Consider the following 56066-nt stretch of genomic DNA (forward strand, 5'->3'; position numbering starts at 1 on the left):
ATGTCGGTGGGCTCCGGCGACCTGAACCAGCTCTTCAACCAGCTCAAGTCCGGGCTGGCGCAGCCGCTGGGCGGCATGGGCGTGGCGTTCTCCTCGTCGCTGCTCGGCCTTTCCGGCGCGCTGGTGCTGGGCTTCCTCGACCTGACGGCGGGCCAGGCGCAGAACCGCTTCTACTATGAGCTGGAGGAATGGCTCGCGGGCGTCACCCGCCTTTCCTCCGGCGTGCTGGGCGACACGGCCGAGGCCGGCGGCTCCGTTCCCGCCTATGTCCACGCGCTGCTGGAACAGACGGCGGAGAACCTGGAGAACCTGCAGAGCATCCTGGCACGCGGCGAGGAAGGCCGCGCCGCCAGCGCCCTGGCGCTGAACACGCTGACCGACCGCCTCTCCCTGATGACCGACCAGATGCGCGCCCAGCAGATGCTGATGCAGCGCTTCGCCGACGCGCAGTCCGGCCTGATGCCGACCCTCAGCCGGCTGGCCGAGGCGCAGCAGCACGTGCAGACGCATGGCGCGCTGGACGAGGCATCGCGCATCCACCTGCGCAACCTCGAAGTCTACATGGCGCGGCTGGTTGAGGACCTCGCGCATGGCCGCGCCCAGGCCACCGCCGAGATCCGCGGCGAGATCAAGATCCTCGCCCGCACCATCGCGGCCCTGGCCGACGAGAGCCCCCGCTGACGGGAGACTGACGCCATGCCCCTGAGCCGCCGCGGCGCGCGCGAGGCGCCCAATGCCTGGCCGGGCTACGTGGACGCGCTGTCCACGCTGCTCATGGTCATCATCTTCGTGCTGCTGGTCTTCGTGCTGGCGCAGGGCTTCCTGTCGGTCACCCTGACCTCGCGCGACAAGGCGCTGGACCGGCTGAACCAGCAGGTGGCCGAGCTGTCGGACATGCTGGCGCTGGAGCGCGGCCAGGGGCAGGAGCTGCGCGCCAACCTGTCCCGCCTTTCGGACGAGCTCCGCATCGCCACCGGCGCCCGCGAAGCCGCCCTGGCGCAGGTGACGTCCCTCCGCGAGGAGCGCGACCGCCAGGGCGCCGAACGCGACTCGCTGAAAACCGAGCGGGACCGCCTGGCCGCCCGGCTGGCCGACCTGGAGCTGACCGCCAGCGGCTCGGCCGGCCGCATCGCCAGCCTGGAGGAGCGGCTGGCCGCCGCCCAGTCCCGTGCCGAGAGCATCGGCGGCGACACCGCCCAGACCCTGCAGAACCTGACCGAGACGCGCCGCACCCTGGCCGACGAGCGGCAGAACCTGCAGGCGGCGCGGACCCAGATCCAGGCGCTGCAGGACCGTGCCGCCGCGGCCGAATCCAGCCGCGACCGGAATGCGCAGGCCCTGGCGCAGACCCAGCAGCAACTGCAGGCGGCGCAGCAGACGGCCGACCAGCGTCAGCAGCAGCTGAACCGCCTGGCCGAGCAGATCCGTGCCCTGACGGCGCTGCGCGACGAGCTGGAGAAGCGCGTGGCGGATGTCATGGCCCGCGCCGAGGCGCAGGAACAGCAGACCAGGGGCGAGGCCGAGCGCCGCCAGCAGGCCGAGGCCAAAGCGGGCGAGCAGGTCCGCCTCGCCGAGAGCGCGCAGGCCCAGGTGGCGCTGCTGAACCGGCAGCTCACCGAGCTGCGGGCCGAGCTGGCGCGCATGGCCGGCCTGCTGGACGTGCAGGTGAAGGCGACACGGGACAAGGACGTCCAGATCGCCGATCTCGGGCAGCGGCTGAACACCGCGCTGGCCGCCCGGGTGGAGGAGCTGCAGCGCTACCGCAGCGACTTCTTCGGCCGGCTGCGCGACGTGCTGGGCGAGCGGCAGGAGGTCCGCATCGTGGGCGACCGCTTCGTCTTCCAGGGCGAGGTGCTGTTCCCGGTGGGCAGCGCCGACCTTTCCGCCGCCGGCCAGCAGCAGCTCCGCGAGCTGGCCGAGGTGCTGAAGGAGGTCAGCAAGAAGTTCCCGGCCGACCTGCCCTGGATCCTGCGCGTGGACGGCCATGCCGACCGCAGCCCGGTGCGGCCGGGCGGCCGCTACGCCTCCAACTGGGAGCTTTCCGCGGCGCGCGCCATCGCGGTGGCGCAGTTCCTGATCACCCAGGGGCTGCCGGCCAACCATGTCGCGGCGGCGGCCTTTGGCGACAACCAGCCGATCGACGCGGGCGATTCGCCCGAGGCCCTCGCGCGCAACCGGCGCATCGAGCTGCGCCTGACCGATCGTTGAAAAGGATTGCGAGAGGGGGGATTCGAACCCCCATGACCGAGGTCGGACGATTTTGAGTCGTCTGCGTCTACCGTTCCGCCACTCTCGCGCGGCGGAACGGGTCTAGCGCAAGCGCGACGCGCCGTCACGGGGGCAGCGCGCGGCCTCCCTCACTTCCCCTCAGGTCATCGGCCCCGCGATGAGGCGGGCGAAGTGCGGCCGCGCCAGCAGGCGGTCGTACCAGCCGCGCAGGTTGGGCAGTTCCGGCCGCTCGACCGGCAGCGCGAACCATCGGTGGATGTGCGGCCCGAAAACGATGTCGGCCACCGAGAAGGCGCCCTCGACGTATTCCTTGCCCTCAAGCTGGCGGTCGAGGATGCGCCAGAGCTTGCCGGCCTGGGTGAGCGCCGCCTGGGTGGCGGGCCAGTCCCGCTCCGCCTCGGGAATCCGCACATAGGTGAAGAAGATCGTGGTCATCGGCGGCGTGAGATGGGCGAGCTGCCAGTCCATCCAGCGCTCCACCTGGGCGCGGGCGCGCGGCTGCTGCGGCAGCAGCGCGGCGCCGCCGGGCGTGGTGCTGGCGAGATAGCGTAGGATGGTGTTGCTTTCCCACAGGCTCCAGCCGTCCGGCTCCTCCAGCGTGGGCACCAGGGACATCGGGTTGCGCGCCTTGTAGGCGGGCTCGTTCGTCACGCCGAAGGCGCCGCCGGCGTCGCGGCGCTCATGCTCCAGCCCCGCCTCGGCGCAGAACCAGAGCACCTTCATCACGTTGCTGCTGTTCGCCCGTCCCCAGATCACCGGCATGGCCGATCCCTTTCCCACGTTGGTCCTCGTGCGGGCACGCTATGCGCGGAGCGCCAGCCGGTCCAGCCGTGGCGGCGCTTGACCCGGCCAGGGCGCAGCGCCAGCTTCCGCAGATATCCAGCCCTGCGCGGCCGCCGCCGCCAAGGAGTCCGCATGACCCATCCCGCGCCGCAAACCTCCCCGCGCGAGGCCGCCGGCCTGCTGGACCCCGTCTGGTCGCGCATCCGCCGCGAGGCGGACGAGGCGGCCCTGCGCGAGCCGGAACTGGCGGGCTTCCTGCATTCGGCGGTGCTGCAGCACGAAGGCCTGGAATCGGCCCTGTCCGGCCGTGTCGCCGCCAGGCTCGCCCATGCCGACCTGCCGGAGGCACTGCTGCGCCGGACGCTGGAGCGCGCCCTGGAGGACGACCCGGCCCTGCGCGAGGCGGTGCGCTGCGACATCATGGCGGTGGTGGACCGCGACCCCGCCACCAGCCGCGCGCTGGAGCCGGTGCTCTACTACAAGGGCTTCCACGCCCTCACCGTGCACCGCCTGGCGCACCGGCTCTGGCAGGAGGGCCGCCGGGACATGGCGCTCTGGCTGCAGTCCCGCTCCTCCTCGGTCTTCCAGACGGACATCCACCCGGCGGTGCGGATGGGGCGCGGCATCTTCCTCGACCACGCCACCGGGCTGGTGGTGGGCGAGACGGCCGAGATCGAGGATGACGTCTCGCTGCTGCAGGGCGTGACGCTGGGCGGCACCGGCAAGGAATGCGGCGACCGCCATCCCAAGATCCGGCACGGCGTGATGCTCGGGGCCGGCGCCAAGGTGCTCGGCAACATCGAAGTGGGGCATTGCGCCCGCGTCGCCGCGGGCTCGGTGGTGCTGAAGCCGGTGCCGCCCTGCACCACGGTCGCCGGGGTGCCGGCGCGCGTCATCGGCCAGGCCGGCTGCGCCGAACCCGCCCGCACCATGGACCAGATGCTGCGCGACGCCTCGGCCGAGCAGTAGGACGTATGCCGCTGCTGATCGCGGCGCTGGCCGCCGCCGCGCCGCTTTTCGCCATGGCCTCGGAGCGGTGGGGCGGGCTGAACCCCTGTGAACTCTGCCTCTGGCAGCGCTGGCCCTATTGGATCGGTGCCGTCCTTGCCTTGCTGGCGTTCTGGCTGCCGCGCCGCCTGCTGCTGACGCTGGCCGGTCTCGCCATTCTTGGCTCGGGCGCCTTCGCGGTGGTGCATGTGGGGGTGGAGGCGCATTGGTGGCCCTCCCCCTTCCCGGGCTGCACCGCCCCCACCGCCGGCAGCGCCCGCAGCGTGGAGGACATGCTGGCCGGCATGGCGGCAGCCCCTTCCAAGCCGTGTGACGAGCCGACCTATCTCATTCCCGCCCTGCCTCTCTCGATGGCCGGGATGAACCTGATCTATGCGCTCGCCCTCGGTGGCCTGGCCTTGCGCGAGGCGCGCCGGCGCGGCTGACGCCTTCGCCAGGATCGTGGCATTCTTCGCTCCCTGATCAACCGGGACGAGCCATGCCGCCTTTCTTCAAGGTCCTTACCGCCTGCTGCCTGCTGGCCGGCTGCGCGACCACCGGGGCGCAGACCTTTCCGCAGCGGGACCTGGCCGAACGGCTGCCGGAGACCATTCTGGGCTTCCATCGGTCGGAGGTGCGGCCGGTCGGCGATGCTCCGGGCGACCTGGCGATCACCTATCGGTCGGAAGCGACCGGCAGCACCGCCACCGTCTACCTGCTGCGGCCCCGGACGATGCCGCTGCCGGATGGCGCCGCCTCGCCACAGGTGGAGAAGCAGGTGGCGACCATGGCCTTGGCAACAGCCGCCGGCGCGGGCTCCCGGCCAGGGCTGCGGCTGGAGCGCGGACTGGACTATGCGGTGACCACCAAAGGCGCGACGGTGCCGAACATCGGCTGCGCGGAGTTCCGCATCGACAATCCACCGGCACATGTCGTGCGAAACGTCGTCTGCGCCTCGGGCGTGGCGGGCACGCTTGTTGGCGTGCAGGCCATCGGGCGGCACAAGGCGGAGGATATGGAGCTGGGGCGCCGCTATCTCTCGGGCTTTGCCGACCGGGTGGTGGATCTCCTGAAAGGTGTCGCCCCGCCTGAGGCAGACGTTTCGTCCGGCACCGCCGCGCCGGGCGCGCCACATCCCGCCACGCTGCCGCCGGCCAGCGGCCCGCTGCGCCGGACCTGACGCCTCAGCTCTCCAGTTCGGTATCCCAGTACAGGTAGTCGCGCCAGCTCTCGTGCAGGTAGTTCGGCGGAAACATCCTGCCGTTCTCCTGCAGTTCCCAGCTTGTCGGCTGCCGCGGAACATGGCGCGGAAACATGCGGATCTCCCGCGGCAGGCGGGAGCCCTTGCGGAGGTTGCAGGGGCCGCAGGCGGTGACGACGTTCTCCCAGCTCGTCCGGCCACCCCGGCTGCGCGGGATGACATGGTCGAAGGTCAGCTCATGCGTCGGGTGCTCGGCACCGCAATAGACGCAGGTGAAGCTGTCGCGCAGGAAGACGTTGAACCGCGTGAAGGCGGGCCGGCGCGCCGCCGGGATGTACTCCTTCAACGCGATGACGCTCGGCAGCCGGATGGCGTGGCGCGGCGAATGCACCGTGATGTCGTATTCCGACAGCACCGAAACGCGGTCGAGATAAACCGCCTTCACCGCGTCCTGCCAGGACCAGAGGGACAGCGGGAAATACGATAGCGGGCGGAAATCCGCGTTCAGCACCAAGGCCGGGAAGCCACTTTGACCGCCCGAAGACATCCCGTCAGGCAAGCGCCGCTCCTTTCAAGCTGCGCGCCTCTAGCCCTGGGGCCTGAACCGGTCGGGCAGGCCCCAGATTTCGTGGCGCCGCCGGTTTGCGGCTTCATTCATGCCAGTCTCGCGCGGCCTGCGCAACGTTTGGCCGCGCGAGTTTCACGGTGGCGTCACACGGAACTCGCAAGCTCCGCCGCGACGCGCTGCAGGAACAGCCCGCCGGCGGAAAGGCCGATATCGTCGATGCCATGCCCCAGGCGCGGGACGTAGAGGCCCTCCACCGGCACCCCGGCCGCTTCCAGCGCCGCCTCGGCCGCCCGGCTGCCGGCCATCGGCACCACCTCGTCCGCCTCGCCATGCACCAGCAGCACCGGCGGACGACTCCGGATCTCGGCGGCAAGCAGTTCCTCGCCGATCAGCCGGCCGGAAAAGGCCAGAATGCCGGCAAGGGCCCTCTCGCGGCGCAGGCCGGTGAAAAGCGACATCATCGCGCCCTGGCTGAAGCCCATCAGCACCACCTTGTCCTCCGGCACGCCGGCGGCGGCGCATTCGGCGGCGATGGTCTCGTCCAGCAGGGGCCGGGCGGTCCGGATGCCGGCCAGCAACGGAGCGGGGCGACGGTCCTCCAGGCTGAACCACTGGCGGCCATAGGGTGCCCCCGGGCAGGGGTGCGGCGCATGCGGCGCGACAAAGAGCGCCTCCGGCACGCTCTGCGCCCAATGCGGCGCGAGGTCGATCAGGTCGTTCCCGTCGGCGCCATACCCGTGCAGGAGAAAGACGATCAGCTTCGGCGCTCCCCCCGCCTTCGGCCCCCAATGCGGTCCTTCCAGTGCGGCCATGCGGCATCCCCTTGCTGCGGTGGTGCCCGATCCGCTACGCGCGATCGGCGATGCCCGCAACCATTGTCACGCGCTTCGCCCCCAGCCCGACCGGGCGCCTGCACCTGGGCCATGCGCACAGCGCCCTGCTCGGCTGGCGCGCCGCCCGCGCCGCCGGCGGCCGCTTCCTGCTGCGCCTGGAGGACATCGACCCGGCCCGCTGCCGGCCCGAATACGCCGCCGGAATCGTGCAGGACCTCGCCTGGCTCGGGCTGGACTGGGACGGGCCGGTGCGCGTGCAGTCGGAGCATCTGCCGGAATACCGTGCCGCCCTGAACCGGCTGGAGGGGATGGGCCTGCTCTATCCCTGCTTCTGCACCCGCGCGGACATCGCCCGCGAGGTGGCCGCGATCGGCCATGCGCCGCATGGGCCGGACGGGCTGCTCTATCCCGGCACCTGCCGCCGCCTCTCCGCCGCCGAAAGGGCGGAGCGCCTCGCCCGGGGCGAGGCCTATGCCCTGCGGCTGGACATGGGAGCCGCCCTGCGCCGGGCACCGACGCCGCTCTCCTTTCTGGAGCTGGGCGAGGGACGGATCCGCTGCGACCCGGCGCGCTTCGGCGACGTGGTGCTGGCCCGCAAGGACACGCCCGCCTCCTACCACCTCTGCGTCACGCATGACGACGCCCTCCAGGGCGTGACGCTGGTGACCCGCGCCGAGGACCTGCGACCGGCCACCGACCTGCACCGCCTTCTCCAGGCGCTGCTCCGCTGGCCCGCCCCACGCTACCGGCATCACCGCCTGCTGCTGGGGCCGGATGGCAGGCGGCTCTCGAAGCGGGACAAGGCTCCGACCCTGGCGGCGCTGCGCGAGGCCGGCCGCAGCCCGGCCGAGGTGCGCGCCATGGCCAGGTGGCCGGACGCATGACGAAAGGCCCGGGGAAGGCATTCCCCCGGCCCTCGCCGTTCCCCGCCGGGCGGGGAGGACGCCGGCCGCTCAGGTGCGGCCGTAGGTATCCTCGAAGCGGACGATGTCGTCCTCGCCCAGATAGGCGCCGGACTGCACCTCGATCAGCGTGAGCGGGATGATGCCCGGGTTTTCCAGCCGGTGCACCGAGCCGAGCGGCAGGTAGATCGATTCGTTCTCGCGCAGCATGATCCGCTCCGCGTCCCGCTCCACGATGGCGGTGCCGTTCACCACCACCCAGTGCTCCGCGCGGTGGAAATGCTTCTGCAGCGAAAGCTTCTCGCCCGGCTTCACCGAGATCTTCTTCACCTGGAAGCGGTCGCCCTGGATCAGCCCCTCGTAATGGCCCCAGGGGCGGTACATCCGGCGGTGCTCGGTCGCCTCCTTGCGGCCCCTGGCCTTGAGCTGCTCCAGCAGCTTCTTCACGTCCTGGGCGCAACTCCGGTGCATCGCCAGCACCGCGTCGTCCGTCACCACCACCACGGCGTCGTCCAGCCCGACCACGCCCGTCAGCACGCCCTCGCTCCGGACATAGCAGTTGTTCGCCCGGTAAAGCTCGACCGGGCCATGCGTCGCATTGCCGGCGGCATCCTTGGCCGCCACCTCCCAGAGCGCCGCCCAGGAGCCGACATCCGACCATCCGAGATCGGCCGGCACCACGGCGGCATGGCTGGTCTTTTCCATCACCGCGTAGTCGATGGAGATGTCCGGCGCCCGTTCGAAGGTGGGCGGGTCCAGCCGCACGAAGTCGAGGTCGCGCGTGGCGCCTTCAACCGCCGCCCGCACGGTGGCGAGCAGGCCTGGGGCCAGGCGCTCCAGCTCGGCCAGCAGCGTTGCCGCCGTCGCCACGAACATGCCGGAATTCCAGAGATGGCGGCCACCCTCCAGGTAGGCCCGCGCGGTCGCCAGGTCCGGCTTCTCGACGAAGCTGGCGATGGAGGAAACGCCCTCCACCCCCTCCAGCGGGGCTCCCGCCTCGATGTAGCCGTAGCCGGTCTCGGGGGCGGCCGGCTTCATGCCGAAGGTGACGATTCGGCCGGCGCGCGCCGCGGTTGCCGCCTTCTCCAGCGCCGCATGCAGGGCGGCGACGTCGGCGATGGCGTGGTCGGCGGCCAGCAGCCACAGCACCGCCTCGGGGTCCGCCTCATGCGCCAGCAGGGCGGCGGCGGCAATGGCCGGGGCGCTGTTGCGCGCCACCGGCTCCAGCACGATGGTCGGCTCGCTGACCCCAGCGGCACGCAGCTGCTCCGCCACCAGGAAGCGGTGCGCCTGGTTGCACACCACGAGGGGGCTGGTGAAGCCCGTGCCGCCGGCCCGGCTCACGGTGTCCTGCAGCATCGTGCGCTCGGAAAGCAGGGGCCAGAACTGCTTTGGGAAGCCCTCGCGCGACAGAGGCCAGAGCCGGCTGCCGGTCCCCCCGCACAGAACCACCGGGACGATACGACGCTGCTCGGTTGCGCTCATCAGGCCTGTCTCCACGCTCGGAGACTGGAAGATACGGAGTACAACCCACAAAAGAAAGCCGCCCTGGACGACTTGCCCAGGGCGGCAGAAGCAACGGCTCAGGCGAGGCCGGTCAGCCCGCCATCGCCTCCTCCTTCCGCTTGCGCAGGCCGGGCAGCAGCATCAGGCCCAGCGCCAGCGCCGCGATGGCCAGCAGCACGGCGGAGATCGGGCGCTCGATGAACACGGTCACGTCGCCGCGGGAGAGCAGCATGGCGCGGCGCAGGTGCTCCTCCATCATCGGGCCGAGCACGAATCCGACCAGCAGCGGCGCCGGCTCCATCTTCAGCTTCGCGAAGGCGTATCCCAGCACCGCGAAGAACACCGTCTGGTAGACGTCGAAGACGTTGTTGTTGATGGAGTACACGCCGATCGCGCAGAAGGTCAGGATCGCCGGGTACATGTACTTGTAGGGCACCTGCAGCAGCTTCACCCACATGCCGATCATCGGCAGGTTGATGACGAGCAGCATGACATTGCCGATCCACATCGAGCAGATCAGGCCCCAGAACAGGTCCGGCTGGCTCTCCACCATGCGCGGGCCGGGCTGGATGCCCTGGATGATCAGCGCGCCGACCATCAGCGCCATCACGGCGTTGGAGGGGATGCCGAGCGTCAGCAGCGGGATGAAGCTGGTCTGCGCCGCGGCGTTGTTCGCCGCCTCGGGACCGGCCACGCCCTCGATCGCGCCACTGCCGAACTCGTTGCGGCCGCGCGACATCTTCCGCTCCATCATGTAGGAGCCGAAGGAGGCCAGCGAGGCGCCGCCGCCGGGCAGGATGCCAAGCGCCGAGCCGATGATGGTGCCGCGGATCACCGAGGGGGTCGCCCGCTTCCACTCCTCCTTGGTGAGGAACATGCTGCCCACCTTGGCGGAGAGCACGCTGCGGACCTCGGGGCGCTCCAGGTTCAGGATGATCTCGCCGATGCCGAACACGCCCATGGCGATGGCGGCGAAGTTCAGCCCGTCCGACAGCTCGGGGATGCCGAAGGTGAAGCGCTGCTGGCCGGTCTGCACGTCGGTGCCGACCAGGCCGAGCGCGACGCCGAGCACCACCATGGCCACCGACTTGATCACCGAGCCCTGCGCCAGCACCGCCGAGATGATCAGACCGAGCAGCATCAGCGAGAAGTAGTCCGCCGGGCCGAAGGAGAGGGCGATGTCGGTCAGCGCCGGGCCGGAGGCGGCGACCAGGATGGTGGCCACCGAGCCGGCGAAGAAGGAACCGAGCGCCGCGATGGTGAGCGCCGCGCCGGCGCGCCCGTTGCGGGCCATCTTGTAGCCTTCCAGCGTGGTCACCACCGAGGAGACCTCGCCCGGCAGGTTCAGCAGGATGGCCGTGGTGGAGCCGCCGTACTGCGCGCCGTAGTAGATGCCGGCCAGCATGATGATGGCGGTGGTGGCCGGCTGGCCGAAGGTGATCGGCAGCAGCAGGGAGATGGTCGCCACCGGGCCGATGCCCGGCAGCACGCCGATCGCCGTGCCGATGAAGGCGCCGAGCAACGCGAAGAGCAGGTTGTTGAGGCTGAGGGCGACGCCGAAGCCGTGCGCCAGGTTGTCGAGAAGGAGTTCCATGTGCCGGGGGCCCTCAGAAGGTCGGCCAGATGTTCACGCGGATGTCCAACTCGTAGATGAACACCCACCAGCACAGCGCGATCAGGAAGACCACGCTGCCAATCACCCCCAACGGCCGGTGGTCGGGATCGGCCAGGGAGGAGATCACGACCATCGCGGCGATCGCCAGGAACAGCCCGCCCTGGTCGAGCAGCACGCCGAACACCGTCATGCCGGCCAGGACCAGCGCCAGCTTGCGCCAGCCCGGGCTGATCGCCATGACGAAGAGCCCGATCATCAGCGCGATGCCGAGCGCGTACCAGTTGTTCCCCAGGGCCGGAACCGCCGCGACGAGCAGCGGGTAAGCAACCAGGGCGACGGCGATACCAAGGAACAGGCCGACAAGGTCAAGCTTGGTCCAGCGCTCCAGCGGGTCCGGCCCGCTGACAAACGAAATGCCAAGGACCACCAGGCCGAGAAAGAACTCCAGCCCGAAGGTCAGCATCGGCATGTAGCCCGGCCCCATCCGGCGCGCCGAACCCAGCGTGTGGTCGGTGTTCAGCCACAGGCCGAGCCCGGCCAGCACCAGCAACAAGAGCGCCGAGGCAAAATCTTTCGCGTTGATCCTCATGCCGATCCTTTCTTGAACCCCGCGTGCGGCAGACACGCGCCTAGCGCAGCCGAAACCCACCAAGGCGGCGACGCGCCGTCCCTGGCTGGACCATCGACCTGTGACCGGAATGGCCCCCACTGGCTGCCGCCGGGGGCCGTCGAATCAGTAAGGGAGAGGCTTGCCCGCCGATGATGCGGGCGCGGAGTGCTGCGGCGGGATCGCCAGGATTCCCGCAAGCTCCATCACCGCGCCGTGGTCACGGCCCACAACTTCCACCTCCCCCTGATACCCAATGCGAGGCAACCTATGGCAGGGCGCCGCACCGGGGCAAGGTGGCAGCAATTGATTAAGAAAAGTTCATCTTTATTGTGCAACGCAACATCGTTGTCGCCGAGCATAGCTTTAGCGCAAAAAGAGGATTTCAGCACCGATGAGACGTGAACTATCGATCAACAACCTTTCCACCCATCTGCATGCGGCCGCCTCGCAACTTGCGCCCCACTTGACAGCGATCCGCCGGGACCTACACGCGAATCCGGAGCTCGCCTTCGAGGAACACCGCACCGCCGGCATCGTGGCCGACGAGCTGGTCCGGCTCGGCATCCCGCATCGCACCGGCATTGGCCGCACCGGCGTGCTCGGCATCATCGAGGGCGGCCTGCCCGGCCCAACCCTGGCCTTGCGCGCCGACATGGATGCCCTGCCGATCCACGAGGAAACCGGGCTGCCCTTCGCCAGCACCGCGGCGGGAAAGATGCATGCCTGCGGGCATGACATCCACACGGTGACGCTGCTCGGCGCGGCCGCGATCCTGAAGGAAATGGCGCCGCAGATCGCCGGCCGGATCGTGCTGGTCTTCCAGCCGGCCGAGGAAACGCTGCAGGGCGCGGCCGCCATGATCGCGGACGGCGCGGCCGAGGGCCTGGACATGGCGCTTGGCTTCCACAACCACCCGGACATGCCGGTTGGGCGCTTCAGCTTCGTTCGCGGTCCCTGCCTCGCCGCCTCGGACCTGTTCGACCTGGAGATCCAGGGCCGCTCCGGCCATGCCGCGCATCCCTATGCCGCGGTGGACCCGATCGTGGCGGCGGCGCATTTCGTCACCCAGGCGCAAACCGTGGTCAGCCGCGAGGTGAAGCCGCTGCATCCCGCCGTGGTCACCATCGGCCAGTCGGCCGGCGGCACCACCTACAACATCATCCCCGAGCGCGTGCATCTGAAGGGCACCGTGCGCACCCTCCATCCCGAGGCGCGCGATACCGCCGAGGCGGCGCTGCGCCGCCTGGTGCAGGGCATCGAAACGGGGATGCGCGTTGCCGCCCGGCTGGAATACCGCCGCATGGTGCCCCCGCTGGTGAACGACGAGCGCGTGGTGAACCCGGCCGTCGCCGCTCTCGCCGCGCAGTTCGGCGCCGAGGTGGTGCAGGAGGGCGAGCCGTCCATGGGCTCCGAGGACTTCTCCGCCTTCGCCGAACGGGTGCCTGCCTTCCAGCTCGGCATCGGCTCCGGCGCGCCCGGGCGGCAGGACCGGCTGCACAACGCGCAGTACCAGCCGGACGAGGGCTGTATCCCCAGGGGCGTCGAGGCCATCGCCCGCATCGCGCTCGACCTGCTGTCGCCGCACGCCTGAGCGTGCCCGGAAAAGGAATTCCCGCAATGAAGATCTGTGTCTTTGGCGCCGGCGCCATCGGCGGGCATGTGGCGGCACGGCTGGCGCTGGGGGGCGCGGAGACGAGCGTGGTCGCCCGCGGGGCGCAGCTCGCCGCCATTCAGCGGAAGGGCCTGACCATCACCGCTCCTGACGGCACCCACACCGTGCAGGTGACGGCCGGCGATGCCGCGACGGTCGGCCCGCAGGACGCGGTGATCGTCACCGTGAAGGCCCCTTCCCTGCCGCAGGTGGCCGAGGCCATCGCACCGCTGCTGAAGCCCGACACCACGGTGGCCTTCGTGATGAACGGCATCCCCTGGTGGTATTTCGACCGGCATGGCGGCGAGTTCGACGGCCGGCGCCTGCCGGCGGTGGACCCGGGCGACGCGGTGCGCTCCGCCATCGGCATCGGGCGCACCCTTGGCGGCGTGGTCTATTCGGCCTGCACCGTCACCGAGCCCGGCCATGTGCATGTCGAGCACGCCAACAACCGTGTCATCCTGGGCGAGATGGATGGCAGCGACAGCCCCCGCGCCGAGGCCATCGCCGCCTACCTGACCAAGGGCGGCATCTCCGGCGAGGTAACGCGGCAGATCCGCCGCGAGGTCTGGATGAAGCTGATGGGCAACCTTTCGCAGGGTCCCTTCACCATCCTTTCCCGCCAGGGCATGGCCGGTACCCTGGCCGACCCGGCGGTGCGCGCCACCGTGCGCCGGGCCATGCAGGAAAGCATGGCCATCGCCGCCGCGCTGGGCCAGGGCTTCGAGTTCGACCTGGACAAGCGACTGGCCGGCTCCGCCAGGCTGGCGCACAAGCCCTCCATCCTGCAGGACCTGGAACTCGGCCGTCCGATGGAGGTGGACGCCCTGTTCCGCGTGCCGCTGGAATTGGCGCGCCTCGCCAGCGTCGAGACGCCGACGCTCGACCTTTTCGTGGCGCTGGCGACGCAGGCCGCGGCGGCGGCGGGACTTTACCGGGGGTGACGAGTTCGGGAGAAGGAGTTCCCCCGAGCTCCCTCCTTCGCCTGGCCTGTCCCGGCGGGCGCATGCCGCCGGCGCGGGAATCCCGCAGAAGGAGGGAGGCCGGGGGCGTTCATTCCCCCCGGCTTGTTTCCGGCGCCCGGGGCAGCGCCGTCTGGCCGAGCACCCAGCCCTCCCAGCGCCGCACTCCGTCATCCTCCGGCACGAAGTCGGGCCGGGCTCCATCCAGCACGCCGATGACGCAGAGCAGCCCCAGCAGGCTGTCGAAACGGTCCTCTCCCGCCGCGTCGGTGCCGAAACCCTCCTCCAGCGCCAGCCTGAGGCCGCGGCTCGGCCGCACCTCCAGGCGGTCCAGGGCCAGCCGCAGGGAGGGCGCCGCCGCCCGGCGCGCCTCCGGCGCCCGCTTGCTGCCGCCCAGCACCACGCCCAGGTGCCGCAGCGCCTCGGCCGGATAGGTTTCCGCCAGCACCGCCACGCCAGGGGCCAGCAGTTCATGCAGGCCGCCCTGGAAAGGCCAGAGCCGCAGCGGCGCGCCTGCCGCCAGGGCGGGGGCCAGCCAGTCACGCCAGGCCGCGATGGCCGCCTTGCCGGACTGGTTCGCGCCCAGGGTCCAGAAAACCGGCGCACCGGCGGGGCGCTCGGCGGTGGCCTGGTCGCACCACCGGCTGAGCGCCGCCGCCCCTCCGAGGCCGAGCGCCGCCGCATGGGCCGCGCGCGTCATGCCCCGCAGGCCGCGCGCCGGGTAAAAGGGCCGCGCGGCCGAGACGGTCTCCAGGGTCGGGCTGACCAGGAAGAACTCCGGCGTCGCGGTCAGGCCGCGCAGGAAATGCCAGAAATCCGGCTCCGCCCGGCCGGCGGCGAAGCCGCGCGGCAGGCCAAGCGGAAGGTCGAGGCCGAAGGCCAGGGGCACGCCCTCCGCCAGCAGTTCCGCGACCAAGGCGGCCGGATCGCCCACCAGGCGGGGTGCCTCGGCGCGCCAGCGGCCGCCCCGCCGCCGGGCGAGGCTGACCCAGCGCTTGCGCGGATTGAGACTCCAGTCGGCATGGGCCGCAATCATTGGTGTAGGATCAGCCATGAGAGAGGTCGCCATGCGCTACAACCGGACGGCTCGCCTGCTGCACTGGGGCACGGCCTTCATCGTGTTGCTGATCATCGCCCTGGGTATCTGGATCGCCCAGGCGCCGCCCGAGGACGAGGCGCTCAAGTTACGCCTTTATAACATCCACGAAAGCTTCGGCATTACGATCCTGTTGGTAACGCTTTTTCGCCTGTTCTGGCGCTGGCGGCACCCGCCGCCGCCGGTCACGCCGCCGCTGCCGGGCTGGATGCGGAAGGTGGCCACCGCCAACCACTCCGCCTTCTATGTGCTGCTGATCGTGCAGCCGGTGGTCGGACTGATGGCGACCAACGCCTGGGGCTTTCCGCTAACCGCCTTCGGCCTGGTGCCGATTCCCAGCCCGATCGGCCGCAACGAGGCCCTGGCGCCGACGCTATCCGCCATCCATGACACGATCGGGCTGACGCTGGCCGCGCTGGTGGCGGTGCATGCCGGCGCCGCCTTGTGGCACCACTTCGTCCGTCGCGACAACACGCTACGGCGAATGACGGGCTGAGGCGCCTGCCTCAGCCGATCGGCTTCTGCGCCCGTTCCAGCAGCCGGGCGAAAAAGCCGGGCTTCCGCGGCGCCTTGGCCTCCTTCGCCGCCTGGGCCGCAAGCTGGTCGCGCTCCTGCGCCTTCATGGACAGCCACTTGTCCAGGCTGACCCCCGCCTTGGCCGCCCGCTTCGCCTCGTAGGCGCGCTGGCCCTCGCTCATCCGCGCCTGTTCCTGAACCTTGCCTGCCATCACCGCTTCCCCTGGGTTCCCTTTGGCTCGCCGCGGCGGTGGATGCCGTGCCGGCGGCCCGGCAGCAAGTGCTTTTGTCCGGGGGGAGATCCGCGGGAAAGCAGGGCTTGCATCGGCGCTGCCCTGCCCCACTCTGCGCGGCATGGAAGCGAAAGTGAAAGCCGGCATCTGGGTCTCGATGGCGGTGCGGCTGGCGGACCAGACCGGCCGCCCGGCGATGGTGCTGCGCAAGGGCGACCCGGACTCGGGTGGCATTCTCTGCCTGCTGCGTGGGCGCGAGGGCTGCACGGTGCTGAGCCAGGCGCGCGACGCCGAGGGCCGCCCGGCCTGGATGCGCGGCACCGGCAAGGATCCCGTCAGTGAGGCGGAGGCGGACGCCTATGTGGAGCGGCAGGTGCGGCGCGACCCGGACCTCTGGGTGCTGGAGTTCGACACGCCCGACCTCCGCCCCCCCTTCGAGGCGATCATTCTCTGAAAGGCGGCCGGGGGAGGCACCCTCCCCCGGCCCCTGCCGTCAGACCTGCGCCATCTTGATGGGCGGGGTGAGATCCGCCGGCAGCGGGCAGGCATAGGGCGTCTCGGCCGTGCGGGCGGCGAGGTCGGCCTTCGCCTGCTCAATCAGCTTCGGGTCCTTGAGCGCGTCCACCGCGACGCCGGCCATCACCTTGGCCACGTGCACCATGCCCTTGTGCGCCAGCGGCGACTGGCCCTGGGCGGTGAGCTGCCAGGAATGGCCCGGCGTGCCGATGGCATAGGTGGCGCCGCGCGCCTGCACGGTCGGCACCACCCAGGAAACGTCGCCCACATCGGTCGAGCCGACCATGGCGGCGCCCTTGGCCTCCAGCGGAATGATCTCGTCCGCCAGCGGCACGCCCTTCCGGACCGGCACGCCCATGCGCTTGAAGGCGGAGGCGATGTCCTCGTCGCTCAGCGTCTTCTGGAACTCCGCGGCCAGGGCGCGGTCCTCGTCGTCGAAGGGCGGCGGGCCGAGGCGCTCCAGGTTGCTCTGCATCGCCCGCTCCAGCGGCAGGTTGCCGAGCAGGTTGGAAACGGCGGAGACGACCTTGGTGGAGACGCTGGTCTCCGTCATCAGCGCGGCGCCGTCGCCGATCTTGCGCACGCGGGCGACGAGGCCCTGCAGCATCGGCAGGTCGGAGGCGCGGATCAGGTAGCGCACCGTGGCCTTGCCCTGCACGACGTTCGGCGCGATTCCACCGGCGTCCAGGTAGGCGTAGTGGATGCGCGCCTCGCTCGGCATGTGCTCGCGCATGTAGTTGACGCCGACGTTCATCAGTTCGATGGCGTCGAGCGCCGAGCGGCCGAGATGCGGGGCGGCGGCGGCGTGGCTGGAGCGGCCGGTGAAGGTGAAGTCGATGCGGGTGTTGGCCAGCGACTTCGCCTCGTTCACCGCGGCGAAGGGCGCCGGGTGCCAGGAGATGGCGATGTCCACGTCCTTGAAGCAACCCTCGCGCACCATGAAGGCCTTGGCGGCGCCGCCTTCCTCGGCCGGGCAGCCGTAGTAGCGGACGCGGCCCTTGATGCCGTTCTTCGCCAGGTAGTCCTTCACCGCCGTCGCGGCCAGCAGGGCGCCGGCGCCGAGCAGGTTGTGGCCGCAGCCATGGCCCGATCCATCGCCCGGCAGCGGACGGTGCTCGGCCACGCCCGCCTCCTGGCTGAGGCCGGGCAGCGCGTCGTACTCGCCGAGGATGGCGATGACCGGCCCTTCCTCGCCCGCCTCGCCCATGATGGCGGTGGGGATGCCGGCCAGCTTCTCGCTGATGCGGAAACCATGCGCCTCCAGCGCCTTCTTGTGCTCGGCGACGGAGCGGACCTCGGCATAGGCGAGTTCCGGCATCTCCCAGACCCGGTCGCTCAGCTCGATGAAGGCCTGCTGGTTCTCATCCACCAGCCGCCAGATTTCCTCGGTGTTCTGCATGGGGCACTCTCCCGCCAAATCTGCGTCGGCCAAACTGCGTCCGGACCGCCGGCTTGTCGAGAGGCCCACCGCTCCCGCCGCCTCCGCGCCGCCAGCCGCCTCAAGCCGCTGCAAAGCGGCGCGCCGGAATGGGCACGGATCGAGGGACAGCACGCCCCTGGCGCAGAAGCCGGCCGTTCAGCGAGGCGCCGGGCAAGGGGCGCGCCCCGCGCCAGCAATCCCGAGCCGAAGCACCGCGGCCGTCAGGCCGTCCGTCCCTCGGCCAGCATCGCCAGGCGCTCCACGCCCCGCGCATCGGCCAGCACGGCGGAAAGCTCCGCGCGCGGCAGGCGCAACGCTTCGTCCAGCCGCTCGGCCTCCTGCAGCTTCGCCAGCCCCACCAGCAGCGCCGGGTCGAAGGGATCCTGCCGGGGGCGGCGGGGCGGCGGCAGCATGCGGCGATGCGCCTCCAGCAGCGCCGGTTCGCTGAACAGCCGCAGCACCTCCGGCGCGCCGGCGATGCCCCGCCATTCGGCGGTGAGCGCCTGGGCGCGGGTCAGCACCGCGGGGGGCGCGCGCTCCTCCGGCGTCAGCAGCAGGCCGAGCCGCCGCAGGCCGAGGCCGATGCCGCGCCGGGCGGTGAGCGCCGCCAGCGGGATGGCAAGCGCCAGGCCGAGCACCACCGGCGACATCCAGAGGGCCAGATAGGGCGAGACCAGCCACGCCGCGGCGCCGAAGGCCAGGCCGAACAGGGTGTGCCGCCAGTAGAGCCGGGCCACCTGGCCGAAGGGCACCGAGCCGTCGTCCCGCCGCTGGGCATTCCAGCCGGAATCGCGGCCCAGCAGGATGGCGGCGACGTCCACCGACTGCGTCAGCATGGTCACTGGGGCCAACAGGCCGGCGACCACCGTCTCCAGCAGCATGGAGAGGAAGGCGCGGCTGGCGCCACCGCAGCCGCGCCGGTCGGCGCCGTGGAAGAGCAGCGCGATCCAGGCCATCAGCTTGGGCGCCAGCAGCAGGCTCATGGTGCCGATGAACACCCACATGGCGCGGACCGGGTCCACCACCGGCCATTCCGGGAACAGGCTGGGCCCTGCCGGGAAGTATTCAGGCCGGATGAAGCGGGCCTGGATGGCCAGCAGCACGCCGAAGATCAGGAAGATGAGCCAGAGCGGCGCCGTGATGTAGGAGCCGATGCCGGTCAGCAGGTGCAGCCGGCTGACCCAGTGCAGGCCGCGCGCCGGCAGCACGGCGGCATGTTGCAGGTTGCCCTGGCACCAGCGGCGGTCGCGGATCGCCAGGTCCATCAGCGAGGGCGGGCTTTCCTCATAGGAGCCGCGCAGCCAGGGCACCATGTGGACCGCCCAGCCGGCACGCCGCAGCAGCGCGGCCTCGACGAAATCATGGCTCAGGATATGGCCGCCGAAGGGCTTGCGGCCCCGCAGTTCGGGGAGCCCCGCCGCCTCGGCGAAGGCACGCGTGCGGATGATGGCGTTGTGCCCCCAGTAGTTGCCTTCGGAGCCGTGCCACCAGGCGATGCCCTCAGCGATCAGCGGGCCGTAGACGCGGCCGGCGAACTGCTGCATCCGCGCGAACAGCGTGTTGCCGCCGGTGATGATGGGGAGCGTCTGGATCAGGCCGACATCGGGATGGCGCTCCATGGCGTCCGCCAGGCGCAGGATGGTGTCGGCGTCCATCACGCTGTCGGCGTCGAGCACCAGCATCTGCGGATAGGCGCCGCCCCAGCGGCGCACCCAATCCGCGATGTTGCCGGCCTTGCGCTCGGTGTTCTTGGGGCGCCGCCGATAGAAGATCCGGCCACCCTCTCCCAGCGCGTCGTCGCCGGTGCGGCGGCGCAGTTCGAGATAGGCGGCTTCCTCGGCGATCCAGGCGCCGGGCTCGGTGCTGTCGCTGAGAATGAAGATGTCGAAGCGGTCCAGCGCCCCTGCCGCGGCCAGCGATTCATGGATCGCCTGCAGCCCGGCCATGACGCGCGCGGGCTCCTCGTTGTAGCTCGGCATCAGCAGCGCGGTCTTCACGGCCGGCATCGGCGGCGGCCCGCCAGGCGCGATGCCGAGGCGGCGGTCCGGCCCGAAGAGCAGGCGGAAGAAGCCGCAGGTGGCGCTGGTGAAGGAGAGCGCGATCCAGGCGAAGAGCACGACGAACAGGATCAGCACGAAGGCCTGCAGCGGCGTCGGCTGGCCGCTGTTCAGTACCAGCCACATCTCGTGCGAGGCATAGGCGGTCAGCGCCAGGGCGGCGCCAAGCACGAAGAGGCGGCGCAGCCAGGTGGCGGTGGGGCGGGAGGCCATCTTGCCGGCGCGCCGCGCCGGCCGTGCCCGCAGCGACTGAACCGGCATTTCGAGCGGAGCCTCCGGCGGAAGCGCCCGCCAGCCCGCCCCGGAAACTAGGCTGTCCATCGGTAAAGGAAGGTTTCGGCCACCGGCTCACCCCCCGCCTTGAGTTGCGCGCGCAGCTCCGCCGCGCGGGCATTGCCGGGAAAGAGCTCGAAGCTGATGCGCCAGCCGCCCGTTTCCGGGTTGCGCTGCGCCACCGGATTGCGGACCTCGCCCTGGCTGGCGGACACGTTCAGCTCGGGCGTCGCCTCGGGGCCGAGCTTGTCGAGCGGCCCGCCGCGCGCGTCCAGCACGAAGAGCCGGCCGCCCTGGGTATAGGCGTTGCCGGAGCGGGCTTCGACGATGCGGCCGACATCGGGCGTCCCGGGTGCCTCGTCGCACCAGTGCAGGCGGTAGGTGTAGCGGTACTCGCCCTTGGCCCGCAGCGGGTCCTTCGGGCGCCAGAAGGCGACGATGTTGTCGTGGATCTCGCTGGCCGTCGGGATTTCCACGAGGTGCACGGCGCCCTCGCCCCAGTCGCCGATCGGCTCCACCCAGAGGCTCGGGCGCTTCTCGTAGCGTGCCTCCAGGTCCTCGTAGCTGTCGAAGTCGCGGCGCCGCTGGATCAGCCCGAAACCGCGCGGGTTGACGTCGCCGAAGGCGCTGAGCTGCAGGTCACGCGGGTTGTTCAGCGGGCGCCAGATGCGCTCGCCGCGGCCGCTGGCCATCAGCAGCCCGTCCGAATCATGCACGGCCGGCCGCCAGTCGTCCTTGCCCGCGCGATTGAGCGGCGAGAACCAGAACATGCTGGTCAGCGGCGCCACGCCGGCCGCCGCCATGTCGGTGCGCGGAAAGACGGTGGACTCGACGTCGAACACCGTGCTGGCGCCGGGGCGGATGGCGAAGCGGAAGGCGGCGGCGCAGGACGGGCTGTCGAGCAGCGCATGCACGGTCGCCGCGTTCACCCCCTGGCGCGGCCGCTCCACCCAGAAGCCGCGGAACAGCGGGAACTCCTCGCCCTTGGGGTCGCCGGTGTTGATGGCGAGGCCGCGCGCCGAGAGGCCGTAGATCTGCCCCTTGGCCACCGCCCGGAAGTAGCTGGCGCCCAGGAAGGCGCAGACCTCGTCGTAGTAGTCCGGCCGATTGATCGGCGCATGCAGGCGGAAGCCGGCGAAGCCGAGGTCGCTGGCCTGCGGGCGCGGCAGGTTCTGGAAGGTGAAGAGGTCGGGGCTGTAGCGGATCGGCCGGGCCACTCCCTCCGCGACTTCGTACATCTCGACCCGTGGCTTGTAGAGGAACCCGCGGTGGAAGAGCTGCATCTGGAAGGGCAGGTCCTGCCCTCGCCAGAGCGCCTGATCCGGACGGAAGCGGATGTCGCGGTACTGGTCGTAGGTCAGGTCGGAAAGCTCGGGCGGCAACTCCGCCGGAGGAGGCTTATAGGGCTGCTGCGCCAGGGCGCGCGCTTTTTCCCGCACCGTATTCGCGTCAAAGGGGGTATCCTCGGCCCCGGCAGCCCGCGCATCGGAAACGTGGTTCGCCTCCCCCGCGATGAACACGGTGGACAGCGACAGGGCGGCGAGCAGGGCGTCGCGGCGGTGCACGGTAAGCAAACTCCATCGGGGCGGCGACCGACCAACGCCATGGCCGGGCCGGGGTTTCGCCGAAAGCCAAGCTAAAGCCGGAAGAGCCAGCCAGAGCTACCTATGGGGCTCGATTCCGGTGGAAATCCGGCAGCTTCGCGTCATCCGCGAGATGCGGAGTGGCAGGGCCGGCCACAACGCCCCGCAACATGTGGCGGGGCGGCTTTCCGTCCATCCCGCCTTCGGCGCATGGCGCATGAAGCTCGGCGAGGCCCGCGCCGGCCTTGAACGCCTGCATCCTCCGCCGCGCCCCTCCCGCGCCTCCCCGGCAGTGCTCGCCCGGCACCGCGCCACGCGGCCCGGCCTGCCGCGCGGGCGCTCCGCCAGCGCCCGGAAGGTGGCAAGGCTTCAGCGGACCGGCACGAACTGCCCGTCCACAAGGCGGGAAAGAACGCCGTCGCGGATGTCGAAGGACCCACCGTAGAGGCGCAGCGTGCCCGCTTCCACCCGGCTGGCGACCCAGGGAAAGCTCATCAGGTTGCGCAGGGAAAGCTTCACCGTCTCCAGCTCGCACTGCGCCTCCGCCGCGCCCGGCTCAGCGGGAGCGCAGGCCAGCACGCGGCGGCGCGCCTCGGCGGCGATGCCGGTCATCCAGGGCTCGACGAAGTCGCGCGCGCCCGGCGGAAAGCCGCGCAGCAGCGCCTGCACGCCGCCGCACATGGCATGGCCAAGCACGATGATGCGCGGCACCTCCAGCACGCAGACGGCGAATTCCAGCGCGGCGCTGGTGCCGTGGTAGTCGCCGTCCGGCTTGTAGGGCGGCACGAGGTTGGCGACGTTGCGGACAATGAAGATCTCGCCCGGCGCGGCGTTGAATACCATGCCCGGGTCAACGCGGCTGTCGGAGCAGGCGATCACCAGCGCGCGCGGGCGCTGGCCCTCGCGCGCCAGGGTCTCGAACAGCTTGCGCCGCTCCGGCCAGATGTCGGAACGGAAGCGCTGGTATCCCTCGAAAAGATCCTCGAGGCCGTCGGTGAGGGTGGGATCGGTCATGTGTTTGCGTGGCCCCATGGCAAATGCGGGCCTGCGTCGGGCCCTGGCAGGAAAACGCCGGGCCGGCGAGCCGCCCCGGACCGCCTCCGGTCCCGTTCAGCCTCACGGCGACCGGGACAGGAAGTCAGGCAGAGGGGATTTCTTGCCGCCAGCCCGCCGCGTCAACAGGCGCGGGTCAGTTCCGCGGCCCGCGCAGGCGGCACGGCCGCGGCGGATCAGTTGCCGTCCGGCGCGGTGACGCCGGGCCGGATATCCAGCACCGGCGGCAGGCGCTGGGCCAGCAAGGCCAGCAAAACGGTGGCCTCGCGCTGCAGGCGCACCACAAGGGGGCGGCGCGCCGGATCGGCAATGGCGGCCTTCAACGGCAGCGGCAGGTCCTTGGCGGTGGCGACCACCTGCTCGAAGGCCCGGCGCAGCAGCTCGGCCAGTTCGCCCTCCCCGGCCTTTTCCAGGGCCGGCGCGAAGCCGAGGACCGCCATGTCGCGCCCCAGCGCGAGGTTGGCCTGGATCGCCTGGCCCGAGAGGCCGCTGCGCCGCCATTCCAGGAGGTCGGACCGGGCGGCGGCCGGGTCGCCGCCCAGCGGCCGTTCCAGCTTGCGGATCGCCACGTTCCTGACGGTGTCGCGGAGAAGCCTGAACAGATCCTGCGTCGCCTCCCGCGGCGCCGCATAAGGCGGCCGGGGCGCGATCAGGGTGGCGGCAAAGGGCTTCTCGTCGGTGCTCCAGCCGGCGAGGATGTCGCGCGCGAGGGTCGCGAGATTGCCCCCGATGGTGCGCAGCAGCGCCGCGCGGTAGCCCGCCTCGGCGCCCCCGGCGGCAAGGCGCGCCGCCGCATCCTCGCCGAACAGCAGCCGCTCCAGGGCGGGCAACCCCTGGACGGTGACGTTGCCAAGCCCCTGCGGGCGCGCCTCCAGCACCGCCGGCTCGCGCGCCGCGATGGCGGCGGCGAGATCCCTGCCGACATGCTCTTCCGGGTCCGGCCAGGACTGGATGCGGGCATGGCGGCTGAACAGGTCGGCGGGACCGAGGCGGATCGGCTGCACGCCCTCCCAGGCCAGCACCGTCTCCGCGAAGCCTTGCCGCGCCGCCTGCAGGGGCGCGGCCTCGGCCGGGCTGCGGGCCAGGGTGTCGAGCTGGGCGGCGAAATTGGCGGTGGCTTCAGCGAAACGGCGGTAGCCCGGCAGCAACACCTGCTCCACCACGGCGCGGTTGAGTGCGCGGTATCCCTCCTCGTCCGGCGCGGCCGCGGCACCACGCGGCCCGATCAGCAGGGCGGCGGGCAAGGCCAGGGTGGCACGGCGGAGAACGCGCATCACACAGCATCCAAAAAGGCCGAACGGGGGCGCCCTGGAGCACAGCATCGCTGCAATGGTCCCGGGGCGGCGGGGGCGCGGCCATCATGACGCAGCGGCGCCGCGCCGGAAACCGTTTGGCCGCTCGCGACGGTCTCCCCTTCCCGAATTGTCCCGCCGCCGGATTGACGATGGGTCATCTGCACTCTAGCAAATGCGACGCATTATCATTGGCAAGGAATCGACATGACCAAGCAGAGCGGGCTGGGCAATGCGGCATGGATGGCGAGCCTCGCCCTGGGCCTGCCGGGGGCCGCAGTGGCGCAAGGCGGCAACGCGCCGCCGGCCGGCGGCCCGCTCCTGCTCCCGCTCGTGGATGTCGAGGCCACGCAGCCGCCGAACACCCTGCAGCGTGCCGCCCCGGTCAGCCGCCTGCCCGGTTCCGTGCAGGACACGCCGCAGACCATCAACGTCATCCCGCGCGAGGTGCTGGAACAGCAGAACGTCACCACGCTGGAAGAGGCGCTGCGCAACGTTCCCGGCATCACCATGTCGATCGGCGAGGGCAATGGCGGTGTCGCCGGCGACCAGTTCCGCATCCGCGGCTTTGCGGCGCAGAACGACATCTATGTGGACGGGCTGCGCGACTTCGGCGCCTACACGCGCGACGCCTTCACCTATGAGGATGTCGCGGTGCTGAAGGGCCCCTCGGGCTATGCGCTGGGCGCCGGCTCGGTCGGCGGCGGCGTGGCCGTCAACACGCGCCTGCCGCATCTCGGCAACAGCTATTCCGGCGTGGCCACCGGCGGCATGGGGCCCTATGCCCGCGGCACGCTCGACCTCAACCGGCAGATCGGCGAGACCACCGCCATCCGGCTGAACCTGATGGGACAATCAAGCGAGAAGGTCGGGCGCGAGGATGTCGACTCCCGCCGCTGGGGGATCGCGCCGTCGATCGCCTTTGGCCTGGGCACCGACACGACGCTCTCGCTGCACTACCAGCACTACGAGTACGACAACGCCACCGATGCCGGCGTGCCGGTGGCGACGCTGCCCGGCCGCACGATCGGCCGGCCGCTCACCGAGTACCGCCTGCCACGCGGCACCTGGTACGGCTTCTCCAGCGACCGCGACGAGGTAACGGTGGATCAGGTCACCGCCCGCCTCTCGCATACCGCCAGCGACTGGCTGACGCTGCAGAACGACACGCGGCTGAGCTTCGTGGACCGCGACTTCGCCTACTCGATCGCCAGTTGCAACGCCGCCTGCCTGGGCAACTATCTCGCCGGCCGGCCGGCCACCGTCGCCCTCAGCGGCGCCGGCAACCCCTATCACCAGGAAACCTGGGCGATCCAGAACGTCGCCACCGCCACGGCGCGCTTCACCACCGGGCCCTTGCGGCACGAGCTGGTGGCGGGCGTGGACATCTCCTACGAAGACTTCGACCGCACGGGATACGGCATCGTCGGCGACCGCCCGGCTACCTCGATCTTCGGCGGCAACCGGGATCTTGCGCTTGAGCGCGGCACCGCGTCGTACAGCCGTCAGGCCGGCATCACCACCTATGCCGGCTTCCTCAACGAGCGCCTGTGGCTGACGCCGGAGATCTCGCTGATCGGGGGGCTGCGGGTCAGCCGCTACGAGGTGGACTACGACGCCATCACCTACGGCAGCGGCGCGACGCAGGACATCAAGACCGACGCGACGGTGGTGGACCCGCGCGCCTCGCTGGTCTGGCAGCCCGCGCCGAACCAGACCTACTACTTCACTTATTCCACCTCCTCGACCCCGCCCGGCTACCTGTTCACCACCTTCCCCGCCTCCGCCTCCAACTACCAGCAAGGCTTCGACCCGGAGCGGAACACGCTCTACGAGGTCGGCGCCAAGGTCAGCCTGCTTGACAACCGCCTCGGCCTCTACGGCGCGCTCTACCGCATCGACAAGTCGAACGCGACGCAGGCGGGCGTGGATGGCGAGCTGGTGCAGACCAGCGACGAGCAGCGCAACCAGGGCATCGAGATCGGCATCACTGGCCAGATCACCCCGGCCTGGACGATCAATGCCAACTACACGGCGATGGACAGCGAGACGCTGAGCTCCACCAATGCCGCCGCCGTGGGCAAGCGGGTGCAATATGTGCCGGAGAACGCCGCCTCGCTCTGGAGTACCTATGAGTTCAACAAGGGCCAGGCCTGGAACCTGCTGGTCGGCGGCGGCATCACCTGGCGCGACCAGGTTTACCTCAACAACACCAACACCAACGAGGCTCCCGCCAACCTCGCCTTCGACGCCGTGGTTTCCCACCGGATCAACGACCATCTGCGGCTGCAGGTGAACGGCTACAACCTGGGTGACGCGCTGAACTACGACGCCGTCTTCGGCAACCGCGCCATCCCCTCGCCGGGCCGGACGGTGCTGTTCACCCTCGCCGCCGACTTCTGAGCGCCGCCTCGGCACGCGGGCAGGCCGCCGCACGGCTTCCCCGGAGCGCCCCCGTTTCCCCCCTCCCCGGAGCGAGCCCTCCCATGCTGGTCCATATTCCCAACGTCCTCACCCCCGAGGAGGTCGCCCATTGCCGCCGCGTGCTGGAGGCGGCCGCATGGGTGGACGGCCGCGTCACCGCCGGCGACCAGTCGGCCAGAGCCAAGCACAACCTCCAGGTGCCGCAGGATTCGGCACAGGGGCGGGATCTCGGCGAGGTGATCCTGCGGGCCCTCGGGCGCAACCCGCTGTTCAACACGGCGGCGCTGCCGCTGAAGGTCTTTCCCCCGCTGTTCAACCGCTATGACGCCGGCATGACCTTCCACGCCCATGTGGACAACGCCATCCGCCCGGTGCCGGGCGCCGGGGTGCGGATCCGCACCGACGTTTCCTCCACCCTCTTCCTGACCGCGCCGGAGGACTATGACGGCGGCGAGCTGGTGATCGAGGACACTTACGGCAGCCAGCGGGTGAAGCTGCCCGCCGGCGACATGGTGGTCTACCCGGCCACCAGCCTGCACCGGGTGGAGCCGGTCACCCGCGGCAGCCGCTGGTCCTCCTTCTTCTGGACCCAGTCCATGGTGAGGGACGATGGGCGACGGCGCCTGCTCTTCGAGATGGATATGGCCATCATGCGAATCCGGACCGACCTGCCGGACAGCCATCCCGGCGTGCTTGGCGCGACCGCCGCCTACAATAACCTTCTTCGCCAATGGGTTGAGATGTAGCCACCCGCCCCTCTCCACCAACGCGAGAGATGACGACCGCGCGATTAGCCTGGAATTCAATTGCTTCCGGCCCCCGCCGCCGCGCATGGAGGGGAAACGCCGCGCTAGCCGGGCCACCCTTATGGCTCACGGTGCGAGGGCGTCTCACTATTTGACCCTCCATCCTGGCCCGCTCCGGCGGGCCACCAAGGATCGTCCATGATCAGATCCCGGCCCATCGAAATTGACGGCCGCTTCGTGGGTGTTGCCGTCACTCAGAACGGAAAGTGGCGCTTCATCGCAACCGAGCCCGCGGCGCGCCCGGTTGAAGGTTCCTTGTTTGAAGCCCTGCCGCAGTTGCAACGCCGGCTCCAGTCCATGCTGGCCGGCCGGTTCCTCCCGCCTCTCCAGCACGCTGGCTGAGCGGCGGAGCGCCGCCGCCGCCTCCCCCCTGCCAAAAAAGAAAGCAGCCTCTCCGGATGGAGAGGCCGCGCGCCGTCACTTCTTACAGGTGCGCAGAACGGCTCAGCGCCAGGCGGGGCGCCCGAGGTTGACCGTGCCAGGGCCGGTGAGCGCGCCACCCGCGGCGCCGGCCGCGCCGCCGATCAAGGCGCCCGTGCCCGCATTGCCGGACAAGGAACCGATCGCCGCGCCCGTGCCTGCGCCCAGCAGGCCGCCGGAGGCCGCCCGGTCGCCGGTGCTGTAGCCGCAAGCACCCAGCCCGAGGCTGGCGAGCGCCAGGAGTGCCACGGTCGTTTTGCGCATGTTTGCGTTCCTCGATCTTGACGGTTGGGATTGCGCGTCCAACGCGGATCAGCCAGGAAGGTTTCCCCCTGAGCCGACAATTCCTGCTTGAGCACGGCCACGGCGGGGGGTAAGCCACGGCGCCTTGCGTTCCCGAACCTGCAGGCGGGACCGCCGGTGCGACCTGCCTCAGAAGGTATCCCGCATGTTCTCCCGCTTGTTCGGCTTTCTTTCGGCTGACATGGCCATCGACCTCGGCACAGCGAACACCTTGGTCTATGTGAAGGGACGCGGGATCGTGCTGAACGAGCCCTCCGTCGTCGCCATCGCCGATATCCGCGGCCGCAAGCAGGTGCTGGCGGTGGGCGAGGAAGCCAAGCAGATGCTCGGCCGCACCCCCGGCAACATCGCCGCCATCCGCCCCCTGCGGGACGGGGTGATCGCCGACTTCGAGGTGGCGGAGGAGATGATCAAGCACTTCATCCGCAAGGTGCACAACCGGCGCGGCTTCGCGTCCCCGATGATCATCGTCTGCGTGCCTTCCGGCTCCACCGCCGTCGAGCGCCGCGCCATCCAGGAGAGCGCCGAATCGGCCGGCGCCCGCAAGGTGATGCTGATCGAGGAGCCCATGGCCGCCGCGATCGGGGCCGGCCTGCCGGTGACCGAGCCCTCCGGCTCGATGGTGGTGGACATCGGCGGCGGCACCACGGAGGTGGCGGTGATCAGCCTCGGCGGCATCGTCTATGCCCGCAGCGTGCGCGTCGGCGGCGACAAGCTGGACGAGGCGATCATCTCCTATATCCGGCGCCAGTTTAACCTGCTGATCGGTGAGAGCACGGCCGAGCGGATCAAGCTGGAGATCGGCGCCGCCGCCTATCCGGACTATGGCGAGGAGGGCCCGATGACGGAGGTCAAGGGTCGGGACCTGATGAACGGGGTGCCGCGGGAGGTGGTGGTGAGCCAGCGGCAGATCGCCGAGGCGCTCGCCGAGCCGGTGAGCCAGATCATCGAGGCGGTGAAGGTGGCGCTGGAGAACACGCCGCCCGAGCTCGCCGCGGACATCGTGGACAAGGGCATCGTGATGACCGGCGGCGGCGCCCTGCTGCAGCGGGTGGACGAGGTGCTGCGCGACGCCACCGGCCTGCCGGTCTCCGTGGCCGAGGATGCGCTGGCCTGCGTCGCGCTGGGTACGGGGCGAGCCCTTGATGAGATGAAGCGGCTTCGCCACGTCCTCTCCTCGATGTACTGAGGCCCACAACCTCTGGTACGTATCACACAGGCTCGCCACACCTGAGGGCAGGCCCATGGAGGCCGCGTGATCCGTCTGAGCATTCCGCTGCGCCAGGCCCTGTCGCGGCTTTCGCTGCCGGTGCTGATCGCCGCCGCGCTCGGCACCATGCTGCTCGGAAAGGCCGATACCGCACTGGTCGAGCGCGGCCGCATGGCGGTGGCCGATACCCTGGCGCCGATCTACGCCCTGATCGCCGAGCCGGCGGGTGCCCTGCGGTCCGCGGTGCAGGAGCTGCGGTCGCTGGCGGACCTGCGGGCGGAGAATGCGCGGCTGCGCGAGGAGAATGACCGGCTGCACCGCTGGCAGGCCGCAGCCCTGGCGCTGGAGGCGGAGAACGGGCTGCTGCGCCGGCAGCTCAACTACGTCCCCGAGGCACCGGCGAGCTTCCACACCGCCCGCGTGGTCGCCGATGCCGGCGGCACCTATGCCCGGGCGGTGCTGCTGGCGATCCAGCCCGGAACCTCCATCCGCAAGGGGCAGGTGGCGCTGGACGAGCGCGGCCTGGCCGGGCGCGTGACCGAGGTGGGCAGCCGCTCCGCCCGCGCGCTGCTGGTGACCGACCTGAACAGCCGCATCCCCGTGACGCTGGAAGGCAGCCGGGCGCGCGCCATGATGACCGGCACCAACGGCGACCGACCGCGCCTCCAGTTCTGGCCCGAGGGCACGCCGCCGCGCGAGGGCGAGCGGGTGGTCACCAGCGCCGAGGCCGGCGTCTTTCCCGCCGGCCTGCCGGTGGGCGTGGTGCGCTGGTCCGAAGGCGGCGCGGCCGAGGTGGAACTCTTTGCCCGGCTCGGCCGGCTGGACCTGCTGCGCATCTTCGACTTCGGTATGACCGGCATCCTGCCACCCGAGGCGGTGGCGCGCCCGGAGCCCCGCGCGCGCCGCTAGCGGCGCGCCGGGATGCCTTCATGAAGCGGCGGCCGCACCCCGTCATGGGCCTGCTGCGCTGGCTGGACGCCTGGGCTCGCGCGGCCTTCCCGGCCGCCAACACGGCGCTGCTGATGATGCTGGCCGGGGTGCCGGTGGGCCTGCCCTCGGCGGTGCCGGCGGTGGCGCTGGCCTGCGTGTTCTTCTGGTCCGTCTTCCGTCCCGCCGCTATGGCGCCGCCGGTCTGCTTCGGCATCGGTCTGTTGCAGGACCTGCTGGGCTTCGCGCCGCTCGGCATCGGTATTCTGACGCTTCTGGTGGTGCACGGCACGGCGCTGCGCCTCCGGCGCCTCCTGGTGCGGCAATCCTTTCTGGTGGTGTGGCTGGCCTTCGCCGGCTTCGCCGCGGGGGCGGCGCTGCTGGGCTTCGTGCTGCAGGCGGCGCTGACCTGGCGGCTGCCGCCGCCGGCGCTGGCGATGGTGCAACTCGCGCTCGATGTCGGGCTCTATCCGGCGATCGCGGCGCTGCTGACTCGCTTGCACAAGGCGATGCGGCGGGCGGAGACTTTGGGTTGAGGTGGGCGGGCTGAGGTGGGCGGGCTGAGATGAGCAAGCGCGACGAGGAGCGCCGCCGCAGCGTGTTCACCCGCCGCGCCCTGCTGCTGGGGGCGGGCCAGCTCGGGCTGCTCGGCTTCCTGGGCTACCGGCTGCAGAAGCTGACCCTGGAGGAGGGCGAGCGCTACGCCACCCTGGCAGAGGAGAACCGGGTCTCCACCCGGCTGATCGCACCGCCGCGCGGCCGCCTCTTCGACCGCGCCGGGCGGGTCATCGCCGCCAACGCCCTCAGCTGGCGCGCCCTGCTGGTGGCCGAGCAGGCGGAGGACATCCACGCCACATTGGAGACCTTCAGCCACATCCTGCCGCTCAGCGACCAGGAGCGCGCCCGCATCGAGCGCGACATCCGCCGCCGCCGGCGCTTCGTGCCCGTGGTGGTGCGGGACTTCCTGAGCTGGGAGGAGATGGCGCGGATCGAGGTCAACGCACCGGACCTGCCGGGCATCAGCGTGGATGTCGGCACCACGCGCGACTATCCCTGGGCCGAGCACCTGGCGCATGTGGTGGGCTACGTGGCGCCGCCCAGCGAGACCGACATGGACGACGACCCGCTGCTGGCGCTCCCCGGCATCCGCGTCGGCCGCGCCGGGGTGGAGCGCTTCCACGACCGCGCCCTGCGCGGCCGCGCCGGCACGCTGGAGCTGGAGGTGAACGCCCTCGGCCGGGTGATCCGCGAGCTCGACCGGCGCGAGGGCGTGCGGGGCCAGGACGTGCAGATCTCGATCGACGCCGAGCTGCAGAAGGCGGTGCGCGGCCGCATCGAGGAGGGCACCAGCGTCGTCGTGCTCGACGCGCGCAACGGCGAGGTGCTGGCCATGGCCAGCCAGCCCAGTTTCGACCCCAACCTGTTCAGCTCGGGCATCTCCGCGGCGCAGTGGCGGGAATGGACGAGGAGCCGCGCCACGCCGCTGATCAACAAATGCACCAGCGGCCTCTACGCACCCGGCTCCACCTTCAAGATGGTGGTCGGGCTGGCCGCGCTGGAAGCCAAGGCCGTCACCCCCTCCGAGCGCGTCTTCTGCCCGGGCTATTACGACCTCGGCGACAGCCGCTTCCACTGCTGGCGCAAGGGCGGCCATGGCAATCTCGACCTCCGCAACGCGCTGAAGCACTCCTGCGACATGTATTTCTACGAAGCCGCCAAGCGGACCGGCATCGACCGCATCGCCGCCATGGCCAGGCGCCTCGGGCTCGGCGTGGATCTGGAGATCGAACTGCCCGGCACCAAGGCGGGCTTCGTGCCGACCCGCGAGTGGCGCACCCGCCAGGGTAAGCCCTGGAACCTCGGCGACACGGTGGTGCACGGCATCGGCCAGGGCTTCTACCAGCTCACACCGCTCTCCCTGGCCACCATGGCGGCGCGGCTGGCAACCGGACGCGCCGTGCAGCCGCACCTGACGCATGCCCTCGGCGGCAAGGCGGCGCGCGGCGTGAAAGCGGAGGACTGGGCGGACCTCGGCATTCCCGAGCGGGACCTCAGGCTGGTCCGCGAGGGCATGTGGGCCGTGGTGAACGAGGAGAGCGGCACCGCCAAGGTCGCGCGCCTGCCCGGCAATCTCGGCGTTCTGGCCGGCAAGACCGGCACGACCCAGGTGCGCCGCGTCTCCCGCGAGCAGCGCGAGCGCGGCTTCCGCGTGGAGAACCAGCCACGCGAATGGCGGCCGCACGCGCTGTTCGTCGCCTTCGCGCCCTTCGACAACCCGCAATACGCCATTTCCGTCGTTGTGGAGCACGGGACCAGCGGCTCCGGCGCCGCGGCGCCGCTGGCGCGGGACATCATGGCCGACGTGCTCACCCGCTTCCGCGCGCCGCCCACCGCCGCGCCGCCGCCGGCCCCTTCCGGCACCCGCAGCGCCGGGGCGGCGGGCACGCCGGTGCTCGCAGAGGCGCCACCGCCCCCTGCCCCGGAGACACCACGCCGATGATGGCCTTCGAACGCCGCCTGCCGACCCGTCACCGCGGCGCCGGCCTGCTGGCGAAGCTGTGGCTGGTCCCCTGGAGCTTTGTGCTGCTGCTCTGCGCCGTCGCCGCGGTGGGTTACGTGGCGCTCTATTCGGCCGGCGGCGGCGCGCCGGAGCCCTATGCCAGCAAGCATGCCCTGCGCTTCGGCTTCTGCCTGGTGATGATGCTCTGCCTCGCCATGATCGACATCCGCCTGATCGCGCGGCTCTCCTGGGCGGGATATGCGCTCGGCGTGGCGCTGCTCCTGCTGGTGGCCGTTCACGGGCAGGTCGGCAAGGGAGCGCAGCGCTGGATCGAGCTGGGTCCCATCCAGATCCAGCCTTCCGAGCTGATGAAGATCCTGCTGGTTCTGGCGCTCGCCCAATGGTTCCACCGGGCGAGCTGGGAGCGCGTGGGCAGGCTGCTCTTCCTGGTGCCCCCCGCCCTGGCGGTGCTGCTGCCGGTCGGGTTGATCCTGAAGCAGCCCAATCTCGGCACCGGCCTCATCACCGCCATGGTGGGGGGCGCGGTGTTCTGGGCGGCGGGCGTGCGATGGTGGAAGTTCGCGCTGATCCTGGCCGCGGCGGGCGGCATCGCGCCCATCGCCTATGAGCGGCTGCACGATTACCAGCGCGCCCGCATCCAGACCTTCCTGGACCCCGAGAGCGACCCCCTCGGAGCCGGCTACAACATCATCCAGTCGAAGATCGCGCTGGGCTCCGGCGGCCTCTGGGGCAAGGGCTTCCTGCAGGGCACCCAGGGCCACCTGAACTTCCTGCCGGAAAAGCAGACGGACTTCATTTTCACCATGATTTCCGAGGAGTTCGGGCTGGTCGGCGCCCTGGGCACGCTGCTGCTGCTGGGGCTGGTGGTGTGCTTCGCCCTCGCCGTCGCGCTGCGTACCCGCCACCAGTACGGGCGCCTGGTTGCGGTGGGGCTGGGGGTGAACTTCTTCCTCTACATCTTCGTCAACATCGCCATGGTGACCGGCTCCATCCCCGTGGGCGGCGTGCCGCTGCCGCTGATCAGCCATGGCGGCTCGGCCATGCTGACCACCATGCTGGGCTTCGGCCTGCTGCTCTCGGTCCATGTGCACCGCGATGCGGAATTTGGCGCCACCCGCCAATAAAGGGGTTGCGCTCCCCGCTGGATGGGCTAAAAGCCCGCGCCACGGGAATGGCGGAAACGCACTCCCCGGTGGGGCGCATAGCTCAGTTGGTAGAGCAGCTGACTCTTAATCAGCGGGTCCTAGGTTCGAGCCCTAGTGCGCCCACCAAATCTCCTCTGGAGATTTTCCCCACCCGCCGCGAGGATCAGGCCGCACCGGCGGACCACCGACCGCGGCCATCTCCCTTTTCCACAACGTTGCCCGGCTGACCATCCGGATCAGGCGGCGCGGATCTCCGCCAGGAAGCCCTGCACGGCGTCCTCCAGGGCGGACGAGCTGCGGGCCAGATCCTGGGCGGCGCCGGTGAGGCTCCGGGCACCTTCCGTGGTTCGCCCGGCCTCGCTGCGGATGCCGCCGACGAGCTGGTCCACACGCAGGTTGTGCGCTGCCGCCTGGGCCGCGCTCTTGGCGATCTCGCTGGTGGCGCTGCCCTGCTCCTTCACCGCGGCCGCGATGCCGGAAGCGATGTCGTCGATCTCGGCGATGATGGTGGCGATGCCGCGGATCGCCTCCACCGCCTGCTGCGTGGCGGCCTGGGTCTGGGCGATCTGGTGGCCGATCTCCTCGGTCGCCCTGGCGGTCTGGCTGGCCAGGCTCTTGACCTCGCTGGCGACCACCGCGAAGCCCTTGCCCGCCTCGCCCGCCCGTGCCGCCTCAATGGTGGCGTTCAGGGCCAGCAGGTTGGTCTGCGCCGCGATGTTGCTGATGAGTTGCACCACATCGCCGATACGGCCGGCGCCTTCCGCCAGCGCCTGCACCACCGTGTCCGTCCGGCGGGCATCGTTCACCGCCTTCTCGGCGATGGTGGCGGATTGCGAGACGCGGCGGCTGATCTCGGCGATGGAGGCCGAGAGCTGCTCGGCCGCCGCCGCCACGGTCTGCACGCCCGAATTCGCGTCGCCCGCGGCGCTGGCGACGGCGCCGGCCTGCTCCGCGGAGTGGCCAGCGGCCGCGAGGATGTTGCGCGCCACATCGGAAAAGGCGCCCGACGAGCGGCCGATCTCGGCCGCGACGCCCTGCAGCTTGGCCTCGAAGGCGCCGGCCAGACGTTCGGTCACCTGCTTGCGGCGCTGCTGCTCCGCAACGGCGTAGGTTTCCAGCAGCACTTCCAGGTCGAACCAGGCGGCCTTCTGCAGCGCGAGCCGCAGGCTGTGCTTCGCCGTCGAGGCCTTGAAGCTGGTCAGGCGGGTGCAGGGCAGGTCGAGCTTCAGGTCGCGGATGATGCCGTTGAGCACCACGGAATGGCAGATCGTGACGGCGTAGGCGGGCACGCCGCGCTCGTAGAGCGCCGTGGCGAGGGCTCGCGCCGATTCCATGAAGCCCTCGCCCACCTTGCCGCAGGCAACCCGCTGCCAGTGCGCGAGCCGGACCCGGTGCACGGCCGGCTCCATCAGTGCGTGCTGGATCTCGGGCCAGCTGGACATCTCGCCGTGCAACTCGTCGAGCAGGCGCGGCAGCCGGCTCTCGGCGAAGGCCGCCTGGGCCCGCAGGAGCTGCCAGTCCTGATCGGTGATCGCGAAAGCGGCGAAGCGCCGCCTCTGCGCGTCGTCGTGGCCAAGGTGCATCAGGGGATTTCCTACCGTCGGCGGCGCGTGAGGCGCCACTGGCAGCTTCCCTACCGCATCGGAGATTAAATGCCGCCTAACGCGTGCGGCGTCGGCGGGGCATTCGTCGGGAATGCCCCGCCTGCCGGCGGCTATTGCCGCGAGGATTGCAGCGCCGCCGCTCCGCTGCCCTGCTGCCGCCGCTGCAGGAGTTGCAGCGCCAGCACGCCGCCGCCGCAGAGGATGCCGATGCCATCGGTGAGCAGGCCCGGCACGATCAGGGCGATGGCCGCGACAAAGAGCGCGACCCGCTCCCAGATCGGCATCGGGCGGAGCAGGTAGCCGTGCAGGGAGGCCGCCAGCAGCAGCGCGCCGGCAATGGCGCTGACCACCGCCACGGCGATGGCGGAAGGCTCGCCGATCAGCAGCAGCGCCGGCTGGTAGACGAACATGAAGGGGATGATGAACCCCGCCGCGCCGATCTTGACCGCGGCGAGGCCCGAGGCCCAGAGGTCCGACTTGGCCAGCCCCGAGGCGGCGAACACCGCCAGCGCCACCGGCGGCGTGATGGCCGAGAGGATGGCGAAGTAGAAGGCGAAGAGGTGCGCCGCCGGCTCGACCACGCCCAGCGTGATCAGCGCCGGCACCAGCAGCGCCACCATCACGATGTAGGCCGGGGTGGTGGGCATGCCCATGCCGAGGATGATGCCGGCCGCCATGGTCATCAGCAGCGCCAGCAGCAGACTCTGCTGCGCCGCGTTCACCACCAGCTGGGTGAAGGTGATGCCGACGCCGGTCAGCCCGATCACGCCGATCACGATGCCGGCGCAGGCGCAGGCCATGGCGATGCCGAGCGTGTTGCGCGCGCCGTCCAGCAGCGCGCCGTGGAACTGGCCGAAGCTGACATTGCCGCGGCTGTTGCGCCGCAGCGCCGCCGCCGGAAAGCAGGCCAGCGTCGCCACCAGCGCGGCGAGCGGCGCCGAGAAGCCGCCGAACAGGCCGACGATGATGATGATGAGCGGGATCGAGAGATGCCAGCCCTCGGTGACGACGTTGCGCAGCCGGGGCACCTCGCTGGCGGGCAGGCCGGTGAGGCCGGTGCGCTTCGCCTCGAAATGCACCGCCGCGAAGGTGGCGACGTAGTAGAGCAGCGAGGGAATGGTGGCCCAGACCACCACCTGCATGTAGCTCACCTGCAGGAACTCGGCCATGACAAAGGCGGCCGCGCCCATGATCGGCGGCATCATCTGCCCGCCGGTGCTGGCCACGCTCTCCACCCCGGCGGCGAAGGCCGGGCGGAAGCCGCTGCGCTTCATCAGCGGGATGGTCACCTGCCCCGTCACCATGACGTTGGCCACCGCCGAGCCGGACACGCTGCCGAACAGCGAGGAGGAAACGACCGCCACCTTGCCGGGCCCACCCGTCGCGCGGCCGGTCAGGGCAAGCGCGAAGTCCATGAACAGCCGCCCGACGCCCGAGCGCTCCATGAACGCTCCGAACAACACGAAGATCACCACATAGCCGGCCGAAACACCGAGCGTGGAGCCGAAGATGCCCTCGGTCGTCAGGTAGAGCTGGTCGATCAGGGCGAGGTTGCTGGCGCCGCCGAAGAAATAGGCCCAGCCCAGGAAGGCCATGGCGGTGACCGGCAAGGCCCAGCCGATCACGCGCCGCGTCGCTTCCAGGATCAGAACCACCAGCAGCCAACCGCCGACCACGTCCAGCGGACGCGGGTCGTCGACGTAAGGCATGCGGTAGACGAGCCAGTCGTAATCGGCGAAGAGCCGTCCGACCGCCCAGACCGACAGCGCCACGGCCAGCCAGTCCTCGGGGCCGGGGTTGGACGCGCCGCGGCGCGTCCGCAGCGGAAAGATCAGGAAGACCAGGGTGGTCGCGAAGAGCAGATGCGTGCCGCGGAAGATGACGGCTTCCGGTGGCGAGAAGGCGATCACCCACATATGGTAGAGCGCCATCGCCGAAGCGATGGCGCCCGCAAGCCCGTCCACGGCGCGCTTGTAGGTCATTCCAGGCGACCCTTACTTGCTGGCCAGGGCATTCGCCTCGCGGTAGTAGCGCCGGGCGCCCTCATGCATCGGCACGCTGATGTCCTGCGCGCCGAACTTCACCTCGGTCTTGCGCATCGAGCCGACAACGTTGCGCAGCGCGTCGATGTTCTGCCAGATCGCCTTGGTCATCTTGTAGACCTGCTCGGGATCGCGGTCGCACTGCGTGATGATGTGCGTGGTGTAGGTGATCATCTCCGGCGTGCCCTTCTGGCTGGGATAGGTCCCCTCCGGCAGCGCCTGGACACGGTAGGCCTCGTTGATCTTCTTCATCCCCTCCTCGTACTTGGAGAGGTCGAGCAGGCGGATCTCGCGTGCGCTGGCGAGGTCCATCACCGCGCTCGCCGGCACGGTGGTGCCGAGGGTGAAGGCCTGCGCGTGCCCGTCCTTCATCAGTCCGACGGCGTCGGTGTAGCCGGTCTGGAAGTTGGGCTGGATGTCCTTGTAGGAAAGTCCGGCCACCTGCAGCAGTTGCTGCGTGATGACTTCCGCGGTGTTGCCGCGCGGCTGGATGGCGACCGCCTTGCCCTTCAGGTCCTCGACCTTCTCGATCCCGGAATCCGCCAGCACCACCACCTGGAACCACTGCGGGTAGAGCGAGGCGATGTTGCAGACATTCTCGGCCTTCTGCGGGAAGGGCGCGCGGCCGTTCAGCCCGTCCACGGTGCTGATCGAGTTGGCGAAGGCGACATCCGCCTTGCCGCCGGAGACGCCGCGGACGTTGATCACGCCGGCGCCTGGCACGACCTGCACCGTGAGGCCGGGAACCGCCTTCTCCCAGATGTTCTTGAGCGCGCCGCCAAGCGGGATCCACGATCCGCCCTGCGGGCCGGTCATCATGCGGAGTTCCTCCGCGCCGGCGGGAGCCGCGAGTGTTGCCGCCAGGGCAATGCCCAGGAAGAAGCGAGACCGCATCGTGTTCCTCCGTGTTCGGTGTTCTTGTCGTGCAGTGTTCTGCATCGCCGCCCCTCGTCCGCCGCGCCGGACGGGAAGGTGCCCGCGCCTGCGGGCCTGCCATGGCCGCTCCGAGTGAGGCGAACGGGAAACAACGACTTGGCCTGCCGGTCACCGGAAGGATACCCCGTGAAACTACGTAGCGGCACCGGCGGGGGACAGGCCCGCGGCATGACGTGCTAGGCTGTATCCGGCGCCCGGAGAAGGCGCTGCAACAGGGAAGGCTTCATGCCAGGGCGTTCACGGCAGGGGAGGCGCGGGGGCACCGGATGCGCCGCACGGCTGGTTCGCGCCGTCGCGGGGGAGTAGCCTGCCGGCATGTGGCTCAAGCGCTTCGTCTTTCGGCGGATGGCAGGCGGGCAGCAAGGCGCGGCACGATGCGAGCCCCGGCGAGGCTGGCCCCTCGCCTGGCACCTGGCCATGCTTTGCGCCGTGGTGCTGGCGCCGATGCTCGCGACGGAAGCCGCGCTGCTCTTCCATCTGGCGCAGGGCGAGCGCACGCGGCACGAGGCCACGGCACGCGAAGCCGCGCGGCGCATCACCGTCGATCTCAACCGTGAGCTGATCGCGATGCGGACGCTGATGGAGGTGCTCGCCACATCCGACCATCTGAGGGCCGGCGACATCGGCGCCTTCACCAGCCGCGCCGAGGCGGTGCCGCGGCCGGCGGGCGCGGAAATCGTGCTGCAGGACCAGGCAGGCCATCTGCTCGCCACCACCGCGCCGCCGGCGGAGCGGCGGCTTGCCATGGAAGGGCTTGCGCCCGCCCCTCCGCGGCCGCCCGTGACGGAGGGTCCCTTCTCGGGCCTGCTCGCGGCGCCCTCCAGGGAGCCTGCCTTCGCGGTGTCCACCTGGGCGCCGCCCGGCACCGCGGCGCCCGCCTGGAGACTCAGCCTGGCAGTGCCCCTCGCCTTCCTGAACGACATCGTGCGCGATGCCGAGATCCCGGCTGGAATGGTGGCCAGCCTGCTCGACGGCGAGGGCTTCATCCTGGCACGCAGCCAGGAGGCGGCGCGCCTCGTCGGCACCCGCGTGCCGCCGGAGCTGAACATGCCTCCGGCCCAGGCGCAGGGCTGGCAGCACGGCCGCAGCGCCGCGGGCGAGGAGGTGGTGGCGGCCTTCAGCCGCTCCGGCCTGTCCGGCTGGACGGTGGCGGTCTTCATGCCCGAGGCGGCCTTCGCCGCGCCCCTGCGCCTCTCCTTCTGGACGATGCTCGCGGCCGGCCTGCTGCTGGCCGCCCTGGTGGCGGCCATGGCCTCGCTCTTCGCGCGGCGCATCGCCCGCCCGATCGCCGCCCTGGCGGGCTTCGCCGCCACCGGGGGAGAGTCCATGGCCCTGCGGCCGCATGGCGGCGTGCGGGAGGTCGAGGCCGTGGCCGCCGCGCTGGCCGCCGTCCGCGCGGAGGCCACGGCCCGCCTGCGCGAGCGCGAGGACCTGCTGCTCACGCTCGACAGCGCGCAGGTGATCGTGCGCGAGCCCGGAGGCTGCATCCTCGTCTGGACGTCCGGCAGCGAGCATCTCTACGGCTGGGCACCGGCCGAGGCGCTCGGGCGCATCTCCCACGAGCTGCTGGAGACCCAGTTTCCCCGCCCGCTGGAGCAGATCATGGGAGAGCTGCTGGAGCGCGGCGAATGGCAGGGCGAGCTGCGGCAGCGGCGGCGCGACGGCAGCCTGGTGACGGTGATCAGCCAATGGGCGCTGCGGCGCGGCCCGGACGGCGCGCCGCACACCGTGGTGGAGGCCAGCAACGACATCACCGGCCTGCGCGAGGCCGAGGAGGCGCTGCGCCTCAACCGCGACCTGCTCGCCTCGGTGCTGAACGCCAGCCCCGAGCCGATCTCGGCGCGCGACCTGGAGGGCCGGCTGGTGATCCTGAACCAGCCCTCCGCCGCCGTTTACGGCGCCACGGTGGAGGATGCGATCGGCCGCCGGGTGGAGGAGCTGCTGCCGCCTTCCGCCGCCGCCGCCGCGCGCGCGGCCGACCTCGCCGTGATCACCTCCGGGCGAACCCAGGTGCTGGAGAACGAGATCCCCGCCGGGGACGGCAGTCCGCGCGTGCTGCTTTCCAGCAAGGCGCCCTGGCGGGACGGCAGCGGCCGCACGGTCGGGGTGGTGACGGTGTCGCGCGACATCACGGTGCGTCGCCGCGCCCAGGCCCGGCTGCAGCAGATGCAGGAAGAGCTGCTGCATGTCTCCAGGCTGAGCGCCATGGGCGCCCTGGCGGCGGAGCTGGCGCACGAGCTGAACCAGCCGCTGACGGCCGTCGCCAACTTCGCCGACGCGGCACGGCGGATGCTGGGCAGCCGCGGCACGCCGGACGCGGGGCAGCTCCAGGCGGCGCGCGAAGCCATGGCCGAGGCGGCGGGACAGGCCGTGCACGCCGGGCGGATCATCCGGCGGCTGCGCGACTTCATCGGTCGCGGCGAGGCGGAGCGGCAGCCCACGCCGCTGAACATGCTGGTGGATGGGGCGGTGCGCCTGGCGATGGCGGGCGCCGGCAAGCAGGGCGTGGTGCTGCGCCTGGAGCTGGCGCCGGACGCGCCGGAGGTGATGGCGGACCGCGTCCGCATCCAGCAGGTCGTGTTCAACCTGGTGCGCAACGCGCTGGACGCCATGCAGGAGGTGGTGCACCGGGAGCTGCGCATCGCCACCGCGCGGCGGGGCGGGAGCGCCGTGCTGACCGTGGCGGATACCGGGCCGGGCCTCAGCCAGACGGTGGCCGAGCATATCTTCGAGCCCTTCATCAGCACCAAGCCGGAGGGCATGGGGATCGGCCTCTCCATCTGCCGCTCCATCGTCGAGGACCATGGCGGCCATCTCGCCGCCGAGCCGACGCCGGGTGGCGGCGCGACCTTCCGGGTCGTGCTTCCGGCTGCGCCGCAGGAGGCCGCCACGCAGGCGGAGGTGACCCATGGGTGAGGCAAGGATCGCCTATGTCGTGGACGATGAGGAGGTGGTGCGGCGCTCGCTCGTGCTGCTGCTGCGCTCGGCGGGCTATACGGTGCGCGCCTTTCCCTCCGGAGAGGACTTCCTGAGCGCCTCGGCGGAAGGCCTGCCCTTCGGCTGCGTGCTGCTCGACCTGCGGATGCCGGATCTGGACGGGCTTTCCGTGCAGCGACGGATCGTCGCGCAGGGGCTGGACATGCCGGTGATCGTCGTCACCGCACATGGCGACGTGCCGATGGCCGTCGAGGCGATGAAGCTTGGCGCCTCGGATTTCATCGAGAAGCCCTATGACGGCGAGGCGCTGCTGCAGGCCGCCGGGCACGCCCTGGCGCGGGGCGCCGAGGCACGGGCCCGCAGCCGCGAGGCGGCCGAGGCGGCGGAGCGCGTCGCGGCGCTGACGGTGCGCGAACTGGAGGTGCTGCAAGGCCTCGTGACCGGCAAGCAGAACAAGGAGATCGCGCGCGACCTCGGCTTGAGCCCGCGCACCGTCGAGATCCACCGCGCCAACGTGATGGAGAAGCTCGCCGTGCGCAGCCTGCCCGAGGCGGTACGCATCGCCCTTTCCGCCGGGCTGGCGACACGGAGCATGGGCTGAAGGGAAGCGGGCGGAAAGGCGCTCCCCCGAGCCTCCCGGCTTTCCTGCCAGTTGGCGTTCTGCTTTCCACCGGGACGCAGTACGGACAGAGGATGGATGAAAGATCCGGGGACTCCTTGCCCGCGGTGCCATTCCTTCCAGCCAGAATTCTCGCCTTCCCGTGTTCCGTTGCGGCGGCTTTCGTGCTGGACAGCGGAAACCCCTGTATTCACAGTGAGTTCCCGTCCTGTTCGCCTCGGGAAAGGCTTGCCTGCCCGGTGTCCTTGCCGCGCCAGCTCCGGACACATCAGCGCCGCCTTGCCGGCGTCGTCGCGGCCATCGCGGCGGGCGCCACGGAGGCACGCGACATCCTGGCGGCGGTGACGCCCGGCGGCGGCAAGTCGCTGCTGCCGGTGATCGCCGCCGCCCGGCTGATGGAGGCAAACCTCGTCGAGCGCGTCTGCTGGGTGGTGCCGCGCGACAGCCTGCGCCTGCAAGCCGAGGAAGCCTTCGCCGACCCCGCCTGGCGGAATGCGCTGAGGCACGCCATCTCGGTCCGCTCGGCGGACAACGCGCCGGATCTTTACCGGGGCCTGCAGGGCTACGTGACCACCTATCAGGGGATCGCGGCGGCGCCGGCACTGCATCTGGCGGCCTTGCGGCAGCACCGTACCCTGCTGGTGGTGGACGAGATGCACCACCTCCCCGCCCTGGCGGAGACCGACCCCGTCGCGGCCGCCGAGGCCGCGGGCGAGGAGGAGGACCAGGCCGGCGCCTGGTCACGCGCGCTGCTGCCGCTGCTGGAATGCTCCGCCGTGCGGCTGCTGCTCTCCGGCACGCTGGAGCGGGCGGATGGCCGCGGCATTCTCTGGCTGCCCTACCGCCAAGGGCCGCGGCTGCGCACGCGGGAGGTGGACCTGGACGCGCCGGGGTGGGCGGTGGTCGGCTACAGCCGCGCGCAGGCCCTGGCCGAGCGCGCCGTGCTGCCCGTGACCTTTGGCGCGCTGGACGGCGAGGCGACCTGGCGCGACCCGGAGGGCACCAGTGTCGGCCCGCATCGCCTTGCCGGCTACCATCCCGACGAGACGACGCGGCCCGCCTTGTTCACTGCGCTGCGCACCGGCTTCGCGGAGGCGCTGCTGCGCGAGGCCTTTCTCGCCGCACGCGCGTTGCGCGCACGGCGGCGGCACGAGCGCGGCCTGCCGCCGGGAGCGTCCGCACGGGGCCTGGGCAAACTCCTGGTTGTGGCGCCCGACCAGATGACGGCCCGGCAGTATCTCGCTCTGCTGCGCCGCTGGGTGCCCACCGGGCAGGCCGAGGAGTCGGTCGGCCTCGCCACCTCGGACAGCGGCGATGCGCACCAGACCCTCGCGGCCTTCCGCCTGCGTCCGGAGCCCTCCATGCTGGTGACGGTGGCGATGGCCTATGAGGGGTTGGATGCGCCGGAAGTCGCCGTGGTGGCCGCCCTCACCCATATCCGGTCGCGACCCTGGCTGGAGCAGATGGTGGCGCGCGCCACCCGGGTGGACCCGCACGCCGGTGCCTATGAGGCGCAGCGGGCACTGGTCTATCACCCGGACGACCCGCTGTTCGGCCGCTTCCGCATCCGCATGGAGACGGAGCAGGGCACGCTGGCGAAGCGGCCACGGCCCCGCCTGACGCAGCACACGCTTCCCCTCTGGCTGCGTGAGCAGCTGCCGCCGGGGCGGGAGGGCATCACGCCGCTCGAATCCAATGCGCTGGCGCTGCGCTTCGACACGCTGGCCCCAGGGCCGGAACTGGCGCTCAAGCGGCCGGAGCTGGAGGAGGCGCAAGGCGAGATGCTGGAGGCGCCTTCCGTCGCCGAACGGCGGCTGCGCGCGCGGGTCGGCGAGATGGTGGCGGCCCAGGCGGTGGAGGATGAGGCCATGCTGCAGGGGCCGCGCGCCGGCGTCGCCGGTCCCGGCCTCTACCACCGCTACAACGCCATCCTGAAGCGCGTCCTGGGCGGCAAGGCCCGCGCGCAGATGAGCCTCCTGGAGCTGGAGGCCGCCATCGGCTGGCTGGAGCGCAACCGGCTGGCGGGGCACCAGCACCTGCTGGCGAACGATCCGCGCTATGCCTGGTCCGCCCGCAAGCGCGGCGAATGGCGCCCGCCCCAGGGCCGCGCCGCCCAGAGGATGCCTTCCGCGCCGCGCCGCAAGCACGGGGCGTGAAGCGCGGCGCCGGCCGCTCCCCCTCTGGAATTTCCCCCCATCCGGTGGCCTGCTGGGCTGCCGCTTCGAAGGATGGCCCCCAATGGATCTCGACCTCACGCTGATTGACCGCCGCGTCGAGCGGCTGCTCGCTCCCTATGCCGGCAAGGCGGCACCCGGCATGACCATCGGGGTGGTGCGGGGCGGCGAACTGGTCGTGCACCGCAGCGCCGGCCTCGCCAGCATCGAGCACGGCGTGCCGATCGGCCCGGCCACCACCTTCCGCATCGCCTCGGTCAGCAAGCAGTTCACCTGCGCCGCCATCCTGATGCTGGCGCGGGAAGGAAAGATCGACATCGAGGCCAATGCCCGCACCTATCTGCCGGAACTGCCCGACACCGGAGCCGTGGTGACCGTCGCGCACCTCATGCACAACGTTTCCGGCATCCGTGACATGCTGGAGATCATGCGGCAGGGCGGCGCCGACCTCGGCGTTCCGGTGCGTCCCGAGGACCTGCTGGAAGGCGTCTGCCGCCAGCGCGGGCTGAACTTCGCGCCCGGCACCCGCTACCTCTACAGCAACTCGAACTTCATGCTGCTCGGCCGCATCGCCGAGCGCGTATCCGGCCAGCCGCTGGCCGCCTTCCTGGAGCAGCGCATCTTCGCGCCGCTCGGCATGAACGCGACCCGCATGACGGAAAGCGTCCACCTCGCCGTGCCGAACCTCGCCACCGGCTACTTTCCCGCGGCAGAGGGCTTCATGCGTGCGCCGCACGCCTTTCCGCTGCATGGCGAAGGCGGGCTGGTCTCCTCCGTGCAGGACCTTGCGCTCTGGGACCGCAACCTCACCACCGGGCGGGTCGGCGGCGACTGGCTGGCCACGGAACTCACCCGGCCGGCGCCCTTCCCCGATGGCGCCCCCAACATCTACGCGCGCGGGCTGATCCTGCGGCCCTATCGGGGCGTGGAGACGGTCAGCCACGGTGGCCTGTGGCCCGGCTACAAGACGGAGTTCCTGCGCGTGCCCTCGCGCGGCGTCACCGTGATCGCCATCGCCAACCACGGCGGGCTGAACCCGAACCTGCTGGCGCACCGGGCGCTGGACGCGGTGCTGGAAGGGCTCCCCGGCATCCATCCGCTGCCCGCCCTGCCGCCGAAGCGGGAGCTGGAGAAGCTGGCCGGCCGCTACTTCGACGAGGAGAGCGCCAGCACCGTCGATATCGGCCTGACGCCGGAGGGTGTGCCCACCTTCGCCACCAACGGGATGGTTGTCGAGGCGGAAGGCCTGGCGGACGGGAGGCTGACCTCGCCGCGTTCCAGTTCCCTCTTCACCGTTCGGCCGTTGGGGCCGGACCGGATCGAGGTGGAGCAGGATGCCGGCCATCGCCGCATCTGGCGCCGGGTGGCCGGAGGCGCAGCGCTGCCGGAGGGCCTCGCCGCCACCTACTTTTCCGAGGAGATGGCTGCGCGCTGGACCATCGCGCCGGAAGGCGATCGCCTTCGCTGCCGCGTGGCCGGCCCGGTGACCCATGGAGGGCCGTGGGATGTGGAAGGCATCGAGGGCGACATCCTCCGCATCCACGTGCCGGGCACCCTCTATCAGGCCTGGCTGGACGCGCGGGTGCTTCGCGCGGCGGATGGCGCGATTACCGGCCTGCTGGTGAATGGCGGCCGCGCCCGGCAGGTGCGTTACCGCCGGGTCTAAAGGATGTCCGGGGGAAGGGGCTCCCCCGGAGACCCTCATCTTGGCGGTTGGCGCGGCGCCTGCCGCAGGCGCTGACAACTCGAAAAAGAAAGATGGGGGCCTGGGGGAACTCCTTCCCCCGGCCTGCTTCCGCTTCAGCCCGCGCCGCCGCCCATCTTCAGCGGCGGCGCCACCTCGGCCGGGATCGGGCAGACATAGGGCGTCGCCTCGGTACGGGCCTTGAGGTCGGCCTTGGCGGCGGCGATCAGCGCGGGGTTGGCGATCAGATCCACCGCCGTGCCCGCCATCACCTTCGCCACATGCACCATGCCCTTGTGCGCCGCCGGCATCTTGCCCTGCGCCGTCCATTGCCAGGAATGCGCCGGCGTGCCGATGGCCTCGGTTGCGCCGCTGGCCTGCACGGTGGGCACCACCCAGGACACGTCGCCCACATCGGTGGAACCGATCATGCTGGTGCCGCTGCGCTCGGCGATCGGCGGCTGGATGGCATCCGTGAGCGTCAGGCCGGGCTTTGGCGCGAAGCCGCTGCGGTTGTAGTTGCTGGCGATGTCCTGCGGCGAGAGCGTCGCCTGGATCTCGCGCGCGAACTCCCGGTCGGCCTCGTCGAAGGGCACGGGGCCGAGGCGCATGAAGTTGTCCTGCATCACCTGCTCCAGCGGCGCATTGCCGAGCAGGTTCGCCGTGGCGGAGAGGATCTTGATCTCCACCTCCGTCTCGGTCATCAGCGCGGCGCCCCTGGCGATCTTCTTCACGCGTTCGATCAGGCCGAACATCTCGTGCAGCGTGTGGGCGCGCACGGCGTAGCGCACCTTCGCCTTGCCCTGCACGACGTTCGGCGCGATGCCGCCGGCATCCAGGTAGGCGTAGTGGATGCGCGCGTCGCTCGGCATGTGCTCGCGCATGTAGTTGACGCCGACATTCATCAGCTCGACGGCATCCAGCGCGCTGCGGCCGAGATGCGGCGCGGCCGCGGCATGGCTGGAGCGGCCGGTGAAGCCGAAGTCGATCCGCGTCATCGCCAGGGAGTCGGCTTCCTGCACGCCGGCCCAGGCGAAGGGGTGCCAGGTGATGGCGGCGTCCACGTCCTCGAAGCAGCCGGCGCGGACCATGAAGGTCTTGGCGGCGCCGCCCTCCTCGGCGGGGCAGCCGTAGTACCGCACGCGCGCCTTGATGCCGTTCTTCGCCAGATGGTCCTTCACCGCCACGGCGGCCAGCATGGCGCCGGCGCCGAGCAGGTTGTGGCCGCAGCCATGGCCGTTGCCGCCGGGCACGATGGGGCGCGGCTCCGCCACGCCGGATTCCTGGCTGAGGCCGGGCAGCGCGTCGTATTCGCCAAGGATGGCGATCACCGGCCCCTCCTCGCCCGCCTCGCCCATGATGGCGGTGGGGATGCCGGCCAGCTCGCGGGTCATGCGGAAGCCCTCGGCCTCCAGCATCGTCACGTGCTCGGCGCAGGAGCGGGTCTCGGCGTAGAGCAGCTCCGGCATGTCCCAGATGCGGTCGCTCAGGTCGGTGTAGGCGTCCTTCTTGGCGTCAACGAGCCGCCAGATTTCCTCGGTGTTGCGCACGCCGCTTCTCCATCAGTCCGAAGACCGTGGAAAAGCGGCATCGCGCCCGGATCGTCAAGCGGGGCCGGCGGCCAGCGGCAAGGAAAGGCGATAGGTGCGGATGGCGTTGTCGTGAAACAGCGCGAGCTGGTCCGCCCAGGGCAGGTCCGCCACCGCCGCGCGGAAGCCGTCGAAGATGGTGGCGAAGCTGCCGCAGAGCCCGTCCACCGGGAAGTTCGAGGCGAACATGCAGCGCGGCACGCCGAAGATCTCGATGGTCTCGCGGATGATCGGGCGGTTGTCCTCCAGGCGCCAGGGACGGCCGCGCAGGCCGAGGCCGGAGATCTTGACGCTCGCCTGCGGCGCCCGCGCCAGCCGCCGCATCGCCGCCCGCCAGCCGGCCAGCCCCTCGGCGCCGCGGTCGGAGGGCAGGCCGGTATGGTTCAGCACCAGCGGCGTCTCGGGGTGCGCCTCGATCAGGTCCAGCGCCTCGTCCAGATGCCACCAGGGCGCCTGCAGCTCGAAATGCAGGCCGTGCGGGGCAAGCCGGGCATAGCCGGCCCGCCAGCGCGGGTCGCTCATGGAGCCAGGCGCGCCGCGCTCCACCCGGTCAGGAGCGGCGGCGGTGCGGGGCTTGTGCCGCACCCCCTTCACCAGCGGAATGGCGGCCTGGGTGGCCAGCACCTCCTCCGCATCCTCCCGGTCCAGCCAGGCCTGCGCCACATGCGCGGCGGGGCGGCCTGTGCGGGCGTGGAGCGCGGCGATCCAGCGGCTCTCACCGGTCGGGTCGGCCGGGTTCCACTCGCCCTCCATGGTGACGGTGGCGACCACGCGGTGATGGCCGGTCAGCGCGTCATAATCTTCCGGCAGGAAGTCCTTGCCGCGCAAGGCGGTGTAGTCGCCGTAGCGGAAGGGGATGAGCGGATGGTCCGGGCGCAGCCAGGGATGGTCGTTGTGCGTCAGGTCCCAGAAATGGTGATGGGCGTCGATGATCGGCAGGTCACGCGGCATGGGAGCGCCTCCGACCCCAGGCGCTCCAGGCCGTCCAGGCCCAGATCAGCGCCACCGCCAGCGCCAGCACGGCGGCGATCGGCCGCGAGACCAGGGTGAGCGGATCGCCCTGCCCCTTCATCAGCGTCTGGATGAAGTTGAACTCAACCATCTTGCCCAGCACCAGGCCGAGGATGGCGGGCGCCACCGGGATGTCGTTCTCCTCCATGAACCAGCCGAGCGCGCCCATCGCCAGCATCATGCCGACGTCGAACAGCGCGTTGTTGATGGCATAGGAGCCGATGATGCAGGCGACCAGGATGAAGGCGGCGATCACCCCGCGCGGCACGGCCAGGATGTAGCGGGCGACGCGGATCACGCCCCAGCCGAGCGGCACCATCAGGATGTTGGCCAGGATGAAGACGATGAAGATGGCGTAGATCAGGTCCGGCGATTTCACGAAAATGGCCGGCCCCGGCTCCATCCCCTTCAGGATCAGCACGCCGATGACGATGGCGGTGATGGAATCGCCGGGGATGCCGAAGACGATGGTCGGCACCCAGGCGCCGGCCAGCGCCGAATTGTTGGAGGCACCCGCTTCCGCCAGGCCCTCGATATGGCCGGTGCCGAACTTTTCCGGCGTGCGCGAGAACTTGCGGCTGACGGCATAGGAGATCCAGGCGGCGATGTCGGCGCCGGCGCCGGGCAGCGCGCCGATCAGCACGCCGACGATGTTGCCGCGCACCACTTGCACGCGCCACTGCCAGAGGTCGCGCAGCAGGTCGCGGAACGGGCTGCCATAGGGAGGGATGATGGCCTTCTTGGTGTCCTTGACGGTCACCAGCCGGATCAACTCGGGAATGGCGAAGAAGCCCACCAGCGCCGGCACGAAGTCAACGCCGCCCATCAGCTCGGTGGAGCCGAAGGCGAAGCGGGTGATGCCCGTCGCGATGTCGATGCCGACGCAGGAGAGGAACAGCCCGACCAGCAGCGCCAGCATGCCGCGCAGCGGCGAGCCCGAGGCCAGGAAGGCGGCGCAGGTCAGCCCCATGACGCCGAGCCAGAAATACTCGGGCGAGGAGAAGCGGGTGGCGAAATGCGCCAGTGCGGGGGCGGCGAAGATCAGCACGATGGTGCCGAAGATGCCGCCGATGGCGGAAGCCCCCATGCACATGCCGAGGCCCCGCCAGGGCTGGCCCTGCTGGGTCAGCTTGTAGGCCTCGTCGGCATAGGCGGCGGAGGCCGGCGTGCCGGGGATGCGGACCAGCGCGGCGGGGATGTCGCCGGCGAAGATCGCCATCGCTGTGAGCGCGACAATGGAGGCGATGGCGGGCACCGGGTCCATGAAGAAGGTGAAGGGCACCAGCAGCGCCGTGCCCATGACCGCCGTCAGGCCGGGAATGGCGCCCATCACCATGCCCAGCCCGCTGGCCAGCAGGATCACGAGAAGGGTGTGGGGCGCGAAGACATGGCCGAAGGCGGCAAGCAGCGCGTCCATCAGACCCATCCCTCCAGCACACCGGGCGGCAGCGGCACCCGCAGCACCTCGTTGAACAGCAGGTGGAAGCCGATCGCCCCCAGCACCGCGATCAGCCCGGCGCGCAGCGGCGCGATGCCCATGCGCAGCTGCACCGCCAGCATGATGGCGATGGCAAAGGGAATGAACCCGGCCGGCTCGGCGAAGGCGGCGAAGAGCGCGATGGACAGCAGCAGCACCGCGACATTGGTGACCGCCCAGCCGTCACGCAGCCAGCCCGGCATGCGCAGCACCGGCTCGCCGGGCCGCCGCAGCCCCGCCAGCACCAGCAGCACGCCGGTCAGCATCGCGACCACGCCGAGCAGCGCGGGGAAGAACCCCGCGCCCAGTTCCTGGCCCGGCACGCCAGGCAGGCGCAGGGAGGCCGCCGCCAGCAGCCCTCCCAGCCCGATCGTCAGCACGCCGAGGGCGCGGTCGTTCAGCCGCATCGCCCTCAGCCCCGCGCCAGGCCCAGCTCGTTCAGCAGGCGCGAGGTGGTCTTGGCGAAGTCCGTGACATAGGCCTGGAAGTGCTCCGGTGTCTCCCAGACCGGCACGATGCCGCGCTGCTTCATGGTGTTCCGCACCTCAGGGCGCGCATGGCCCTTGGCGGCGGCCTCGATCAGCCGCTGCCGCACCGGTGCCGGCAGGCCCTTCGGGGTGACCAGGGAGAACCAGTTCAGGTAGGTCCAGTCCACGCCCAGCTCGCGCAGGGTCGGCACGTCGGGGAAGGAACTCATCCGCTCCTCGGCCATCACGGCCAGCACGCGGACCTGCCCGGCATCGGCCAGCGGCTTGGCCTCGATGGGCGAGCCGGTGAAGACGCTGATGCCGCCGGCCACGAGGTCCTGCAGCGCCGGCGCGCCACCCTGGCTGGGGATCCAGCGGATGGTGTCCACCTCCATGCCCATGGCCTTGGCCAGGCCGGCGGCGGCGAGATGCCAGGAGCCGCCGGTGGAAACGCCGGAGCCGGTGAACTTGCCCTTCGGCGCCCCCTTCAGGGCCGCCGCGAAGCTCTTGAAATCCTTCCAGTCGCCATCGGCCTTCACCGTCACGCCGGCGGGGATGACGGCGATGCGCGAGATCAGGTCGAAGTTCTGCGGCCCGAGGTCGGACTGGCCGAGCACCTTGAAGTTGACAAGCTCGGAGGTGCCGCAACCGATCGTATAGCCATCCGGCGCCGCGTTGGCGATGGCGGCATGGCCGACGATGCCGTTGCCGCCGGTGCGGTTGACGACGTTCACCGGCTGCCCGAGCTCCGCCTCCAGCCCGGTGGCGAAGATCCGCGTGACGGTGTCCGACCCGCCGCCTGCCGCCCAGGGGACGACCATGGTCACCGGCCGGGTGGGCCAGGACTGGGCCTGCGCCGAGCGTGGCAGCAGAGCGGGAATGGACAGCGCGCCGGCAAGGCCGGCAAGGCCGCGACGAGAGATCATTCTTGTGTTTCCTCCTGCTTGGACATTCGCCCGAAGTGCGGAACGTGCTCCTCCGCCGGCTGACCCGGGCCTGCGGCGCGCAGGCGGACCGGCTGCCAGGCGGAACGGGCCCCTTGCCGCGCCGCAAGCCCTTTCAGCGTGGCGGCATGCGCCACATCGAGGGGGAGCCGGCTACCCAGCGCAGGGCCGTCTCCGGGCGGTGCCGGAAGGCGGCCGAGCGAAGGCGATGATCAGCTGGCATGCGTTCTCTCCCCTGACGGTCCGCTTCGCTGCGGCACGCGCTTTCCCAGGTTGTGGAACTGTATGCAGTATAAATGCAAGAGCCTTAGAAGGCCGCGAAGCGTCTCCGCCGCGCAAAAGCCGGCGCATGACCGATCAGGCCGGCGTTGAAGAGGGCCGCGGGGAAGGTGTGGGCGGGCCACGATGCAGGCAAGGCGGGGTCGGCCGGTCTCCTTCAGACCCGCCTCCAGCCGCGCCTAGCCCGCCCTGGCCTGGCTGGAGAGCAGCGTGTCGACCGCGGCACCGAGGGAGTCCGGCGCCATGGGCTTGCGCAGCACCGCGAAGGGTCCCCCTTCGGACAGCGCCGTGACCGCAAGCGTCGCTTCCTCGTCCAGGTTGCCCGTGAGGAGGATGCAGGGCAGCCCCGGACGCTGCCGCCGCGCCTCGCGCAGCAGGTCGATGCCGGTGAGGCCGGGCATGGTGAGGTCGGTCAGCAGCAGGTCGCAGGGCGCGCCATCCTGCAGCCGGCGCAGCGCCTCCTCCCCGCTTTCGAGCACCTCCGCCCGGTGGCCGAGCCGCTCGAACACGGCGCCGAGCACGGAGCGCACCAAAGGGTCGTCGTCCACCACCAGCAGCCGTGCCGATGGCGTCGCCAGGGGCGCCGGATGGGCCGGCGCGACGTCGGGCTCGGCGGCCTGGCTGACGGGCAGGAACAGCGTCACCGTCGTTCCCTGGCCGGGCTCGGTGTCGATCACCAGGTCCCCGCCGGACTGCTCGGCGAAGTTGCGTGCCATGGCCAGGCCAAGGCCAGTGCCCTGGCCCTTCGGCTTGGTCGTGAAGAAGGGCTCGGTGGCGCGCGCCAGCGTCGCGGGGCTCATGCCGGCGCCGTGGTCGCGCACCGCCAGCGCCACGCGGGGCCATTCCTCGCCCGCTGGCGGCACCATCCGCGCCGAGAGCGTCACGGTGCCCCCCCTCGGCATGGCGTCGCGGGCGTTGATGGCGAGGTTCAGCAGCACCGTCTCCAGTTGCGGCTTGTCGGCGAAGACGATCAGCTCACCCGCCCGCGGCGCGCCCTCCACCGCCACCTCGGTGCGGCCACCAAGGGTGTAGCTCAGCACCTCCCGCACATTCTCCAGCAGAGCGGCGACATCGAGGTGGGCGGCGCGCAGCTCGCCGCGCCGGGCAAAGGTCAGCAGCCGGCGGGCGATGGCGGCGCCGCGCTCGGCGGCATCCGAAACCAGCCCGGAGAGGCGGCGCACCATCGCGGCATCCTCGGCCTGCAACCCCAGCATGCGGGTGCCGCTGAGCACGGTCTGCAGCACGTTGTTCATGTCGTGCGCGATGCCGCCCGCAAGCTGGCCGAACACCTCCATCTTCTGCGCCTGGCGCAACCCCTCCTCGGCCCGCTTGCGCGCCGTCACGTCCACCAGCGCCGCCATGGAGCGCAGGAAACGCCCGGAAGGCGCGCGCTCGGTGCGCACGGAAACGAGGATGTCCACCACGGTGCCATCCCGCCGGCGGAGCTGGATCTCCATGTCGTCGCAGCCATCGGCAGTCAGCACCATCGGCCAGACGACCTCGCGGAAGCGGTGGGCGGCTTCAGCGGGCATGAATTCGGTGATGTGGCGGCCGATCACCTCATGGCGCGCCGCATAGCCCAGAAACTCCAGCCAGCGGTCGCTGACGATCAGCAGATGCGCCGAGGCGTCCAGGCAGTGCAGCGGCAGCGGGGTGCGGCGGTAGAGCGCCTCGGCCATCGCCTCGGCCCGTTGCCGCTCGGCGATCTCCGCGACGAGCCGCTTGTTGACGGTGGCCAAATCGGCGGTGCGCTCCGCCACCCGCGCCTCCAGCGTGGCGTTGAGCTGCCGCAGCGCGGATTCCGCCGCCTGCATCCGCAGCAGGGCGCGGATCACCGCGATCAGCTCGTCCGGCGCCACCGGCTGCGTCAGGTAGGAATCCGCACCGCCCTCCAGCCCGCGCACGCGGTCGGCACCGCTGATCGCCGCCACCGAGATCTGCAGCACCAGGGTGGCCGGATGGGCGCGCTTGATGCGTCGGCAAACCTCGATGCCGCTGATGTCCGGAAGCTTGACGTCGAGCAGAACCAGCGCCGGCCCGAGCGTGGCCGCCTTCTCCAGCGCCTCGGCGCCGGTGGCGGCCTCGGCGACGCGCAGGCCGGCTCGGGTCAGGATGCGGGTCTTGGCATAGCGCCCCGCCTCGTCGTCATCGACGTTGAGGATCAGGGCATCGGCCTCGCTCATGCCCGCACTCCTTCCACCCCTCCCGGCAGGATCCGCCGCAGGACCTGCGCGATGGCGTCGCGGCCGAGGCTTTCCTTCGGCAGCAGGACCGCCCCTTCGGGCAGCCTCACCCGCAGCTCGGCATCGATCACCGAGGAGGTGGCGATCACCACCGGAATCGCGCGCGTCTCCGGCGTCTCCGCGAGGCTGCGCAACACGGCGAAGCCGTCCATCTCCGGCATGCGCAGGTCGAGCATGATGGCGCGCGGCCGCAGGGTACGAGCCATGTCCACCCCCTCCCGCCCCCCGGGGGCCTCGACCACGGGATAGCCCAGCTCGGTGATCCACTGCCGGAAGACATAGCGGAAGCTCTCGTCGTCATCGACGACGAGGACCGGCGCCGCGGCATCCGCGGAGGCGGGGAGCGCCTCCGGCTGGAGGGAGAGGCCCAGGGGCAGATGCAGGCGGAACACCGAGCCCTCGCCAGGCCGGCTCTCCACCGTGACCCGCCCGCCCAGCAGCTCCGCCAGGCGGCGCGACAGCGGCAGGCCCAGGCCGGTACCCTTGTGGCGCATCTTGCCGCCGCCCGAGAGCTGTGCGCTCTCCACCTGCGAGAACTCGTCGAAGATCCGCTCGATATCCTCCGGCGCGATGCCGATGCCGGTATCGGCCACCGCGAAGACCATCGTCTCGCCCTGCAGCGCGGCGCTGACGCGCACGGTCCCGGCCCGGGTGAACTTCAGCGCGTTGGAGACGAAGTTGCGCAGGATCTGCGCCACCTTGCCTTCATCCGCCTGCAGCGGCGGAAGGCCGCCCGCATCCTCGAAGACCAGCTCCACCGCGCCGTTCGGCTGCAGCGGCCGCAGCGAGGCACGCAGGCCGCCCAGCAGCTCCGCGACCGAGAAGATCGCCGGGCGCAGCGTCGCCTTGCCGGCCTCGACCTTCGCCAGGTCGAGCAGGTCGTCCACCATTTCCAGCAGGTTCTCGGCCGAGCGGCGCATCAGCTGCACCTGCTTCTCCTGCTCCGACGTGAGCGGCCCGTCGGCACGTTCGAGCAGCAGGCGCGACAAGGCGAGGATCGAGTTCAGCGGAGTGCGGAACTCATGGCTCATGTTGGAGAGGAAGCGCGACTTCAGCTCGCTGGCGAGCCGCAGCGCCTCGGCGCGCTCGTCCAGCTCGGCATGCAGCGCGACGACGCCGCGGTTGGTGTCCTCCAGCTCGGCGTTGAGCCGGACCATCTCCTCCTGCCGCTGCCGCAGCTCGTCCAGGCTGTGCACCAGTTCGAGGTTCTGCTCGTGCAGCGCGCGGAGGGGATCGGCGACTTGCTCGGTGCGCAGGCGGCGGAGGATCTCCTCCGTCGCAGGAGGCGCCGCATGCGGCGGCAGAAGGATCGCCAACCGCACCTGGTGGTCGCCGTCCGGCATGATGTCGCGCTGCAGCGTATCGGACAGGCGCTGCGCGGCCTCGAGGCCGCTCAGCGAACCGTCCGGCCGCAGGGGCGACGCCCCCGGCGGCGGTGGGTGCCGGATGGTGGCGCAGAGCGCGGCCGGCGCGACGTCGAGCAGCAGGAAGCGCACCTCGCCACCACCTGTCTGCACGGCGAGGCGCGCCACCTCCGAAACCGCCGTGGCGATCCGCGTCTGGCCGCGCCGCTCCAGGCCCAGCATCTCCGCGATGTGGCGCGCGGACTGACGGGCGGCGGCCACATCCAGCTCCCGCTGCAAGGGCAGGGCGAGCAGCAGCGTTCCGGTCATGGGGCCGCTCCCCACCGCGCCACCAGCACCGTGGCGTCATCGCGCGGGCGGCCGAAATCGCGGAAGAGCACCGCCGCGATCAGGCTGGGGTGGAGCATGGCAAGCCCGGGGTAGTCCTCCAGACGCCAGCCGGAGCCAATGCCGTCGGAATGCAGCACCAGCAGCGGCGATGGCGGCAGGGTGGAGGTGAATGCCTGGAAACGGCGCGCGGCATGGCCCAGCGTACCGTTCATCGAGACCATGCGCCGCATCTCGCCGCCGCCGACCGCCACCCCGCTGATGTTGCCGAGCCCGGCGAAGACGATTGTTGAGCCCTGCAGGCGCGCGACCGCCGCGGCGGCACCGCGGGTAGGCCGCAGTTCGCCATGCATGGCCTCCAGCATGGCCGCCGGGGCACGGCCGGCGGAACCAAAGAAGCAGCGCAGCGCCGCGGCGGCGGCCTTGGCAGCCGCCGGGCCGTGGCCAAGCCCGTCGGCCACCATCAGCTCCAGCCCTTCCGGCAGCGCGCGCACGCCCCAGGCGTCGCCACAGACCTCCTGCCCCGCCAGGGCGACCGAAACCGCGCCCCAGGTGGTTGCCTGCGTCGCCGCCGGGGCGGAGCGCGGGCGCCGGGGGATGCGTGCCAGCATCGCCGTGCCCTGGCCGGGACGAGAGAAGATCTCGAAAAGCGCCGACTGCCGCGCAATGGCGCCAAGCCCCTGTCCGGCGCTGCCCGCCGTCGAGAAGCCATCACGGCGGCATGCCA

General features: G+C 71.0%; 47 protein-coding genes and 2 tRNA genes (2 of these 49 running past the window's edge). 23 read left to right on the top strand and 26 right to left on the bottom strand.

What is annotated here, in order from left to right:
- Positions 1-681 carry the 3' portion of a MotA/TolQ/ExbB proton channel family protein gene (locus E0493_RS08895; protein ID WP_160936587.1) on the top strand. Its footprint begins 477 nt before the window's first position, so 681 of the gene's 1158 nt are visible here — the last part of the coding sequence; its start codon lies beyond the left edge, outside the window; it ends in the stop codon at positions 679-681.
- 15 nt (positions 682-696) lie between these two features.
- Entirely contained in the window at positions 697-2208 is a 1512-nt protein-coding gene (locus tag E0493_RS08900; RefSeq protein ID WP_160936588.1) for a peptidoglycan -binding protein, read from the top strand.
- 7 nt (positions 2209-2215) lie between these two features.
- Here the strand turns inward: E0493_RS08900 and E0493_RS08905 are convergent.
- Both E0493_RS08905 and E0493_RS08910 read right to left on the bottom strand, forming a co-directional pair.
- Positions 2216-2296, bottom strand: a tRNA-Leu gene (locus tag E0493_RS08905).
- A gap of 71 nt (positions 2297-2367) precedes the next feature.
- Positions 2368-2991, bottom strand: coding sequence for a glutathione S-transferase family protein (locus E0493_RS08910; protein WP_160936589.1), 624 nt, complete (start codon positions 2989-2991; stop codon positions 2368-2370).
- Positions 2992-3144: 153 nt separating this feature from the next.
- Here E0493_RS08910 and cysE point away from each other — a divergent pair, with 153 nt between their 5' ends.
- From cysE to E0493_RS08925, 3 genes are read left to right on the top strand one after another with little or no spacing between them, the layout of a single operon-like run.
- On the top strand, positions 3145-3981 hold the full coding sequence (cysE, locus tag E0493_RS08915; RefSeq protein WP_160936590.1) for a serine O-acetyltransferase: 837 nt from the start codon (positions 3145-3147) through the stop codon (positions 3979-3981).
- A gap of 5 nt (positions 3982-3986) precedes the next feature.
- The gene (locus E0493_RS08920; protein WP_160936591.1) at positions 3987-4445 is read left to right on the top strand and encodes a disulfide bond formation protein B; all 459 of its coding nucleotides are present in this window, start codon (positions 3987-3989) and stop codon (positions 4443-4445) included.
- A gap of 53 nt (positions 4446-4498) precedes the next feature.
- Positions 4499-5179, top strand: coding sequence for a hypothetical protein (locus tag E0493_RS08925; protein ID WP_160936592.1), 681 nt, complete (start codon positions 4499-4501; stop codon positions 5177-5179).
- A gap of 4 nt (positions 5180-5183) precedes the next feature.
- Here the strand turns inward: E0493_RS08925 and E0493_RS08930 are convergent, their stop codons facing one another.
- Positions 5184-5747 (bottom strand): HNH endonuclease, encoded by a 564-nt coding sequence (locus E0493_RS08930; protein ID WP_160936734.1) that lies wholly within the window; start codon positions 5745-5747, stop codon positions 5184-5186.
- Between the two features lie 164 nt (positions 5748-5911).
- Complete coding sequence (locus E0493_RS08935) at positions 5912-6580, bottom strand: alpha/beta hydrolase (protein WP_160936593.1); 669 nt, start codon at positions 6578-6580, stop codon at positions 5912-5914.
- A gap of 50 nt (positions 6581-6630) precedes the next feature.
- Between E0493_RS08935 and gluQRS the strand changes: the two genes are divergently transcribed.
- Positions 6631-7485: a tRNA glutamyl-Q(34) synthetase GluQRS gene (gene gluQRS, locus E0493_RS08940; RefSeq protein ID WP_160936594.1), complete on the top strand. Its 855-nt coding sequence runs from the start codon at positions 6631-6633 to the stop codon at positions 7483-7485.
- A 69-nt stretch (positions 7486-7554) separates the two neighbouring features.
- Here gluQRS and E0493_RS08945 read toward each other — a convergent pair whose 3' ends face one another.
- From E0493_RS08945 to E0493_RS08955, 3 genes are all read right to left on the bottom strand, one after another.
- Positions 7555-8988, bottom strand: coding sequence for a mannose-1-phosphate guanylyltransferase/mannose-6-phosphate isomerase (locus E0493_RS08945; protein ID WP_160936595.1), 1434 nt, complete (start codon positions 8986-8988; stop codon positions 7555-7557).
- A gap of 112 nt (positions 8989-9100) precedes the next feature.
- Complete coding sequence (locus E0493_RS08950) at positions 9101-10603, bottom strand: tripartite tricarboxylate transporter permease (protein ID WP_160936596.1); 1503 nt, start codon at positions 10601-10603, stop codon at positions 9101-9103.
- A gap of 13 nt (positions 10604-10616) precedes the next feature.
- Positions 10617-11213, bottom strand: a complete 597-nt coding sequence (locus E0493_RS08955; protein WP_160936597.1) for a hypothetical protein — start codon at positions 11211-11213, stop codon at positions 10617-10619.
- Between the two features lie 412 nt (positions 11214-11625).
- Here E0493_RS08955 and E0493_RS08960 point away from each other — a divergent pair, with 412 nt between their 5' ends.
- Positions 11626-12825 carry a M20 metallopeptidase family protein gene (locus tag E0493_RS08960; RefSeq protein WP_160936598.1) on the top strand — a complete coding sequence of 400 codons (1200 nt, stop codon included), beginning with the start codon at positions 11626-11628 and terminating at the stop codon, positions 12823-12825.
- Positions 12826-12851: 26 nt separating this feature from the next.
- Positions 12852-13829, top strand: coding sequence for a ketopantoate reductase family protein (locus E0493_RS08965; RefSeq protein ID WP_160936599.1), 978 nt, complete (start codon positions 12852-12854; stop codon positions 13827-13829).
- A gap of 109 nt (positions 13830-13938) precedes the next feature.
- Here E0493_RS08965 and E0493_RS08970 read toward each other — a convergent pair whose 3' ends face one another.
- The gene (locus E0493_RS08970; RefSeq protein ID WP_235913668.1) at positions 13939-14901 is read right to left on the bottom strand and encodes a hypothetical protein; all 963 of its coding nucleotides are present in this window, start codon (positions 14899-14901) and stop codon (positions 13939-13941) included.
- On the opposite strand from E0493_RS08970, the gene E0493_RS08975 reads away from it, so the two are divergent.
- On the top strand, positions 14900-15439 hold the full coding sequence (locus E0493_RS08975; protein WP_235913669.1) for a cytochrome b: 540 nt from the start codon (positions 14900-14902) through the stop codon (positions 15437-15439). The two genes, E0493_RS08970 and E0493_RS08975, sit on opposite strands and share 2 nt — an antisense overlap.
- 10 nt (positions 15440-15449) lie before the next feature.
- Here the strand turns inward: E0493_RS08975 and E0493_RS08980 are convergent, their stop codons facing one another.
- The gene (locus E0493_RS08980) at positions 15450-15671 is read right to left on the bottom strand and encodes a hypothetical protein (protein WP_160936600.1); all 222 of its coding nucleotides are present in this window, start codon (positions 15669-15671) and stop codon (positions 15450-15452) included.
- A gap of 142 nt (positions 15672-15813) precedes the next feature.
- Between E0493_RS08980 and E0493_RS08985 the strand changes: the two genes are divergently transcribed.
- On the top strand, positions 15814-16146 hold the full coding sequence (locus E0493_RS08985) for a DUF1491 family protein (RefSeq protein WP_160936601.1): 333 nt from the start codon (positions 15814-15816) through the stop codon (positions 16144-16146).
- 39 nt (positions 16147-16185) lie between these two features.
- On the opposite strand, the gene E0493_RS08990 is transcribed toward E0493_RS08985, so the two are convergent.
- From E0493_RS08990 to E0493_RS09010, 5 genes are all read right to left on the bottom strand, one after another.
- Complete coding sequence (locus E0493_RS08990) at positions 16186-17607, bottom strand: M20 family metallopeptidase (RefSeq protein ID WP_160936602.1); 1422 nt, start codon at positions 17605-17607, stop codon at positions 16186-16188.
- 242 nt (positions 17608-17849) lie between these two features.
- Positions 17850-20006: a glucans biosynthesis glucosyltransferase MdoH gene (gene mdoH / locus E0493_RS08995; protein ID WP_160936603.1), complete on the bottom strand. Its 2157-nt coding sequence runs from the start codon at positions 20004-20006 to the stop codon at positions 17850-17852.
- On the bottom strand, positions 19994-21523 hold the full coding sequence (locus tag E0493_RS09000) for a glucan biosynthesis protein (protein ID WP_160936604.1): 1530 nt from the start codon (positions 21521-21523) through the stop codon (positions 19994-19996). The genes mdoH and E0493_RS09000 overlap by 13 nt, the downstream gene beginning before the upstream one ends.
- A gap of 387 nt (positions 21524-21910) precedes the next feature.
- Positions 21911-22555: a carbonic anhydrase gene (locus E0493_RS09005; RefSeq protein ID WP_160936605.1), complete on the bottom strand. Its 645-nt coding sequence runs from the start codon at positions 22553-22555 to the stop codon at positions 21911-21913.
- A gap of 215 nt (positions 22556-22770) precedes the next feature.
- On the bottom strand, positions 22771-23868 hold the full coding sequence (locus tag E0493_RS09010) for an imelysin family protein (RefSeq protein ID WP_160936606.1): 1098 nt from the start codon (positions 23866-23868) through the stop codon (positions 22771-22773).
- Positions 23869-24093: 225 nt separating this feature from the next.
- On the opposite strand from E0493_RS09010, the gene E0493_RS09015 reads away from it, so the two are divergent.
- The 3 genes from E0493_RS09015 to E0493_RS09025 all read left to right on the top strand — a co-directional run bounded on the left by E0493_RS09015 (position 24094) and on the right by E0493_RS09025 (position 27458).
- Positions 24094-26289 (top strand): TonB-dependent receptor, encoded by a 2196-nt coding sequence (locus E0493_RS09015; protein ID WP_160936607.1) that lies wholly within the window; start codon positions 24094-24096, stop codon positions 26287-26289.
- Between the two features lie 83 nt (positions 26290-26372).
- Positions 26373-27056, top strand: a complete 684-nt coding sequence (locus E0493_RS09020) for a Fe2+-dependent dioxygenase (RefSeq protein WP_160936608.1) — start codon at positions 26373-26375, stop codon at positions 27054-27056.
- A 198-nt stretch (positions 27057-27254) separates the two neighbouring features.
- Positions 27255-27458, top strand: a complete 204-nt coding sequence (locus E0493_RS09025) for a hypothetical protein (RefSeq protein WP_160936609.1) — start codon at positions 27255-27257, stop codon at positions 27456-27458.
- A 102-nt stretch (positions 27459-27560) separates the two neighbouring features.
- Here the strand turns inward: E0493_RS09025 and E0493_RS09030 are convergent, their stop codons facing one another.
- Positions 27561-27800 (bottom strand): YMGG-like glycine zipper-containing protein, encoded by a 240-nt coding sequence (locus E0493_RS09030; protein WP_160936610.1) that lies wholly within the window; start codon positions 27798-27800, stop codon positions 27561-27563.
- 184 nt (positions 27801-27984) lie between these two features.
- Between E0493_RS09030 and E0493_RS09035 the strand changes: the two genes are divergently transcribed.
- From E0493_RS09035 to E0493_RS09060, 6 genes are all read left to right on the top strand, one after another.
- On the top strand, positions 27985-29028 hold the full coding sequence (locus tag E0493_RS09035; protein WP_160936611.1) for a rod shape-determining protein: 1044 nt from the start codon (positions 27985-27987) through the stop codon (positions 29026-29028).
- A gap of 66 nt (positions 29029-29094) precedes the next feature.
- Entirely contained in the window at positions 29095-29958 is an 864-nt protein-coding gene (gene mreC, locus E0493_RS09040; RefSeq protein ID WP_160936612.1) for a rod shape-determining protein MreC, read from the top strand.
- Between the two features lie 20 nt (positions 29959-29978).
- Positions 29979-30512: a rod shape-determining protein MreD gene (mreD, locus tag E0493_RS09045; protein WP_160936613.1), complete on the top strand. Its 534-nt coding sequence runs from the start codon at positions 29979-29981 to the stop codon at positions 30510-30512.
- 29 nt (positions 30513-30541) lie between these two features.
- Entirely contained in the window at positions 30542-32476 is a 1935-nt protein-coding gene (gene mrdA, locus E0493_RS09050) for a penicillin-binding protein 2 (protein WP_160936614.1), read from the top strand.
- Positions 32476-33621: a rod shape-determining protein RodA gene (gene rodA / locus E0493_RS09055; RefSeq protein ID WP_160936737.1), complete on the top strand. Its 1146-nt coding sequence runs from the start codon at positions 32476-32478 to the stop codon at positions 33619-33621. Before mrdA ends, rodA begins: the two co-directional genes overlap by 1 nt.
- 71 nt (positions 33622-33692) lie before the next feature.
- Positions 33693-33768: transfer RNA gene (locus tag E0493_RS09060), tRNA-Lys, on the top strand.
- A gap of 110 nt (positions 33769-33878) precedes the next feature.
- On the opposite strand, the gene E0493_RS09065 is transcribed toward E0493_RS09060, so the two are convergent.
- The 3 genes from E0493_RS09065 to E0493_RS09075 all read right to left on the bottom strand — a co-directional run bounded on the left by E0493_RS09065 (position 33879) and on the right by E0493_RS09075 (position 38182).
- Positions 33879-35225, bottom strand: a complete 1347-nt coding sequence (locus tag E0493_RS09065; protein WP_160936615.1) for a globin-coupled sensor protein — start codon at positions 35223-35225, stop codon at positions 33879-33881.
- Positions 35226-35356: 131 nt separating this feature from the next.
- Entirely contained in the window at positions 35357-37228 is a 1872-nt protein-coding gene (locus E0493_RS09070) for a TRAP transporter permease (RefSeq protein ID WP_160936616.1), read from the bottom strand.
- Positions 37229-37240: 12 nt separating this feature from the next.
- Complete coding sequence (locus E0493_RS09075; RefSeq protein WP_160936617.1) at positions 37241-38182, bottom strand: TAXI family TRAP transporter solute-binding subunit; 942 nt, start codon at positions 38180-38182, stop codon at positions 37241-37243.
- A gap of 459 nt (positions 38183-38641) precedes the next feature.
- Between E0493_RS09075 and E0493_RS09080 the strand changes: the two genes are divergently transcribed.
- From E0493_RS09080 to E0493_RS09095, 4 genes are all read left to right on the top strand, one after another.
- Positions 38642-41140, top strand: coding sequence for a PAS domain-containing protein (locus E0493_RS09080; RefSeq protein ID WP_160936618.1), 2499 nt, complete (start codon positions 38642-38644; stop codon positions 41138-41140).
- Positions 41133-41762 carry a response regulator transcription factor gene (locus tag E0493_RS09085; protein WP_160936619.1) on the top strand — a complete coding sequence of 210 codons (630 nt, stop codon included), beginning with the start codon at positions 41133-41135 and terminating at the stop codon, positions 41760-41762. The genes E0493_RS09080 and E0493_RS09085 overlap by 8 nt, the downstream gene beginning before the upstream one ends.
- Before the next feature lie 257 nt (positions 41763-42019).
- Positions 42020-43936, top strand: coding sequence for a DEAD/DEAH box helicase (locus E0493_RS09090; protein ID WP_367614478.1), 1917 nt, complete (start codon positions 42020-42022; stop codon positions 43934-43936).
- A gap of 82 nt (positions 43937-44018) precedes the next feature.
- A complete protein-coding gene (locus tag E0493_RS09095; protein WP_160936621.1) occupies positions 44019-45620 on the top strand; it encodes a serine hydrolase domain-containing protein in 1602 nt (533 codons plus the stop codon).
- Positions 45621-45754: 134 nt separating this feature from the next.
- Here E0493_RS09095 and E0493_RS09100 read toward each other — a convergent pair whose 3' ends face one another.
- The 8 genes from E0493_RS09100 to E0493_RS09135 all read right to left on the bottom strand — a co-directional run.
- Positions 45755-47188, bottom strand: a complete 1434-nt coding sequence (locus E0493_RS09100) for a M20 family metallopeptidase (RefSeq protein ID WP_160936622.1) — start codon at positions 47186-47188, stop codon at positions 45755-45757.
- 54 nt (positions 47189-47242) lie between these two features.
- Positions 47243-48178, bottom strand: a complete 936-nt coding sequence (locus E0493_RS09105) for an amidohydrolase family protein (RefSeq protein ID WP_160936623.1) — start codon at positions 48176-48178, stop codon at positions 47243-47245.
- A complete protein-coding gene (locus E0493_RS09110; protein WP_160936624.1) occupies positions 48168-49655 on the bottom strand; it encodes a tripartite tricarboxylate transporter permease in 1488 nt (495 codons plus the stop codon). The genes E0493_RS09105 and E0493_RS09110 overlap by 11 nt, the downstream gene beginning before the upstream one ends.
- Positions 49655-50122, bottom strand: a complete 468-nt coding sequence (locus E0493_RS09115; protein ID WP_160936625.1) for a tripartite tricarboxylate transporter TctB family protein — start codon at positions 50120-50122, stop codon at positions 49655-49657. Before E0493_RS09115 ends, E0493_RS09110 begins: the two co-directional genes overlap by 1 nt.
- A 5-nt stretch (positions 50123-50127) precedes the next feature.
- Entirely contained in the window at positions 50128-51108 is a 981-nt protein-coding gene (locus E0493_RS09120) for a Bug family tripartite tricarboxylate transporter substrate binding protein (protein ID WP_160936626.1), read from the bottom strand.
- 476 nt (positions 51109-51584) lie between these two features.
- The gene (locus E0493_RS23710) at positions 51585-53588 is read right to left on the bottom strand and encodes a response regulator (protein ID WP_160936627.1); all 2004 of its coding nucleotides are present in this window, start codon (positions 53586-53588) and stop codon (positions 51585-51587) included.
- Complete coding sequence (locus tag E0493_RS09130) at positions 53585-55321, bottom strand: ATP-binding response regulator (protein WP_160936628.1); 1737 nt, start codon at positions 55319-55321, stop codon at positions 53585-53587. The genes E0493_RS23710 and E0493_RS09130 overlap by 4 nt, the downstream gene beginning before the upstream one ends.
- Positions 55318-56066 carry the 3' portion of a SpoIIE family protein phosphatase gene (locus E0493_RS09135; RefSeq protein WP_202397007.1) on the bottom strand. It continues 274 nt past the right edge of the window, so the window shows 749 of its 1023 coding nt (coding positions 275-1023); its start codon lies off the right edge, out of view; it ends in the stop codon at positions 55318-55320. The genes E0493_RS09130 and E0493_RS09135 overlap by 4 nt, the downstream gene beginning before the upstream one ends.

This window comes from Teichococcus coralli (assembly GCF_009829925.1).
Classification (GTDB): domain Bacteria; phylum Pseudomonadota; class Alphaproteobacteria; order Acetobacterales; family Acetobacteraceae; genus Pseudoroseomonas; species Pseudoroseomonas coralli.

What these genes read in the sequence shown, in the direction of transcription:
- E0493_RS09065 (WP_160936615.1), bottom strand. Translation starts at nt 35,225, where the DNA reads ATGCACCTTGGCCACGACGACGCGCAGAGGCGGCGCTTCGCCGCTTTC.
- E0493_RS09005 (WP_160936605.1), bottom strand. Translation starts at nt 22,555, where the DNA reads ATGACCGATCCCACCCTCACCGACGGCCTCGAGGATCTTTTCGAGGGA.
- E0493_RS08920 (WP_160936591.1), top strand. Translation starts at nt 3,987, where the DNA reads ATGCCGCTGCTGATCGCGGCGCTGGCCGCCGCCGCGCCGCTTTTCGCC.
- rodA (WP_160936737.1), top strand. Translation starts at nt 32,476, where the DNA reads ATGGCCTTCGAACGCCGCCTGCCGACCCGTCACCGCGGCGCCGGCCTG.
- E0493_RS09115 (WP_160936625.1), bottom strand. Translation starts at nt 50,122, where the DNA reads ATGCGGCTGAACGACCGCGCCCTCGGCGTGCTGACGATCGGGCTGGGA.
- E0493_RS09010 (WP_160936606.1), bottom strand. Translation starts at nt 23,868, where the DNA reads ATGCGCGTTCTCCGCCGTGCCACCCTGGCCTTGCCCGCCGCCCTGCTG.
- E0493_RS09080 (WP_160936618.1), top strand. Translation starts at nt 38,642, where the DNA reads ATGCTTTGCGCCGTGGTGCTGGCGCCGATGCTCGCGACGGAAGCCGCG.
- E0493_RS08965 (WP_160936599.1), top strand. Translation starts at nt 12,852, where the DNA reads ATGAAGATCTGTGTCTTTGGCGCCGGCGCCATCGGCGGGCATGTGGCG.
- E0493_RS08970 (WP_235913668.1), bottom strand. Translation starts at nt 14,901, where the DNA reads ATGGCTGATCCTACACCAATGATTGCGGCCCATGCCGACTGGAGTCTC.
- E0493_RS08975 (WP_235913669.1), top strand. Translation starts at nt 14,900, where the DNA reads ATGAGAGAGGTCGCCATGCGCTACAACCGGACGGCTCGCCTGCTGCAC.
- E0493_RS08910 (WP_160936589.1), bottom strand. Translation starts at nt 2,991, where the DNA reads ATGCCGGTGATCTGGGGACGGGCGAACAGCAGCAACGTGATGAAGGTG.
- cysE (WP_160936590.1), top strand. Translation starts at nt 3,145, where the DNA reads ATGACCCATCCCGCGCCGCAAACCTCCCCGCGCGAGGCCGCCGGCCTG.
- mrdA (WP_160936614.1), top strand. Translation starts at nt 30,542, where the DNA reads ATGAGCAAGCGCGACGAGGAGCGCCGCCGCAGCGTGTTCACCCGCCGC.
- E0493_RS08945 (WP_160936595.1), bottom strand. Translation starts at nt 8,988, where the DNA reads ATGAGCGCAACCGAGCAGCGTCGTATCGTCCCGGTGGTTCTGTGCGGG.
- mdoH (WP_160936603.1), bottom strand. Translation starts at nt 20,006, where the DNA reads ATGGACAGCCTAGTTTCCGGGGCGGGCTGGCGGGCGCTTCCGCCGGAG.
- E0493_RS08985 (WP_160936601.1), top strand. Translation starts at nt 15,814, where the DNA reads ATGGAAGCGAAAGTGAAAGCCGGCATCTGGGTCTCGATGGCGGTGCGG.
- E0493_RS08990 (WP_160936602.1), bottom strand. Translation starts at nt 17,607, where the DNA reads ATGCAGAACACCGAGGAAATCTGGCGGCTGGTGGATGAGAACCAGCAG.
- mreD (WP_160936613.1), top strand. Translation starts at nt 29,979, where the DNA reads ATGAAGCGGCGGCCGCACCCCGTCATGGGCCTGCTGCGCTGGCTGGAC.
- E0493_RS09095 (WP_160936621.1), top strand. Translation starts at nt 44,019, where the DNA reads ATGGATCTCGACCTCACGCTGATTGACCGCCGCGTCGAGCGGCTGCTC.
- E0493_RS08935 (WP_160936593.1), bottom strand. Translation starts at nt 6,580, where the DNA reads ATGGCCGCACTGGAAGGACCGCATTGGGGGCCGAAGGCGGGGGGAGCG.
- E0493_RS08960 (WP_160936598.1), top strand. Translation starts at nt 11,626, where the DNA reads ATGAGACGTGAACTATCGATCAACAACCTTTCCACCCATCTGCATGCG.
- E0493_RS09030 (WP_160936610.1), bottom strand. Translation starts at nt 27,800, where the DNA reads ATGCGCAAAACGACCGTGGCACTCCTGGCGCTCGCCAGCCTCGGGCTG.
- E0493_RS09020 (WP_160936608.1), top strand. Translation starts at nt 26,373, where the DNA reads ATGCTGGTCCATATTCCCAACGTCCTCACCCCCGAGGAGGTCGCCCAT.
- E0493_RS08950 (WP_160936596.1), bottom strand. Translation starts at nt 10,603, where the DNA reads ATGGAACTCCTTCTCGACAACCTGGCGCACGGCTTCGGCGTCGCCCTC.
- E0493_RS08925 (WP_160936592.1), top strand. Translation starts at nt 4,499, where the DNA reads ATGCCGCCTTTCTTCAAGGTCCTTACCGCCTGCTGCCTGCTGGCCGGC.
- E0493_RS08980 (WP_160936600.1), bottom strand. Translation starts at nt 15,671, where the DNA reads ATGGCAGGCAAGGTTCAGGAACAGGCGCGGATGAGCGAGGGCCAGCGC.
- E0493_RS08955 (WP_160936597.1), bottom strand. Translation starts at nt 11,213, where the DNA reads ATGAGGATCAACGCGAAAGATTTTGCCTCGGCGCTCTTGTTGCTGGTG.
- E0493_RS23710 (WP_160936627.1), bottom strand. Translation starts at nt 53,588, where the DNA reads ATGAGCGAGGCCGATGCCCTGATCCTCAACGTCGATGACGACGAGGCG.
- E0493_RS09130 (WP_160936628.1), bottom strand. Translation starts at nt 55,321, where the DNA reads ATGACCGGAACGCTGCTGCTCGCCCTGCCCTTGCAGCGGGAGCTGGAT.
- E0493_RS09085 (WP_160936619.1), top strand. Translation starts at nt 41,133, where the DNA reads ATGGGTGAGGCAAGGATCGCCTATGTCGTGGACGATGAGGAGGTGGTG.
- E0493_RS09070 (WP_160936616.1), bottom strand. Translation starts at nt 37,228, where the DNA reads ATGACCTACAAGCGCGCCGTGGACGGGCTTGCGGGCGCCATCGCTTCG.
- E0493_RS09075 (WP_160936617.1), bottom strand. Translation starts at nt 38,182, where the DNA reads ATGCGGTCTCGCTTCTTCCTGGGCATTGCCCTGGCGGCAACACTCGCG.
- E0493_RS09105 (WP_160936623.1), bottom strand. Translation starts at nt 48,178, where the DNA reads ATGCCGCGTGACCTGCCGATCATCGACGCCCATCACCATTTCTGGGAC.
- E0493_RS09120 (WP_160936626.1), bottom strand. Translation starts at nt 51,108, where the DNA reads ATGATCTCTCGTCGCGGCCTTGCCGGCCTTGCCGGCGCGCTGTCCATT.
- E0493_RS09110 (WP_160936624.1), bottom strand. Translation starts at nt 49,655, where the DNA reads ATGGACGCGCTGCTTGCCGCCTTCGGCCATGTCTTCGCGCCCCACACC.
- gluQRS (WP_160936594.1), top strand. Translation starts at nt 6,631, where the DNA reads ATGCCCGCAACCATTGTCACGCGCTTCGCCCCCAGCCCGACCGGGCGC.
- E0493_RS08930 (WP_160936734.1), bottom strand. Translation starts at nt 5,747, where the DNA reads ATGTCTTCGGGCGGTCAAAGTGGCTTCCCGGCCTTGGTGCTGAACGCG.
- E0493_RS09015 (WP_160936607.1), top strand. Translation starts at nt 24,094, where the DNA reads ATGACCAAGCAGAGCGGGCTGGGCAATGCGGCATGGATGGCGAGCCTC.
- E0493_RS08900 (WP_160936588.1), top strand. Translation starts at nt 697, where the DNA reads ATGCCCCTGAGCCGCCGCGGCGCGCGCGAGGCGCCCAATGCCTGGCCG.
- E0493_RS09025 (WP_160936609.1), top strand. Translation starts at nt 27,255, where the DNA reads ATGATCAGATCCCGGCCCATCGAAATTGACGGCCGCTTCGTGGGTGTT.
- E0493_RS09035 (WP_160936611.1), top strand. Translation starts at nt 27,985, where the DNA reads ATGTTCTCCCGCTTGTTCGGCTTTCTTTCGGCTGACATGGCCATCGAC.